General features: G+C 55.8%; 60 protein-coding genes (1 of these 60 running past the window's edge). 2 read left to right on the top strand and 58 right to left on the bottom strand.

Features of this window, described 5'->3' with window-relative positions; all coding sequences use genetic code 11:
* From flgC to CV944_RS00130, 36 genes are all read right to left on the bottom strand, one after another.
* Window positions 1-240, bottom strand: partial view of a flagellar basal body rod protein FlgC gene (gene flgC, locus CV944_RS00305; RefSeq protein ID WP_033008152.1) — the 5' portion only. It extends 213 nt beyond the left edge of the window; 240 of the gene's 453 nt are visible here — the first part of the coding sequence; the start codon lies at window positions 238-240; its stop codon lies off the left edge, out of view.
* Between the two features lie 3 nt (window positions 241-243).
* Window positions 244-633: a flagellar basal body rod protein FlgB gene (flgB, locus tag CV944_RS00300; RefSeq protein ID WP_063211201.1), complete on the bottom strand. Its 390-nt coding sequence runs from the start codon at window positions 631-633 to the stop codon at window positions 244-246.
* Window positions 634-830: 197 nt separating this feature from the next.
* Window positions 831-1610, bottom strand: a complete 780-nt coding sequence (gene codY, locus CV944_RS00295; protein ID WP_033016011.1) for a GTP-sensing pleiotropic transcriptional regulator CodY — start codon at window positions 1608-1610, stop codon at window positions 831-833.
* Between the two features lie 16 nt (window positions 1611-1626).
* On the bottom strand, window positions 1627-3021 hold the full coding sequence (gene hslU, locus CV944_RS00290; RefSeq protein ID WP_063211246.1) for an ATP-dependent protease ATPase subunit HslU: 1395 nt from the start codon (window positions 3019-3021) through the stop codon (window positions 1627-1629).
* A gap of 17 nt (window positions 3022-3038) precedes the next feature.
* Window positions 3039-3581, bottom strand: coding sequence for an ATP-dependent protease subunit HslV (gene hslV, locus CV944_RS00285; RefSeq protein WP_033008157.1), 543 nt, complete (start codon window positions 3579-3581; stop codon window positions 3039-3041).
* A gap of 24 nt (window positions 3582-3605) precedes the next feature.
* Window positions 3606-4508: a tyrosine recombinase XerC gene (xerC, locus tag CV944_RS00280; RefSeq protein ID WP_033008159.1), complete on the bottom strand. Its 903-nt coding sequence runs from the start codon at window positions 4506-4508 to the stop codon at window positions 3606-3608.
* A gap of 93 nt (window positions 4509-4601) precedes the next feature.
* Window positions 4602-6677: a type I DNA topoisomerase gene (gene topA / locus CV944_RS00275; protein WP_100663731.1), complete on the bottom strand. Its 2076-nt coding sequence runs from the start codon at window positions 6675-6677 to the stop codon at window positions 4602-4604.
* A 78-nt stretch (window positions 6678-6755) separates the two neighbouring features.
* Window positions 6756-7637 carry a DNA-processing protein DprA gene (gene dprA, locus CV944_RS00270; RefSeq protein ID WP_100663730.1) on the bottom strand — a complete coding sequence of 294 codons (882 nt, stop codon included), beginning with the start codon at window positions 7635-7637 and terminating at the stop codon, window positions 6756-6758.
* Between the two features lie 63 nt (window positions 7638-7700).
* Window positions 7701-8603 carry a succinate--CoA ligase subunit alpha gene (gene sucD, locus CV944_RS00265; protein ID WP_015374401.1) on the bottom strand — a complete coding sequence of 301 codons (903 nt, stop codon included), beginning with the start codon at window positions 8601-8603 and terminating at the stop codon, window positions 7701-7703.
* 17 nt (window positions 8604-8620) lie between these two features.
* Complete coding sequence (sucC, locus tag CV944_RS00260) at window positions 8621-9781, bottom strand: ADP-forming succinate--CoA ligase subunit beta (protein WP_020278184.1); 1161 nt, start codon at window positions 9779-9781, stop codon at window positions 8621-8623.
* A gap of 115 nt (window positions 9782-9896) precedes the next feature.
* Window positions 9897-10187 carry an EscU/YscU/HrcU family type III secretion system export apparatus switch protein gene (locus tag CV944_RS00255; RefSeq protein ID WP_061580839.1) on the bottom strand — a complete coding sequence of 97 codons (291 nt, stop codon included), beginning with the start codon at window positions 10185-10187 and terminating at the stop codon, window positions 9897-9899.
* Window positions 10184-11737 carry a hypothetical protein gene (locus tag CV944_RS00250; protein ID WP_014195441.1) on the bottom strand — a complete coding sequence of 518 codons (1554 nt, stop codon included), beginning with the start codon at window positions 11735-11737 and terminating at the stop codon, window positions 10184-10186. Before CV944_RS00250 ends, CV944_RS00255 begins: the two co-directional genes overlap by 4 nt.
* 48 nt (window positions 11738-11785) lie before the next feature.
* A complete protein-coding gene (locus CV944_RS00245; RefSeq protein WP_100663729.1) occupies window positions 11786-12565 on the bottom strand; it encodes a ribonuclease HII in 780 nt (259 codons plus the stop codon).
* A 76-nt stretch (window positions 12566-12641) separates the two neighbouring features.
* On the bottom strand, window positions 12642-13508 hold the full coding sequence (gene ylqF / locus CV944_RS00240; protein ID WP_033011146.1) for a ribosome biogenesis GTPase YlqF: 867 nt from the start codon (window positions 13506-13508) through the stop codon (window positions 12642-12644).
* A gap of 12 nt (window positions 13509-13520) precedes the next feature.
* The gene (gene lepB, locus CV944_RS00235) at window positions 13521-14072 is read right to left on the bottom strand and encodes a signal peptidase I (protein ID WP_100663728.1); all 552 of its coding nucleotides are present in this window, start codon (window positions 14070-14072) and stop codon (window positions 13521-13523) included.
* 101 nt (window positions 14073-14173) lie between these two features.
* On the bottom strand, window positions 14174-14524 hold the full coding sequence (gene rplS, locus CV944_RS00230) for a 50S ribosomal protein L19 (RefSeq protein WP_014195437.1): 351 nt from the start codon (window positions 14522-14524) through the stop codon (window positions 14174-14176).
* Window positions 14525-14659: 135 nt separating this feature from the next.
* Window positions 14660-15421 (bottom strand): tRNA (guanosine(37)-N1)-methyltransferase TrmD, encoded by a 762-nt coding sequence (gene trmD, locus CV944_RS00225; protein WP_162839645.1) that lies wholly within the window; start codon window positions 15419-15421, stop codon window positions 14660-14662.
* On the bottom strand, window positions 15421-15939 hold the full coding sequence (gene rimM / locus CV944_RS00220; protein ID WP_033011151.1) for a ribosome maturation factor RimM: 519 nt from the start codon (window positions 15937-15939) through the stop codon (window positions 15421-15423). The genes trmD and rimM overlap by 1 nt, the downstream gene beginning before the upstream one ends.
* 14 nt (window positions 15940-15953) lie before the next feature.
* Window positions 15954-16340 carry a YlqD family protein gene (locus tag CV944_RS00215; RefSeq protein ID WP_055358405.1) on the bottom strand — a complete coding sequence of 129 codons (387 nt, stop codon included), beginning with the start codon at window positions 16338-16340 and terminating at the stop codon, window positions 15954-15956.
* A gap of 46 nt (window positions 16341-16386) precedes the next feature.
* Window positions 16387-16623, bottom strand: coding sequence for a KH domain-containing protein (locus CV944_RS00210; RefSeq protein WP_014195433.1), 237 nt, complete (start codon window positions 16621-16623; stop codon window positions 16387-16389).
* Window positions 16624-16634: 11 nt separating this feature from the next.
* The gene (rpsP, locus tag CV944_RS00205; protein WP_033011154.1) at window positions 16635-16907 is read right to left on the bottom strand and encodes a 30S ribosomal protein S16; all 273 of its coding nucleotides are present in this window, start codon (window positions 16905-16907) and stop codon (window positions 16635-16637) included.
* A gap of 94 nt (window positions 16908-17001) precedes the next feature.
* Window positions 17002-18342 carry a signal recognition particle protein gene (gene ffh / locus CV944_RS00200; protein WP_033011155.1) on the bottom strand — a complete coding sequence of 447 codons (1341 nt, stop codon included), beginning with the start codon at window positions 18340-18342 and terminating at the stop codon, window positions 17002-17004.
* A gap of 18 nt (window positions 18343-18360) precedes the next feature.
* Complete coding sequence (locus CV944_RS00195) at window positions 18361-18693, bottom strand: putative DNA-binding protein (RefSeq protein WP_033011156.1); 333 nt, start codon at window positions 18691-18693, stop codon at window positions 18361-18363.
* 208 nt (window positions 18694-18901) lie between these two features.
* A complete protein-coding gene (gene ftsY / locus CV944_RS00190; protein WP_044741314.1) occupies window positions 18902-19891 on the bottom strand; it encodes a signal recognition particle-docking protein FtsY in 990 nt (329 codons plus the stop codon).
* Between the two features lie 15 nt (window positions 19892-19906).
* Window positions 19907-23470, bottom strand: coding sequence for a chromosome segregation protein SMC (gene smc, locus CV944_RS00185; protein WP_100663727.1), 3564 nt, complete (start codon window positions 23468-23470; stop codon window positions 19907-19909).
* Between the two features lie 140 nt (window positions 23471-23610).
* Window positions 23611-24351 (bottom strand): ribonuclease III, encoded by a 741-nt coding sequence (rnc, locus tag CV944_RS00180; protein ID WP_033011161.1) that lies wholly within the window; start codon window positions 24349-24351, stop codon window positions 23611-23613.
* Window positions 24352-24532: 181 nt separating this feature from the next.
* On the bottom strand, window positions 24533-24766 hold the full coding sequence (gene acpP / locus CV944_RS00175) for an acyl carrier protein (RefSeq protein ID WP_033016040.1): 234 nt from the start codon (window positions 24764-24766) through the stop codon (window positions 24533-24535).
* 60 nt (window positions 24767-24826) lie between these two features.
* Window positions 24827-25570: a 3-oxoacyl-[acyl-carrier-protein] reductase gene (gene fabG / locus CV944_RS00170; protein WP_033011164.1), complete on the bottom strand. Its 744-nt coding sequence runs from the start codon at window positions 25568-25570 to the stop codon at window positions 24827-24829.
* 7 nt (window positions 25571-25577) lie between these two features.
* Window positions 25578-26519 carry an ACP S-malonyltransferase gene (fabD, locus tag CV944_RS00165; protein ID WP_044741316.1) on the bottom strand — a complete coding sequence of 314 codons (942 nt, stop codon included), beginning with the start codon at window positions 26517-26519 and terminating at the stop codon, window positions 25578-25580.
* A gap of 20 nt (window positions 26520-26539) precedes the next feature.
* Window positions 26540-27523 (bottom strand): phosphate acyltransferase PlsX, encoded by a 984-nt coding sequence (plsX, locus tag CV944_RS00160; RefSeq protein WP_033011167.1) that lies wholly within the window; start codon window positions 27521-27523, stop codon window positions 26540-26542.
* Window positions 27507-28103, bottom strand: coding sequence for a transcription factor FapR (gene fapR / locus CV944_RS00155; protein ID WP_033011168.1), 597 nt, complete (start codon window positions 28101-28103; stop codon window positions 27507-27509). The genes plsX and fapR overlap by 17 nt, the downstream gene beginning before the upstream one ends.
* A gap of 113 nt (window positions 28104-28216) precedes the next feature.
* Complete coding sequence (recG, locus tag CV944_RS00150; RefSeq protein WP_033011169.1) at window positions 28217-30265, bottom strand: ATP-dependent DNA helicase RecG; 2049 nt, start codon at window positions 30263-30265, stop codon at window positions 28217-28219.
* Window positions 30262-31146, bottom strand: a complete 885-nt coding sequence (gene sdaAA / locus CV944_RS00145; protein ID WP_033011171.1) for an L-serine ammonia-lyase, iron-sulfur-dependent, subunit alpha — start codon at window positions 31144-31146, stop codon at window positions 30262-30264. The genes recG and sdaAA overlap by 4 nt, the downstream gene beginning before the upstream one ends.
* 67 nt (window positions 31147-31213) lie before the next feature.
* On the bottom strand, window positions 31214-31876 hold the full coding sequence (gene sdaAB, locus CV944_RS00140; protein WP_047818118.1) for an L-serine ammonia-lyase, iron-sulfur-dependent subunit beta: 663 nt from the start codon (window positions 31874-31876) through the stop codon (window positions 31214-31216).
* 64 nt (window positions 31877-31940) lie between these two features.
* Complete coding sequence (locus tag CV944_RS00135; protein ID WP_100663726.1) at window positions 31941-33611, bottom strand: DAK2 domain-containing protein; 1671 nt, start codon at window positions 33609-33611, stop codon at window positions 31941-31943.
* A gap of 17 nt (window positions 33612-33628) precedes the next feature.
* Window positions 33629-33991 (bottom strand): Asp23/Gls24 family envelope stress response protein, encoded by a 363-nt coding sequence (locus CV944_RS00130; protein WP_033011178.1) that lies wholly within the window; start codon window positions 33989-33991, stop codon window positions 33629-33631.
* A 229-nt stretch (window positions 33992-34220) separates the two neighbouring features.
* On the opposite strand from CV944_RS00130, the gene rpmB reads away from it, so the two are divergent.
* Entirely contained in the window at window positions 34221-34406 is a 186-nt protein-coding gene (gene rpmB, locus CV944_RS00125; RefSeq protein WP_033011180.1) for a 50S ribosomal protein L28, read from the top strand.
* 39 nt (window positions 34407-34445) lie between these two features.
* Here rpmB and spoVM read toward each other — a convergent pair whose 3' ends face one another.
* From spoVM to CV944_RS00040, 17 genes are all read right to left on the bottom strand, one after another.
* Window positions 34446-34526: a stage V sporulation protein SpoVM gene (spoVM, locus tag CV944_RS00120; RefSeq protein WP_033011182.1), complete on the bottom strand. Its 81-nt coding sequence runs from the start codon at window positions 34524-34526 to the stop codon at window positions 34446-34448.
* Window positions 34527-34609: 83 nt separating this feature from the next.
* Window positions 34610-35260 carry a thiamine diphosphokinase gene (locus CV944_RS00115; RefSeq protein WP_033011184.1) on the bottom strand — a complete coding sequence of 217 codons (651 nt, stop codon included), beginning with the start codon at window positions 35258-35260 and terminating at the stop codon, window positions 34610-34612.
* Window positions 35261-35374: 114 nt separating this feature from the next.
* Window positions 35375-36031 carry a ribulose-phosphate 3-epimerase gene (gene rpe, locus CV944_RS00110; RefSeq protein WP_100663725.1) on the bottom strand — a complete coding sequence of 219 codons (657 nt, stop codon included), beginning with the start codon at window positions 36029-36031 and terminating at the stop codon, window positions 35375-35377.
* Window positions 36032-36034: 3 nt separating this feature from the next.
* The gene (gene rsgA, locus CV944_RS00105) at window positions 36035-36916 is read right to left on the bottom strand and encodes a ribosome small subunit-dependent GTPase A (protein ID WP_033011188.1); all 882 of its coding nucleotides are present in this window, start codon (window positions 36914-36916) and stop codon (window positions 36035-36037) included.
* Window positions 36917-36920: 4 nt separating this feature from the next.
* Window positions 36921-38897: a Stk1 family PASTA domain-containing Ser/Thr kinase gene (gene pknB / locus CV944_RS00100; protein ID WP_063330466.1), complete on the bottom strand. Its 1977-nt coding sequence runs from the start codon at window positions 38895-38897 to the stop codon at window positions 36921-36923.
* Between the two features lie 5 nt (window positions 38898-38902).
* A complete protein-coding gene (locus CV944_RS00095) occupies window positions 38903-39652 on the bottom strand; it encodes a Stp1/IreP family PP2C-type Ser/Thr phosphatase (protein WP_100663724.1) in 750 nt (249 codons plus the stop codon).
* Between the two features lie 5 nt (window positions 39653-39657).
* Window positions 39658-40758, bottom strand: a complete 1101-nt coding sequence (gene rlmN / locus CV944_RS00090; protein ID WP_033011194.1) for a dual-specificity RNA methyltransferase RlmN — start codon at window positions 40756-40758, stop codon at window positions 39658-39660.
* A 4-nt stretch (window positions 40759-40762) separates the two neighbouring features.
* Window positions 40763-42097, bottom strand: coding sequence for a 16S rRNA (cytosine(967)-C(5))-methyltransferase RsmB (gene rsmB, locus CV944_RS00085; RefSeq protein WP_100663723.1), 1335 nt, complete (start codon window positions 42095-42097; stop codon window positions 40763-40765).
* Window positions 42084-43043, bottom strand: coding sequence for a methionyl-tRNA formyltransferase (fmt, locus tag CV944_RS00080; RefSeq protein ID WP_100663742.1), 960 nt, complete (start codon window positions 43041-43043; stop codon window positions 42084-42086). Before fmt ends, rsmB begins: the two co-directional genes overlap by 14 nt.
* Window positions 43044-43049: 6 nt before the next feature.
* Window positions 43050-43523, bottom strand: coding sequence for a peptide deformylase (gene def, locus CV944_RS00075; protein ID WP_033016092.1), 474 nt, complete (start codon window positions 43521-43523; stop codon window positions 43050-43052).
* 17 nt (window positions 43524-43540) lie between these two features.
* On the bottom strand, window positions 43541-45946 hold the full coding sequence (priA, locus tag CV944_RS00070) for a primosomal protein N' (protein ID WP_033011200.1): 2406 nt from the start codon (window positions 45944-45946) through the stop codon (window positions 43541-43543).
* On the bottom strand, window positions 45943-47148 hold the full coding sequence (gene coaBC / locus CV944_RS00065; protein WP_100663722.1) for a bifunctional phosphopantothenoylcysteine decarboxylase/phosphopantothenate--cysteine ligase CoaBC: 1206 nt from the start codon (window positions 47146-47148) through the stop codon (window positions 45943-45945). The genes priA and coaBC overlap by 4 nt, the downstream gene beginning before the upstream one ends.
* Before the next feature lie 49 nt (window positions 47149-47197).
* Window positions 47198-47398 carry a DNA-directed RNA polymerase subunit omega gene (gene rpoZ, locus CV944_RS00060; RefSeq protein ID WP_011230668.1) on the bottom strand — a complete coding sequence of 67 codons (201 nt, stop codon included), beginning with the start codon at window positions 47396-47398 and terminating at the stop codon, window positions 47198-47200.
* 2 nt (window positions 47399-47400) lie between these two features.
* A complete protein-coding gene (gene gmk / locus CV944_RS00055) occupies window positions 47401-48018 on the bottom strand; it encodes a guanylate kinase (protein WP_080706534.1) in 618 nt (205 codons plus the stop codon).
* Between the two features lie 11 nt (window positions 48019-48029).
* A complete protein-coding gene (gene remA, locus CV944_RS00050) occupies window positions 48030-48308 on the bottom strand; it encodes an extracellular matrix/biofilm regulator RemA (protein WP_033011206.1) in 279 nt (92 codons plus the stop codon).
* A 39-nt stretch (window positions 48309-48347) separates the two neighbouring features.
* Complete coding sequence (locus CV944_RS00045; RefSeq protein WP_033016075.1) at window positions 48348-49223, bottom strand: YicC/YloC family endoribonuclease; 876 nt, start codon at window positions 49221-49223, stop codon at window positions 48348-48350.
* Window positions 49224-49311: 88 nt separating this feature from the next.
* Complete coding sequence (locus CV944_RS00040; RefSeq protein ID WP_100658894.1) at window positions 49312-51984, bottom strand: calcium-translocating P-type ATPase, SERCA-type; 2673 nt, start codon at window positions 51982-51984, stop codon at window positions 49312-49314.
* A gap of 314 nt (window positions 51985-52298) precedes the next feature.
* On the opposite strand from CV944_RS00040, the gene CV944_RS00035 reads away from it, so the two are divergent.
* Window positions 52299-54038 carry an Rqc2 family fibronectin-binding protein gene (locus tag CV944_RS00035; protein ID WP_100658893.1) on the top strand — a complete coding sequence of 580 codons (1740 nt, stop codon included), beginning with the start codon at window positions 52299-52301 and terminating at the stop codon, window positions 54036-54038.
* Window positions 54039-54243: 205 nt separating this feature from the next.
* On the opposite strand, the gene CV944_RS00030 is transcribed toward CV944_RS00035, so the two are convergent.
* The 5 genes from CV944_RS00030 to pyrE form a co-directional block, all read right to left on the bottom strand.
* Window positions 54244-54807, bottom strand: a complete 564-nt coding sequence (locus CV944_RS00030) for a Uma2 family endonuclease (RefSeq protein ID WP_013145802.1) — start codon at window positions 54805-54807, stop codon at window positions 54244-54246.
* A gap of 65 nt (window positions 54808-54872) precedes the next feature.
* Window positions 54873-55241 (bottom strand): type II toxin-antitoxin system VapC family toxin, encoded by a 369-nt coding sequence (locus CV944_RS00025; RefSeq protein ID WP_033012322.1) that lies wholly within the window; start codon window positions 55239-55241, stop codon window positions 54873-54875.
* Window positions 55228-55470, bottom strand: a complete 243-nt coding sequence (locus CV944_RS00020; protein ID WP_011230660.1) for a hypothetical protein — start codon at window positions 55468-55470, stop codon at window positions 55228-55230. Before CV944_RS00020 ends, CV944_RS00025 begins: the two co-directional genes overlap by 14 nt.
* A gap of 215 nt (window positions 55471-55685) precedes the next feature.
* Window positions 55686-56183: an RHS repeat domain-containing protein gene (locus CV944_RS17545; RefSeq protein ID WP_190304882.1), complete on the bottom strand. Its 498-nt coding sequence runs from the start codon at window positions 56181-56183 to the stop codon at window positions 55686-55688.
* A gap of 153 nt (window positions 56184-56336) precedes the next feature.
* Window positions 56337-56960, bottom strand: coding sequence for an orotate phosphoribosyltransferase (gene pyrE / locus CV944_RS00010; protein WP_100658892.1), 624 nt, complete (start codon window positions 56958-56960; stop codon window positions 56337-56339).
* Window positions 56961-57149 lie beyond the last annotated feature (189 nt).

The raw sequence follows: 57149 nt of genomic DNA, 5'->3' as shown, positions 1-57149 counted from the left end.
CACCCGAACGCCGTTGCCGACAGCTTCAGCACGTCCGAGGGCGGCCTGCAAATAGCCCGAAAACGCCCCGCTCTGCGGTTCGATGATGACCATTTTGCGTCGGTACGGCTCCCATTCGCCATTGACGAAGCGGGCCCGCGTCGTATCAGCGTTGGCGATGTTGGAAGAAATCACGTCCATGCGCAGCCGCTGAGCGGTGAGCGCCGACGCCGAAATGTTTAAGCTTTGAAACACGGACACAGCCTATTTTCCTCCTTTGATCACCGTCTTTAGCGTATTGAATTTGCCGTTTAACCGCTCAATCAGAGCGTTATAATAAATTTGGTTTTCCGCCAATTTCGACATTTCTTGGTCGATATCGACACTGTTTCCATTATGATTGTAACTGATGCTGGCATTGGTCGTCACGACAATTTTTCCATTCTGTTCGTTTCGAAACGGAAAATGGCGCGGATCCGTCCGTTTGGTCTCAAGGGCAAGCGCCCGGTCAAGCTCCGCCTGAAAGCGCACATCTTTCGCCTTATAGCCCGGCGTATCGGCGTTGGCGATGTTGTCGGCGATCGCCTGTTGGCGAAGCGCAGCGTAGCGAAGCCCTTGTTCAAGCCAACCGATCGTCGCTGAAAAGAGCGCCAATGGAATCCCCTCTTTTCTCCTATTTTTCGACAATTTCTGCTAATTTTCATTTTACGGGAAAGAAAACCTAATGTATAGACGGAACTTGGTACTATTTTTCGAAGATGCCATGACAGAAAAACGATGCCAAAGATGTTTGTCAACAACAAAAAACCCGCCGGGCCAAAATACCCAGCGGGCTTAGGCAGCTATGCCGTTCAGCTTGATTTCAATTTTTCCAGTTCGCTTAAAAACTTGTCATTCAATACTTTAATGTACGTTCCTTTCATGCCGAGCGAGCGCGATTCGATGACGCCGGCGCTTTCAAGCTTGCGCAGGGCGTTGACGATCACCGAACGGGTGATGCCGACGCGGTCGGCGATTTTGCTGGCGACAAGCAGCCCTTCCGTTCCGTCAAGCTCTTCAAAAATATGTTCAATCGCCTCAAGTTCGCTGTAAGAAAGCGAGCTGATCGCCATTTGCACGACCGCCTTGCTGCGCGCTTCCTCTTCGATTTCTTCCGCTTTTTCACGCAAAATTTCCATGCCGACGACCGTTGCGCCATACTCGGCCAAAATCAGGTCATCGTTATCAAACTCGCGATCAAGGCGCGACAAAATAAGCGTGCCGAGCCGTTCGCCTCCGCCGTTGATCGGAACGATCGTCGTCAAACCGGTTTTGAACAAGTCACGATTTTCCACTGGAAACGCCGTATATTCGCTATTAATATCGATATTAGGGGACGTTTCCGTAATGTTGAACAATTTTTTCGTGTATTCTTCCGGAAACTGGCGCTCCTCAAGCATCCGTTTCATCCGTTCGTTTTCAATCGACTGTTTAATGGCGAAGCCAAGCAGTTTGCCGCGGCGGCTGACGACGAACACGTTCGCTTCAATGACATCGCAAAGCGTTTCCGCCATCTCTTTGAAATTGACCGGCCGCCCGGCTGCCTTCTGCAGCATGGCGTTGATTTTTCGTGTTTTCTCTAGCAAGTTCATCGAGTCCATCTCCTCCTCATAAAATAAATTCGCTCAAATCTTTGTTTTTGACGATGCTGCCGAGTTTTTGCTCAACGTATTGCGGCGTGATGACGACTTTGTCGAGCCCGATATCGGGCGCTTCAAACAGCAAATCCTCAAGCAGTTTTTCCAAAATCGTATGCAGCCGGCGCGCGCCGATGTTGTCGGTCGTCTGGTTGACTTCGAAGGCCACTTCGGCAATCTTACGAATAGCATCGTCAGAAAATTCAAGACTTATACCTTCTGTTGCCAAAAGTGCCTGATATTGTTTAATGAGCGCATTATTCGGCTCGACCAATATACTTACGAAATCGTCAACCGAAAGTTTCGCCAACTCGACGCGGATCGGAAACCGGCCTTGCAGCTCAGGGATCAAGTCGGACGGCTTCGCCATATGAAACGCGCCGGCGGCGATGAACAAAATATGGTCCGTTTTGACCGGTCCGTATTTCGTCATGACCGTCGATCCTTCGACGATCGGCAAGATGTCGCGCTGCACCCCTTCGCGCGAGACGTCGGCCGAGCCGGACACCGCCCCGCTGCGGGCAATTTTATCAATTTCATCGATAAAGATGATGCCCGACTGTTCGGCGAGGCGGACCGCCTCTTGCGTCACTTCATCCATGTCGATCAGTTTTTGCGCTTCTTCATTGATGAGCACCTTGCGCGCTTCACTCACTTTCAGGCGCCGCTTTTTGCGTCGCCGCGGCATCAGGCTGCTGAGCGCGTCTTGCATATTCACGCCCATCTGCTCAATGCCCGTCCCTTGCAAAAAGTCAAAGAGCATTGGCGTCTGCTCCTCAATTTCAATCGTGACCATCTCGTTTTCGAGCTGGCCGTTTGCCAGCTGCCAGGCGACTTGACGCCGTTTTTGCTCGATTTGTTCGTCCTCATGGCCGTAGCTGTTGTCCGACGGATTCCCTTGGCCGCCAAACAACAGCTCGAGCGGGTTTTTGATCGTTTGCTTTTGTTTGCCCGGAACGAGCAGTTCAACGAGCCGCTTGTTCGCCTGCTGCTCGGCCCGGTCTTTCACATCATTCATTTTCCGCTCTTTCACAAGCCTGACGGATGTTTCGACCAAATCGCGCACCATCGATTCGACGTCGCGCCCGACATAACCGACTTCCGTAAATTTCGTCGCCTCAACCTTGATAAACGGCGCGCCGACGAGCTTCGCGAGACGGCGGGCGATCTCCGTCTTCCCGACCCCGGTCGGGCCGATCATTAAAATGTTTTTCGGCATTACTTCATCGCGCAGTTTTTCATCGAGCAAACTGCGGCGGTACCGGTTGCGAAGCGCGATCGCCACCGCCTTTTTCGCCTCTTTTTGTCCGACGATAAACTGGTCGAGCTTCTCAACAATTTGCCGTGGAGTCAACGATTCCGCCATCATCGGCCTCCTCCTTTTTACAGCTCTTCGACAATAATATGGCTGTTCGTATAAACGCAAATGTCAGCGGCGATCTCCAGCGCCGCCTTCGCAATCTCCTTGGCGGTCATCGAGCCGCCGGCGTACTTCTTCAACGCACGCCCAGCAGCCAACGCATACTGACCGCCCGAGCCGATGGCGAGCATGCCGTCATCCGGTTCAATCACTTCCCCTGTGCCGGAAATCAGCAGCAAATGTTCCTTATCCATGACAATCAACATCGCCTCAAGGCGGCGCAGCACTTTATCGCTCCGCCACTCTTTCGCCAGCTCGACGGCCGCGCGCGGCAAGTTGCCGTTGACCTGTTCCAGCTTGCCTTCAAACATTTCAAACAGCGTAAACGCGTCCGCCACTGAGCCGGCAAAGCCGGCTAGCACTTTGCCTTGAAACAGGCGCCGCACTTTTTTCGCCGTATGCTTCATCACGACGGCGTTGCCGAACGTCACTTGGCCGTCGCCAGCCATCGCCGCTGCGCCGTTATGGCGGATGGCAAAAATCGTCGTTGCATGAAAGCGTTCCATCGCTTTCCCCTCCTTACATGCGGGCTATGCCCGCGGATGCGCCTGCAAATAAATATGTCGCAACCGGTCTTTCGTTACATGTGTATACACTTGCGTCGATGACAAATGCGCATGGCCGAGCAGTTCCTGCACCGAACGGAGATCGGCCCCTTCGTTGAGCAAATGAGTCGCAAACGTATGCCGAAGCACATGCGGGCTGATGTTTTGCGTCAGCGCAGCAGCTTCGACAATCCGATCCAAAATATGGCGCACTCCCCGAGGCGTGAGCGGATTGCCTCGGGCGTTGACAAATAAATAGCGGTGGTCCGCCCGCAGCTTTCTGGTCAGCTCGCGTCGGCCCCCATGAATATACCGTTCAAGCGCTTCGCGGGCCGGACGGCCAAACGGAACGTAGCGCTGCTTGTTTCCTTTGCCGTGAATGAGCACAGTTTCCGCAACAAAATCGACATCAGACAGCTGTATGTGACAACATTCACTAACCCGAGCGCCAGTCGCGTACAACAACTCAAGCAGCGCCGCATTGCGCTGGCCGAGGGCCGTATTTTCATCATTGACAAGAAACAACGCTTCTAATTCTTTCGGGTATAAAAAATTAGGAATTTTTTGCTCTTTCTTCGGCAGTGTCGCAAGCGCAAACGGATTTTCGGCCGCCCGCCCTTCGCGCATCAAAAATTTGTAAAAGCTGCGCAAACTGGAAATTTTACGGGCGACCGAACGGCTGGCCAAATGCTGGCCATACAGTTTCGTCAAATATAAGCGGACGTCGCTGTAGGCGACTTGGTCAAGCTCATTGATCCCTTCTTCGTTCATGAACTGGAAAAACTGCTCAATATCGCGCCGGTAGCACGCAATAGTATATTGTGAATAATTTTTCTCGATTTGTAAATATTCCATGAACAATTGTAACGCAAATGTCGCATTTTTCATCGCCTCACCCCGCAATGCCTCTACATCGTACCATATGATTGGTTGCAGCGCAACTATTTTTTTCTAAAATTCTGAATTGTGTTCAACACTCCGTTATGTTTCCGGCTGTTCTTCATAATCGCAGGCCGTGCATTGCACTTGCACGCCTTTTTTTAACTTTTTCTCGACAAGCAGGCCGCCGCATTTCGGGCATGGGCGGGCAAGCGGCTTATCCCAGGAGACAAAATCGCACTCCGGAAAGCGGCTGCAACCGTAAAAGATCCGCTTTTTCTTCGTGTTGCGCTCGACAATCTCTCCTTCATGGCACTTCGGGCATTTGACGCCGATTTGTTTGACGATCGGCTTCGTATGGCGGCATTCGGGAAAATTGGAGCAGGCGATAAACTTGCCGAAGCGGCCCATTTTGTACACCATCGGGCTGCCGCATATGTCGCAGTCGATCCCGGCCGGCTCGTCTTTAATCTCCACTTCGCGCATTTCTTTTTCCGCCACTTTCAACCTTTTCTCGAACTCGCGGTAAAACTCATCGACGACTTTGATCCATTCCACTTTTCCCTCTTCAATTTCATCCAGCTCTTTTTCCATTTTCGCCGTAAACTCGACATCGATGATTTCCGGGAAAAACTCTAGCATCAGCTCGACAACGATTTCCCCGAGCTCCGTCGGGACGAACCGTTTGTTTTCCAACACGACGTAGTTGCGTTTTTGGATCGTATCGAGCGTCGGGGCGTAGGTCGATGGGCGGCCGATGCCGAGCTCCTCCAACGTTTTGACAAGGCGCGCTTCCGTATAGCGCGGCGGCGGCTGGGTAAAGTGCTGCTTCGGGTCGACCGCCTCGCTCTTGACCGTCTCCCCTTCCGTCAAGTCCGGAAGAAGCCGGTCTTGCTCTTCCGCTTGATCGTCCGTCCCTTCAATATACACTTTCATAAACCCCGGAAACTTCACCGTCGAGCCGCTCGCGCGGAACACGACGCCGTTGTTTTCCAGCTCAACGCTCATGGTGTCGAGCACCGCCGCCGCCATCTGGCTGGCGATAAACCGTTCCCAAATGAGTTTATACAACCGAAACTGGTCGCGCGTCAAATATGGCTTCACGTTCTCCGGATCGCGAAACGCCGAGGTCGGGCGAATCGCCTCGTGGGCGTCTTGGGCGTTCGCGCTGTTCTTTTCTTTCCGCTTCTCCTGACTGACGTACGCCGCGCCGAATTTGGCCTCAATGTACGCTGCCGCCTCTTGCTGCGCCGTTTCGGCGATGCGCGTCGAATCGGTGCGCATGTACGTAATGAGCCCGACCGTTCCTTCGCTGCCGAGGTCGATCCCTTCGTACAGCTGCTGGGCGATCATCATCGTCTTTTTCGTGCGGAAATTCAGCTTGCGCGCCGCCTCCTGCTGCAGTGACGATGTGGTAAATGGGGGCACCGGGCTACGTTTTCGCTCCCGCTTTGTCACCGTTTTCACCGTAAACGCGGGCCCGCTCAAGCGGGCGAGCACCGCTTTGACGTCCGCTTCCGTTTTTAATTCCCGCTTTTCGCCGTCCATCCCGTAAAACGAAGCCGCAAACGCCTCATCCCCTTTTTGAAACGTCGCTTGAATCGTCCAATATTCTTCCGGCTGAAACTGGCGAATTTCTTTTTCCCGGTCGATGATCAGACGGAGCGCAACCGATTGGACGCGGCCGGCGCTCAACCCTTTTTTGACTTTTTTCCATAAGAGCGGGCTGATGTTGTAGCCGACGAGGCGGTCGAGCACGCGCCGCGCCTGTTGGGCGTCGACAAGATTCATGTTGATGGAGCGCGGCTGCTGGAACGACTGTTGAATGGCATCCTTTGTAATTTCATGAAAAACGACGCGGCAGTCTGAGTGAATGTCTAAATCGAGCATGTGGGCCAAATGCCAGGCGATCGCTTCCCCTTCCCGATCCGGGTCGGCGGCAAGAAACACTTTTTTCGCCTTTTTGGCCGCCGTTTTCAGCTCCTTAATCACCTGGCCTTTGCCGCGAATCGTAATATATTTCAATGCGTAGCCGCGGTCTATATCAACGCCCATCTGGCTTTTTGGCAAATCGCGAACGTGTCCCATCGAAGCTTTGACCGTATATTTTTTTCCTAAGTACCGCTCGATCGTCTTCGCTTTCGTTGGCGATTCGACGATAACCAAGTAGTCTGACATCCATCTTCCACCCCTAGGAAGTAAATTGAAATCTTCATTATTATTAATGATTATTGCCGCATTTGTCAAACATGATCATTATACGTACGGGAATTCGACGATGATGTCTTCCGCTTCCTGCACTAGTTTTGCCCCGTGCTGAATAAGCGTATTCGGCCCGGCTGCCTCGGCCGCCCCGATCGGACCGGGGACAGCAAACACTTCCCGCCCTTGCTCGAGCGCATACGCGGCGGTGATGAGCGAACCGCTTTTCCGTTTCGCTTGCACGACGAGCGTGCCGAGCGACAGTCCGCTGATGATGCGGTTGCGCGCCGGAAAGTGCCATGCCTGCGGCTTCGTTGCCGGCGGATGTTCGGCGATGACAAGCTGTTCATTCATCAAATAGCGGGCGAAGGGCCAGTGCGCTTTCGGGTAAACATGATCCAGCCCACCGGCGATGACGGCGATCGTCGTTCCGCCGTACTTGACGGCAAGCCGATGGGCATGAATGTCGATGCCGGCAGCCAGCCCGCTGACGATCGTCCATCCGGCGGCCGAAAGGGGCGGAACAAGCTTGTCAAGCGCTTCGAGCCCGTCTTTGGTCGGGCGCCGCGTGCCGACGATGCTGATCAACTTTGTTTGTTGAAGCAAGCCGGCGTTCCCTTTTGCATACAGCACCCATGGCGGCGCGTAAATATGCTTTAACAGCGGCGGATAGTGATCATCGAACACGGTTATGACGTGAATGCGGCGAGCTTGATACGTTTTGATGAGTCGGTAAAGATCAATGGAATGCAGGTCGCGGAAAAAAGCGGCGAATTGTTGAGAAGTAAGCGGAACGAGCGGGCGAAGGGATTGAGGGGGCATGGAAAATGGAGCGGCAAGCGTCGGGTCCGCGTCAAGCAGAGAGCGGATCGTCTTCCAGCCGGCTCCGCGGCAATGGTGAAGATGAATGAGCCGGTCGCGAACTGTATCGTACATACCATTCTCCTTTCTGCGTCAATGGCAAACAGCGCCCCGCACGGCAACGTGCGGGGCCCCATGTTAATGCGTTTTGCATTTTTCGTATAAACCGCGCTCTTTCAAGACCGAAATGAGCGTTTCGCCGATGACGGCCGGCGTTTCCGCTACTTTGATGCCGCATTCGGTCATTTTCTTGATTTTTTCCGCCGCCGTGCCTTTGCCGCCGGAAATGATGGCGCCGGCATGGCCCATCCGTTTGCCCGGAGGCGCCGTTTGCCCGCCGATAAAGCCGACGACCGGCTTCGTCATGTTCGCTTTCACCCATTCGGCCGCTTCTTCTTCCGCCGTGCCGCCGATTTCGCCGATCATAATGACCGCGTACGTCTCCTCGTCTTCGTTAAACGCCTTCAGCACATCGATGAAGTTCGTGCCGTTGACCGGGTCGCCGCCAATGCCGACCGCCGTCGATTGGCCGATGCCGGCTTGCGTCAATTGGTGAACCGCTTCATACGTCAGCGTGCCGGAGCGCGAGACGATGCCGACGTGCCCTTTTTTATGGATGTAGCCCGGCATAATGCCGATTTTGCACTCTTCCGGCGTAATGACGCCCGGGCAATTCGGGCCGATGAGGCGAGTCTTTTTCCCTTCCATGTACCGCTTCACTTTCACCATATCGAGCACCGGAATGCCTTCGGTGATGCAGACGACAAGATCAAGCCCGGCGTCGACCGCTTCCATAATGGCGTCTGCAGCAAACGCCGGCGGAACGTAAATGACCGAGGCGTTCGCGCCTGTTTTTTCGACCGCTTCGGAAACGGTGTCAAACACCGGCACGCCTTCGACTTCCGTGCCGCCTTTGCCCGGCGTAACGCCGCCGACAATGTTCGTGCCGTATTCAATCATCTGTTTTGTATGAAACAGCCCTTGCGAACCGGTAATCCCTTGTACGATCACTTTCGTATCTTTATTGACAAAAACGCTCACGTGTCTCCCTCGCTTTCTTAACGTACTAGCTCGACGATTTTTTGCGCGCCGTCCGCCATCGATTCCGCCGCCGTAATGTTCAAGCCCGATTCTTCTAAAATCTTTTTCCCGAGCTCGACGTTCGTGCCCTCAAGACGGACGACAAGCGGAAGCGTGAGGCCGACTTGCTTCGTCGCTGCGACGATGCCGCTCGCGATGACATCGCATTTCATAATGCCGCCGAAAATGTTGACGAAAATGCCTTTCACGTTCGGGTCCGACAAAATGATTTTGAACGCTTCCGTCACTTTTTCCTCGCTGGCGCCGCCGCCGACATCGAGGAAGTTGGCCGGCTCGCCGCCGTAATATTTGATGATGTCCATCGTCGCCATCGCCAAGCCGGCGCCGTTGACCATGCAGCCGATGTTGCCGTCAAGGGCGATGTAGTTCAAGTCGTATTTCGATGCTTCAACCTCTTTCGGATCTTCTTCGTCCAAATCGCGGTATTCGAGCACGTCCGGGTGGCGGTACAACGCGTTCGAATCAAAGTTCAGCTTCGCGTCAAGCGCCATCACCTTGCCGTCGCCGGTGACGACAAGCGGGTTGATTTCGGCGATCGAGCAGTCTTTGTCGACAAACACTTGGTACAAGCCCATCATAAATTTGACCGCTTGGTTGACGAGATGCTTCGGAATGTTGATGTTGAACGCCAAGCGGCGCGCTTGGAACGCCTGCAGCCCGACGGCCGGGTCAATGTACTCTTTGAAAATTTTCTCCGGCGTTTTCGCCGCGACTTCTTCGATTTCCGTGCCGCCTTCTTCCGAGCCCATCAACACGACGCGCGAGGTGGCGCGGTCGACGACAAGGCCGATATAGTATTCTTTTTGGATGTCGCACCCTTCTTCAATCAACAGCCGTTTCACTTCTTTTCCTTCCGGGCCGGTTTGGTGGGTGACGAGCACTTTGCCGAGCAGTTCGCTGGCGTATGTACGGACTTCCTCTAAGCTTTTCGCCACTTTCACCCCGCCCGCTTTGCCGCGCCCGCCGGCATGAATTTGCGCCTTGACAACGCATACCGGCGTGCCGAGCGCTTTGGCGGCTTCCACTGCTTCATCAACCGTGAACGCGACGCGGCCGTTCGGCACGCTTACGCCATAGCTTCGCAAAATTTCTTTTGCTTGGTATTCATGAATGTTCATGCGCCAACCTCCTATGTATGAAACTGAAAAAGTCTTAGCGCTTTCATTTTATACCTAACATTTCCCGCTTGTCCACCGTTTCGCCGCAAAATTGAGAAATTAGGAGATTGGAAAATCATCCCTTTTCCCCCTCCGTTTCCTGTTTCGCCGCCTGATCCAGCTGATAAAGGAACGCAAACAACTCCGCCACAACCGCATACAGCGCTTCCGGAATCGTGTTATCGATTTCCACTTTGCTGAGAAGTTCAACGAGCGACGGGTCCTTTCGAATCGGCACGCCATGCTGTCGGGCGGCAGCGATGATCGCTTCCGCCGCCGTTCCCGCTCCCTTCGCTTTCACGACAGGCGCTTCGTGAACCGCCGCGTCATAGGACAGGGCGACCGCTTTTTTCCGCTCCTCGCTCATACGCGCCAATCCACCTCGCTGCTGCAGCCGGCAAACGGCAGCACGGAAGGGGCCGGGGGACTAGCTTCGGCCGCTTTCACATCAATGCCCGACAGCAGATAACCGTGCGCCTGAAGACGCTCTTTCACCAGCGGGGCAAAGCGATGAGCGAGCTCCGGCAGCCTCGGATCATCGTGAAAAAGGGAAATGTGGACGATCCGCCGCTGCACACGCATATCGATCAAAATCCCGCCCAGTTGTTCGAGCGTGACGCTGCAAACGATGCGGCTATAATCGGGATCAAGCGCCCCTCCATCCTTCCGCCGCCCTTGCCAATAAACCGAAAAATCGTGGTTGCGCCCGCCCAGCGGCAAAGGAAAAGAAATCCAAATGTGCCCGACAGGCCCATCGCTTCCGGCGATGACGGCCATTCCGTCAAGGCGGTCAAGAAACGCTTCCGCCGCGGCTTCTGCCTCTTTGCTTCCCGCTCCGCCGAGCAGATGAAGAAGCAGCCGTCTCAACGAAGGAGCCATCGGCGGCGCGCCTCTTGTTTTCAACGCTTCGGCGAGCATCGCCTCATCCTCAAGCCCGAGGCGGCCAGCGATCCGCCTCAACCAATGAAACAGCGACAGCGCCGGGTCGCCGGCCGTGCGGACAGACGTCCACAGCTTCGCTTCCGCCTCTGACAGCGCACCGCTTTTGCAGGCGGCATCGACAGCGGCAAAGCGCGCGAAAAACGCTTCCTCGTCCGTCAGGCCGAGCAGCTTCCCGACTTCAGCAAACTGCCGCTGCTGCATGGCGTTCTGAATGGCGGCCATCCGCCCTGCCGGCAGCGGAACAAGCCCGAGGCGGAAAAGAAGCGCATGAGCCGGCCCCTCCGCTCCTTCTTCCGCTGTCAACAACAGGCGCACCGCTGCCTCATAGGCGAACAGCGGCGGCGAAAGAAGACGGTCGGCCGCCTGCTTGAACACCGGCGCCATCGGGCCTGAAGAACGTTCAGTGAACATCGCTTTTAGCCTTTCAAGCTGCACTGCGAGCGGCTCTCCGGTCCGCGCCGCCCACAGTGCGCGAAATACGGCGGGAGACGGCGGGAGGCGGCGGTGGAACAAATAAGCAAGCACCTCCTCTGCGTCGGCTGGCCGGCCGGTTTTCTGCACCGCTGCGGCCAGTTCCGCCGCTTCTTCTTTCGTTACGGCCGCGCCTGCCTTCAGCGCTTGGCGAAGCACCGGGAGCGCGGCCTCGGGCAGCTTCCACGCCTGCTGCCATCGGCGGACGACATCTTCACGGGGAACCGCCTGCTCCGGTTCGGAAAGCGCGACCGCTTTCCAGTAAACGTTGCTGCCGCTTTCCTTGATTTCAAACAAGTACGTGCGCCCGGCGGCAAGCGGCGCCTCGAGGCGGGCGCGCACGAGGCGGCCGCCGGTGCGGACAAGCGCTGTCCGCTCCCCCGTCTCCGCCTCTTCCACCCGCTCGATTCGGCCGACAACCGCCTGCCCCGGCCGAAACTGTCCGCTTGACGCCGCATCACGGACGGCGGCTACAGGAACGGTTCGTTCCATCCGCTCCACCATTTTGCTTTCCTCCTTTCGTCCCGGCCCGCATCCCAGCCGTGGGGCCGGCTAATTTTCAACGCCCGCCGCTTCCTTTACCGGCGCGAACGAGCGGCGGTGCTCCGGCGTTATGCCGTAACGGCGGATCGCCTCGAGATGCTCCGGCGTCCCGTAGCCCATATGGCGGGCAAACCCGTACTGCGGATAGCGGCGGTCGAGCTCTTTCATCAGCCGGTCGCGCGTCACTTTGGCCATAATGGAAGCCGCGGCGATCGAAGCGCTGTTGGCATCGCCTTTCACCAGGCGCCGCTGCGGCAGCGCGCACGGCACCGCCATCGCATCAACGAGCAAGTAGTCAGGCGGCGGCGACAGCGCGCTGACCGCCTTTGCCATCGCCTGTTTCGTCGCCTCGTAAATATTCCGCTCATCAATTTCCGCCGCACTGACAATGCCGATGCCGACCGCAACCGCACACGCCTCAATTTGCGCAAACAACGCCTCGCGCTTGGCTGCTGTCAGCCGTTTCGAATCGTCAAGCCCTGGCAAGTAGGCGTCAGGCGGCAAAATGACCGCCGCCGCGACGACCGGGCCAGCAAGCGGCCCGCGCCCGGCCTCGTCAATGCCGGCGATTCGTTCGATGCCGGCGGCGTACAGTTCACGCTCATAGCGCATCAACTCCTCCCAACGCCGCCGCATCGCTTTTTCCCGCTCTTTTTGTTTCACAAAACGGGCAAGCAGCGCCTGCACGCTTTTCCGTTCATCGCGCCGCAGCATCTCCCAGCGCGGGTCATCCTCGCCGCCAAGCTCCGGAAGCAGCGCTTCGATTTCTTTTACCGTGTACTCCTTCATGTTTCTCTCCCTTTTCTACTTATACTATCGGCCATGTTCAGCCGGCTGTGAAGCAAAAAACGCCCGCCGGACGCCATTACGTCCAGGAAGCGGGCGTTTCAAAACTCAACCGTCCTAATTTTTCGGTGCGAATGTCGTATAAGACAATGTCAGCGACCTTGTCATAGTCAATGCCGCCGCCCGCTGTCAGGCAGCCGCGCCGCCGGCCGATGGCGTCAAATAAGGCGACGATGTCATCGGGGATGCTGTCAAGGCGGTAGCGCTCCGACAGCCGTTCCGGATAATGGACTGACAAAAAGCGGAGCGCATAGGCAGCGACGTCTTGCAAGTTCAAAATTTCATCTTTGATCGCTCCGGTGACCGCGAGCTTGAAGCCGACGTCTTCATCCTCGAACTTTGGCCATAAAATCCCTGGCGTATCAAGCAGCTCCATTTCTTTGCCGACTTTGATCCATTGCTGGGCTTTCGTCACCCCCGGCTTATCGCCGGTTTTGGCGATATGGCGGCCGGCGAGCCGGTTGATGAGCGTCGATTTGCCGACATTCGGGATGCCGACAATGAGCGCCCGCACGGGGCGTGGATTTTTAATGCCCTTCGCCCGCATTTTCTCAAATTTCTCTTTTACCATTTCTTTGGCAATGAAAGCGATTTGCCTGACCCCCGTCCCGCTTTGCGCATCGATGGCGATGGCTGTTCGGCCTTGGCCGCGGAAATAGCGGATCCATTGCTCAGTCACGGCCTCATCGGCCATATCCGCCTTATTGAGCAAAATGAGGCGCGGCTTTTGTCCGAGAATGTCATCGATCATCGGGTTGCGCGATGACATCGGCAAACGGGCGTCAAGCAGCTCAAACGCTACGTCGATCAACTTTAATTTTTCTTGCACTTCCCGCTTCGCTTTTGCCATATGGCCGGGAAACCATTGAATCACTGTCATTGGCATCACCTGCCTCGTTTATTTCACAATCCGGGCGTCAGAAAGCGGCCAATACACAAGATTCGCCTTGCCAACGACTTTTGACATCGGAATGAAGCCGATATGGCGGCTGTCTTTGCTGTATCGGCGATTGTCGCCCATGACGAACAAATGCCCTTCCGGCACCGTGCTCCGCCCGGTCAATTCCTCAAGTGTAAACGGCTCGGTCAGCGGCCCGTCGGCAACCTGCTTTTTATATTCGTCCAAATACGGCTCTTTATACGGTTTGCCGTTTACGTACAAGGTATCATTTTTGTACTCGATCCGGTCGCCCGGCAAGCCGATCACCCGTTTAATATAGTCTCTCCCTTCCTCGGCATGAAACACAATAATATCGAAACGATGCGGCATGCCGATTTTGTAGGCCAACTTATTGACAATCATCCGCTCGTGATTATGTAACGTCGGCCTCATCGAATAGCCGTCGACGATAATCGGGGCAAAAATAAAGTAGCGGATGCCCCCGGCCAACAGCACCGCAACAACAATGGCTTTCAGCCATTCGCGCCATTCGCTTTTTTTCTCTTCCATCGTTCTCCCACCTACATGATCATTTGTCCGTTCGGCTGATCGATAGTGAAAAAAGGAGCTTGAAAGCAAGCTCCTTTTCCGCTGTGATCCACCGTTGCCCGTTATTGGGCCGTTTTTTCTTTAATGCGCGCCGCTTTGCCGCGAAGTTCACGCAAGTAGTACAATTTCGCACGGCGAACTTTCCCGCGGCGGATGACTTCCAATTTTGCGATTTTCGGCGTATGCACCGGGAATGTGCGCTCAACGCCGACGCCATAGGACACTTTGCGGACGGTGAACGTTTCGCTGATGCCCGCTCCGCGCCGTTTGATGACGACACCTTCAAACACTTGGATGCGTTCGCGGTTGCCTTCCACAACTTTCACGTGGACGCGCACCGTGTCGCCCGGGCGGAAATCCGGCAAGTCGGTCCGCAATTGTTCTTTCGTGATCTCTTGGATTAAATGATGCATCATTTTCCACTCCTTCCACAGATGTTCATGCCAATGCGTTTGATCATTGCAGCGGAACATCGTTTTCCGTCCTTAAGCGGACTGCTTCAGTCACACAAAAGATATGATAGCATAAACGCCGGGCGCAAGCAATAGTTATTCGCATTGAGAGCCGCTGTTTTCCGTTTCGCGTTCATGTTCCCACTCTTTCAGCCATTGCTTTTGTTTCTCGGTGAGCGGATAGCCGGCGAGCAAATCCGGGCGGCGCAAAAACGTGCGCCGGAGCGACTCCTTCTCGCGCCATTCGGCAATGAGCTGGTGGTTCCCGGAAAGCAAAATGTCCGGCACTTTCATGCCGCGAAAGTCGGCTGGCCTTGTGTATTGCGGATACTCCAGCAGGCCGGAACTGAACGAGTCGTCAACCGGCGACGCTTCGTTGCCGAGCACGCCGGGCAGCAGGCGGACGACGCTGTCGACGATGACCATGGCGCCGAGCTCCCCGCCTGTTAAAATGTAATCGCCGATCGAAATTTCATCGGTCGCCAAATATTGGCGGATGCGCTCATCATATCCTTCGTAATGGCCGCAAATAAGCACCAAATGCTCTTCTTGGGCGAGCTCTTCTGCCTTTTTTTGCGTGTAGCGCTCGCCTTGCGGGCAAAGCAAAATAATGCGCGCGCCAGGCGAGCCGGCTGTCACATGTTCCACCGCGTCGAAAATCGGCTGCGGCTTCAGCACCATGCCGGCGCCGCCACCGTACGGGTAATCATCAACCGTCTTATGCTTGTTGTCGGCAAATTCGCGGAAGTCAACAAGCCGGATGTCCACCGCCCCTTTTTCTTGCGCCTTCTTTAAAATCGACTCATTCAATACGCCGGAAAACATGTCGGGAAACAGCGTCAAAATATCGATCCGCATCATTCAAGCAGCCCTTCCATCGGTCGGATGATGATCGTTTTTTGCGCCGGATCGACGCGAAGAACGACTTCGTCGATGTACGGAATGAGCGCATCGGTGCCGTCGCCGCGCCGGACGACCCAGACGTCGTTCGCCCCCGGCGTTAAAATTTCCCTGACCGTGCCGATCGTTTCTCCTTCTTCCGTTACGACGGTACAGCCGATGATTTCATGGAAATAATACTCGCCTTCCGCGAGTTCACCAAGCTGGCTTTCCGGCACTTTCAGCATCGCTCCTTTAAACGGTTCGACATCGTTGATGCTGTCATAGCCTTCAAACGACAGCAAGTCGAACGATTTATGGACGCGATGGCTTTTCACCGTCACTTCGATCGGCTCGCTGTCGCGTTCGCGGAAAATGTACAGCTTGTTTCCTTTTTTGTATCGCTCTTCCGGAAAATCGGTGCGGGAAATGACGCGCACTTCGCCGCGAATGCCGTGCGTATTGACGATTTTGCCGACGTTAAACCATCGTTCCATTCTTTGCTCCCTCCTTAGCGAATCTCTTTCACGACGCCGTCTTCAACGATAATGGCGCGCGTTTTCGTCACCTCTTCCCAGCGGTCGCCGACGTTCACCTCAATGAGCGCCTCGACTTCCCGCTCTTTCAATTCACTTCCTAACGATAGCATATGTAACTGTTCAAGCTGAAACTCAAGCAGCTTGATTTTCTCCATCCGGTCGTCGATTTCTTTGGCAAAATATTGCTTTACAAGACTAGCCGGGTATTTCCCGCTTTTTTCCATCCGCTTTTGCTCGAAGCGAAGCTGGCCGCACTCGCGCTCCAACTGCTGCTTGCGCGCCGCAAATGCCGCCGCAAGCTCTTGTTTGCTCCGCTCGGTGACAACTTGCCGCACTTCGACCGTTTGAATGAGCTTCATCCCCATCCCCCTTTACGGCGATATCAAAAAAGGGAGAGGAACATCCTCACCCTTTTTCTTTCACGTGCACAATCACCCGCTTGGGCGATCCAGCGGCGGCGGCATAGACGACCGTGCGGATCGCATGGATCGTCCGTCCTTGTTTGCCGATCACTTTGCCGATATCGTCATCGTGCACCGACAGTTCATAGATGACGGCCGTCTCTTCCTCACGGGTTTCGACCGCCACCGCCTCCGGATGATCGACAAGCGCCTTGACGATCGTTTCAATGAGCGGTTTCATGTGCATCCCGCTTATTTGCCGTATTTCAAGTTATGGAACTTCTCTAAAATGCCTTGTTTCGACAGCAAGCTGCGCACCGTGTCGGACGGTTTGGCACCGTTTTGCAGCCATTTGAGCGCCAGCTCTTCATCGATTTTGATTTCAGCTGGCTCCGCAACCGGATTGTATGTGCCGATCGTTTCAATGAAGCGGCCGTCGCGCGGCGAGCGGGAATCCGCCACAACAATGCGGTAAAACGGTTTTTTCTTTGCGCCCATGCGTTTTAAACGAATTTTTACTGCCATAGTTTGTACGCACCTCCGTATAGTGTTCACACAAGATAGTATATTAACAATTCTTTTTCCGTTTGTAAAGGTTTTTCGCTTAACAGAACATCATTTACATAAATGGGAAGCGAAATCCTTTTTTCTTCCCTTTGGGCATATTCGTCATCATTTTCATCATTTTTTTCATGTCATCAAATTGCTTGAGCAGCCGGTTGACGTCTTGCACGGTCGTGCCGCTCCCTTTGGCGATCCGCCTTTTGCGGCTAGCGTTGATGATTTCCGGATGCATTTTCTCCTCTTTCGTCATCGAGCGGATGATCGCTTCGACGCGGGCGATTTGCTTTTCATCGACTTGAATGTTGGAAAGCCCTTTGATTTTATTGGCTCCCGGCAGCATTTTAATCAGTTCGTCAAGCGGTCCGAGCTTGCGCACTTGGCCGAGCTGCTCCAAAAAGTCGTCAAGCGTGAAGGTGGCCGTGCGCATTTTTTGTTCGAGCTCTTTCGCCTTCTCCTCATCAACGGCGGCCTGCGCTTTTTCAATGAGCGTCAAGACATCGCCCATCCCTAAAATGCGGGACGCCATCCGCTCCGGATGAAACGGCTCGAGCGCATCCAGTTTTTCGCCCATCCCGGCGAACTTGATCGGCGCTCCCGTCACGGCGCGAATCGACAGCGCCGCCCCGCCGCGCGTGTCGCCATCGAGCTTCGTCAAAATAACGCCGGTGATGCCGAGCTGTTCATGGAAGCTTTGCGCGACATTGACGGCGTCTTGACCGGTCATGGCGTCGACAACGAGGAAAATTTCGTCCGGCTTGACCGCCTCTTTCATTTGCTTCAGTTCATCCATGAGCGCCTCATCAATGTGAAGGCGGCCGGCCGTGTCGATCAGCACATAGTCGTAATGCTCTTCTTTCGCCCGCTCGAGCGCCTGTTTCGCGATCTCGACTGGATTGGCGTCCTCGCCGAGCGAAAAGACAGGAACGTTCAGCTGTTTGCCGAGCGTCTCCAGCTGCTTGATCGCCGCCGGGCGGTAGACGTCAGCAGCGACCAGCAGCGGCTTCCGGTTATGGCGCTTGCGCAGCAAGTTGGCGAGCTTCCCGGTCGTTGTCGTCTTCCCAGCCCCTTGCAGGCCAACCATCATGACGACCGTCGGCGGCTTTTTGGCGACCGCGATTTTGCTCTGTTCGCCGCCCATTAACGCCGTCAGCTCCTCTTTGACCACTTTAATCACCTGCTGGCCCGGCGTCAAGCTTTTCATCACTTCCTGCCCGACGGCCCGTTCGCTCACCCGTTTGATGAAATCTTTGACGACTTTAAAGTTGACGTCAGCCTCGAGCAAAGCGAGGCGCACTTCGCGCATCATCTCTTTGACATCCGCTTCGGTGACTTTCCCTTTGCCGCGGATGCGGTTCATCACCTGCTGCAAACGTTCGGACAATCCTTCAAACGCCATGGCGGCCACCCCCTTTTTTTAATCAAGTTCATCCAGCTCGCGGACAAGCGCCGCCAATTCGGCGTCAGCGCCGTAATGCCGGCTGATGTAGTCTTTCAGCCGCTCGATGGCCTGCCGCCGCTGTTCATATTTTTGCAGCAGCCCGAGCTTCTCTTCATACTGCTCAAGCATCGCTTCTGTGCGCCGGATGTTATCGTACACCGCCTGGCGGCTCACCTCATATTGTTCAGCAATTTCCCCGAGGGAGTAGTCGTCCAAGTAGTACAGCGCCATGTAATTGCGCTGTTTCGGCGTCAGCAGCGCGTGATAAAAATCATACAAATAGTTCATGCGCATCGTTTTTTCGAGCACCGAACGCTCCCTCCCCCGTTGTTAAGTAAATTCCCTTTACAAGTGAGTGTACTTTGTTTTCCGGCTCTTGTCAAGATGAGGACGATTTTTCCCCCCATAAAAGCAAGGCTGGGGCGCGGTTGGCCGCCAGCCTGGCGGGAAAACACGGATGCAGGCCGCGCCGATGCCGTACGAGCCGCTAAACGGCATGCAACTGGCCAACTAGCCGTTATTGTTCATCGAACAAACCGGCAAACAGTCCGTATACATATTTTTCTGCATCAAACGGCTGCAAATCATCCATCTTTTCGCCGAGGCCGACGAATTTCACCGGGATGGCCAGCTCGTTGCGAATGGCGAGCACGATGCCGCCTTTTGCCGTTCCGTCGAGCTTTGTCAACACGATGCCGGTCACATCGGTCACTTCTTTAAACAGCTTCGCCTGACTCATCGCATTTTGCCCGGTCGTCGCATCAAGCACAAGCAGCACTTCATGCGGAGCGCCCGGGATTTCGCGGCTGATGACGCGCTTCACTTTTTCAAGCTCTTTCATTAAGTTCACTTTGTTTTGCAGCCGCCCGGCTGTGTCGCACAACAACACGTCAACGCTGCGTGCTTTTGCCGCCTGAATAGCGTCGTACATAACGGCCGCCGGGTCGGAGCCGGCCGCCTGCTTAATGACATCGACCCCAACGCGTTCGCCCCATACTTCCAACTGCTCGATCGCTCCGGCGCGGAATGTGTCGCCTGCGGCCAAGAGCACCGATTTCCCTTCCGATTTCAGCTTATGCGCCAGTTTTCCGATCGTCGTCGTCTTGCCAACGCCGTTGACGCCGACGAACAATATGACCGTCAGCCCTCCTTCTTGCATATTCAAGGCGGAAAGCTCGTTGTCATCGGCGCCGGCGCGGTAAATGTCAATCAGTTTTTCCGCGATCACGTCGCGCATTTGCGCCGAATCTTGAATGTTGCGGCGCTTCACTTCCATTTTCAGCTCATCGACCAGTTCCATGACGGTCGCCACGCCGACGTCAGCGGCGATTAAAATTTCCTCCAGCTCTTCGAAAAATTCCTCATCGACTTTCCGGTAGCGGGCGATCAAGTCGTTCACTTTCCCGGCGAGTGAATCGCGCGTTTTCGACAGCCCTTCCTTAAACTTTTCCGTGACGGCATCCGCCTGTTTTGTCCACTTTTCTTTCAACTTTTGAAAAAAGCCCATCGAGGCTCCTCCTTTCTATGACGACACGAGTTGCTTGGAGTCTTCCAAACGGACGGAAACGAGCTTCGAGACGCCCGATTCTTGCATCGTGACGCCATACAGCACGTCCGCCTCTTCCATCGTCCCTTTCCGGTGGGTGATGACGATAAATTGCGTATCGCGGCTGAACCGCTTCAAATATTGGGCGTAGCGCTGCACGTTCGCTTCATCAAGCGCCGCCTCGACTTCATCGAGGACGCAAAACGGCACTGGGCGCACTTTTAAAATCGAGAACAAAAGGGCGATCGCCGTCAACGCCCGCTCACCGCCTGAAAGCAGGCTTAAGTGCTGCAGCTTTTTCCCCGGTGGCTGGGCGACGATCTCCACCCCGGTTTCAAGCAAGTCGTTCGGGTCAGTCAGGCGCAAATCGGCGCGCCCGCCGCCGAACAGCTCGCGGAACACCTCGCCGAAATGAGCGCGGATTTGTTCGAACGTTGAAAAAAACCGTTTTTTCATTTCCTCGTCCATTTCGTCGATCACTTGATGGAGCGTCGCTTTCGCCTCTTCCAAATCGGCTTTTTGCTCGCTCAAAAAACGGTGCCGTTCGGAAACGCGCTCATATTCATCGATCGCTCCTAAATTGACGGTGCCGAGCTCATCGATGGCGCGCTTGATCAGCTTCACTCGCTTGCGCGCCTCTTCGGCCCCGATTTCAAGCGGATAGGCCAAACGGGCCGCCTCAAACGACATTCCATACTCTTCGCCAAGCCGGGTGAGCAAGTTATCAAGCTCAACGTCCAGCCGGTTCAACTTCACTTCTTCGTCTTTGACCACATCGACAAGCTGTTTATGCTGGCGCTTCGCTTCTTTCCATTCCCGCTCCAAATGCTCAAGCCGGCCTTGGCAGTCAAGCCGCTGTTCGCGGCGGCTGGCGATGAGTTCAATCGTTTTTTGCTTGTCTTCTAGCTTTTGCTGCCGCTGTTGCTCCAGTTCGTCCTCGTTCCAGGACGGCGCGTTCATTTCGGCGGCAAGGGCGGCGCGCTCCCGTTCGGCTGCTTCGAGCTCGCGGGCCGTTTCAGCCAATTCCGTTTCAAGCTCCTCCACTGTCCGCCGCGCGTGTTTCACCCGTTCTTTCGTCTCGGCCAAAGCGACTTTTTGTTCTGTGATCGCGGCTTGCAGCGCTTCTTTTGTCGTTTGCTCCGTCTGTTTTTGCGCCTGCAGCCGGCTGATGTCGTCGTCAATCGCTTGCAGCTTTCCGGCAAGCTGCTCAAGCTGTCTGTCAACGGCGACGAGACGGCGGTTGAGTTCCGCCGCTTCACGCTCATCGTTCGCTTTTTCTTCATCGTACAGCGCGAGCCGCTCGTCGATCCGCTTTTTTTGCCAGTCGAGTTCGCGTTGTTCGTCTTTTTGCGCCTGCAACGACTGCTGCAGCGCCGCCATCTTCTCTTGCAGCGCAGCCGCCTCCCGTTCCCGCTCCGCCCGCTCTCGCTCTTTCCCTGCGATATCGCGCTCGAGCCGGGCGATCGTTTCATCCATTTCACGCAATTTGGCAGCCATCGCCTCGAGCTCGCGGGCTCGGCCCAACAGCGAAGCCGTCTTTTTCGCCGCCCCGCCGCCGGTCATCGCGCCGCCCGGACTGACGACATCGCCGTCAAGGGTGACGAGCCGATAGCGGTACTGAAGGAGTTTGGCGAGTTCATTGGCTCCTTTTAAGTCCGCCGTGACGATGACGTGGCCAAGCAAATGGGCGATCGCCGCCTGGTGGGCGCGATCGTACTCGACCAGCTCGCTTGCGATGCCGACAAACGCCGGATGGCCGCTGATCATCGCCCGCTCCCGCTCCGACAGGGCGCGCGCTTGAATGACGTCAAGCGGCAAAAACGTCGCCCGCCCATGGCCGTTCGCTTTCAAATAGTGGATGGCTTGCCGCGCCGCCGCTTCGCTGTCGACGACGATGTGCTGCATCGCGCTGCCGAGCGCCGTTTCGAGCGCCGTTTCGTAGCGGTCCGGCACGCGGATCAGCTCGACGATTGCGCCATGAATACCGGGAAGCCGGTCGCGCGCTTTTAATACTTCCTTCACCCCTTGGAAAAAGCCGGCATAATCGTGTTGCATCTCTTCCAGCCATTGCTTGCGCGCTTTTGTTTGCTGCCGGTATTGACGCGCCTGCTGCAAAAGCGACTCATTCCGTTCGAGCTCCGCCTTTTGTGCCGCAAGTGCGGCCGTCATATGAGCCAGCTTCCCGCTCGTCTCAGCGATGGCTTGTTCAAGGCGGGACTGCTCAGCGCGCGAAGCCGCCAGTTTTCGTTCTATCTGCTCGCGTTCAGCAAGATGGTGGCGGTTCGCTTCGTCGAGCGCCGCCCGCTTGGCCTGCAGCTTGCCGATCGCCTGCTCCACATGCGTGCGCTCGTTTTTCAACGCCGCTTGTTCGTGGACAAGGTCGATATAATCGCCCTTTCGCCGCTCGATCTCCTCCTCAAGATCAACCTCATACTCGGAAAGCGACATTTGTTTCTCTTTCAGCTCTTTCTCCAGCGCCGCGGCAGCGCCCTCAAGCCGGGCGAGCTCAGCCCGCTCTGCACGGAGCCGTTCGGCCAGGCGGCGCTGTTTCGCCGTTAAAGCGGCGGCAGTCTCCTCAAGCTGCTCTTTCCGCTTTTCTGCATTTTTTTTCCTCTCTTTTAACACTTCCTTCCGGCCTTCGAGTTTTTCAAGCTCCTCGCTTGCCAACAGCAGCACTTGCTGCAGGCCGTCGATCGACTCGTCAATGGCCGCCATTTGGTCGCGCAGCTGTTCGATATGGGCTTCCATTTTGTGCAGCGCCGCCGCCAGCGCTCCTTCCTCTTGCTGGTGCCGATCAAGCGCTTCCTTCAGTCCGCTCCATTGCCGGTGCAGCTCCTCGATGTCGTGCACCATAAGCGCCACTTCAAACCGCTCGAGCTCCTCGCGTTTTTCCAAATACTCTTTGGCGATTGACGCCTGCATCCGAAGCGGTTCAAGCTGCTGTTCGAGCTCATGCAAAATGTCGTTGACGCGATGCAAGTTGTCTTGTGTTTCCGCAAGTTTTGTTTCCGCCTTTTTTTTGCGCAGCTTGTATTTCAAGACACCGGCCGCTTCTTCAAAAATCGTACGCCGCTCTTCCGGCTTGCTGCTTAAAATTTCTTCGACCCGGCCTTGGCCGATGATCGAAAACGCCTCCTTGCCAAGCCCGGAGTCCAGAAACAAATCGACAATATCTTTTAAGCGGCACGGCTGGCGGTTGATGAAAAACTCGCTTTCCCCGGAGCGGTAAACGCGCCGGGTGATGCTCACCTCTTGATACTCAAGCGGCAAAAAGCCATCTTCGTTGTCGAGCGTGATCGTCACTTCGGCGACATTCAGCGGCTTGCGCGAGTCGCTGCCGGCGAAAATGACGTCTTCCATTTTTGCCCCGCGCAGCGATTTCGCCGACTGCTCGCCGAGCACCCAGCGGATCGCGTCGGTAATGTTGCTTTTGCCGCTTCCGTTCGGGCCGACAACCGCCGTGACACCGGGGACAAAATCAATCGATACGCGGTCGGCGAATGATTTGAAGCCGATCACATCTAACCGTTTCAGGAACATGATACAATGCTTCACCATCTTTCCGCTTTGATCTCGGCCCGCCGGAGCGGACCGGGACAGGCTGCTGTTTTCAATATACCACCACAGTGCGTCGAGAAAAAATGTTCATACAAAAAGACTGACGTAAAAGCGCCAGCCTTCTATGGCCGCTCGGCAGCCCGCAGCGTCTCAAGCGCCATTTGTGCCGCATGCTGCTCGGCTTCCTTTTTGGAGCGGCCGACACCGATGCCGAGCTCTTGGCCGTTTAACGCCACGCGGGCGACGAACTCTTTGTTGTGGGCCGGTCCTTTTTCTTCCAAAATGGTGTATTCAAGCGTCCCGCTGCCGTCGCGCTGCACGAGTTCCTGCAGCTGGCTTTTAAAATCCATCACATGAGAAAAAGCACCTTCATCTATTTTGGGAAAGATCGTTTGCCCTAAAAAATGGAGGACCGCCTCCATTCCTTGATCCAAATAAAGGGCGCCGATAAACGCTTCAAACACGTCAGCCAAAAGCGCCGGGCGCGTCCGTCCGCCGGTCAGCTCCTCGCCTTTGCCAAGCAAAACGAGTTCGCCAAACGACAGGGCGTTGGCAAATTTCACAAGCGACGGCTCGCAGACAATGGCCGCCCGCAGCTTTGTCAACTGCCCTTCGCTCATATGTGGGAATTTTTGAAACAAATATTGGGAAACGGTCAGCTCCAGCACGGCGTCGCCCAAAAACTCGAGCCGTTCATTATCCTCGTGGAGCCGCCGCCGATGCTCATTCACATACGATGAATGGGTGAACGCTTGCATCAACAGCTTTTCATTTTGGAAGGTGATCCCGATTTTCCTTTGCAGTTCTTGAAACTTCGCCCGCCTTTTTTCGTGGATGCGTTCTTTGTCTTTTTGTTTTGACATAAAAATGCCCTCCGACTTCGTTCCAGACAAAACTGGCCGTATACTATCCTTTATTATATCCGTTCACCATCCCGCTACGCGAGTGGCAAAGGCGCCTTTTTTCCGCGGCTAGGTCCCGTGCGCCTCTTAAAAAGCAGAGAAAGCCCCGTTCGGAGCAACGGGACTTTGCAAAAAAGCGGGATTACAGATGGCTTTTTATGTAGTTCACAGCATCTCCGACTGTGACAATTTTTTCCGCTTCTTCGTCGGAAATTTCCATGTTGAATTCGTCTTCGAGCTCCATGACCAATTCGACGATGTCGAGCGAGTCAGCACCCAAATCGTCTTTGAACTTCGCCTCGAGCGTCACTTGCGATTCGTCAACCCCGAGCCGGTCGACGATGATTTTCGTGACACGTTCCAATACGTCTGCCATTCTGTTCACCTCCCTTCATGATTATAGTCGATTCTCAGGGAAAATACTAGCCGCCTTTTGTTACGGCATGACCATGCCGCCATCAACGTGAAGCGTCTGGCCGGTCATGTAGCCGGCGGCGTCGGACGCGAGAAACGCCACAACGCGGGCGACGTCATCCGGCTCGCCGAAACGGGCGAGCGGAATTTGTTTTAACATTTCCCCCTTCAATTCCTCGCTGAGCGCTTCGGTCATATCGGTTGTAATGAATCCCGGTGCGACGGCGTTGACGGTGATGTTCCGGCTGGCGAGTTCGCGCGCGGCCGTCTTCGTCAATCCGATGACGCCGGCTTTGGCCGCCACGTAGTTCGCCTGCCCAGGGTTGCCGATGACCCCGACGACGGAGGCGATGTTGATGATCCGGCCGCCGCGCTGCTTCATCATCGGCCGTGTCACAGCCTTCGTACAAAGAAATACCCCTTTTAAGTTCGTATTAATCACCGCATCCCATTCTTCTTCTTTCATCCGCATGAGCAAATTGTCGCGCGTAATGCCGGCGTTGTTCACCAAAATGTCGAGGCGGCCGAACTGGTCGAGCGCTGTTTTCACCAAGCGCTCCACCTCCTCCGCCCGGGCGACGTCCGCCTGGACGGCGATCGCTTCGCGGCCGAGCGAGCGGATCATCTCAACGACTTCATTCGCTTTTGCCTCGCTGCCGGCATAGTTGACAACGACGTTCGCCCCTTGACGGGCGAGCTCCAAGGCAACCGCCCGGCCGATGCCGCGCGACGCCCCGGTAACGAGGGCGATTTTTCCTTCAAGCATTGTTTTGTTATTCTCCTTTCAGCGCCGCAATGGTCGTTTCCAAGGAAGCGAGATCGTTTACCGCATAAACACGGGCGTTGCGGTCGATTTTTTTCACGAGGCCGGACAACACTTTCCCCGGTCCGATTTCGACAAACGTGTCGACCCCAAGCGCCAACAGCGTGCGCACCGACTGTTCCCAGCGCACCGGCGAATAGAGCTGTTCAATAAGAAGCCGGGCAATGTCCTCTTTCTTCGTCACCGGCTCGGCCGTTACGTTGGCGATGACGGGAACAGCAGCATCTTCAATGGCCAGGCTGTCAAGAACAGCCTGCAGTTTTTCCGCCGCCGGCTTCATGAGCGACGAATGGAACGGTCCGCTCACTTCCAGCGGAATGACGCGTTTCGCGCCGCGCTCTTTCGCCAACTGCCCCGCCTTTTCCACTCCCGCTTTCGAACCGGAGATGACGATTTGCCCCGGGCAGTTGAAATTGGCCGGCTCAACCGGATGGCCTTGGGCGGCAATTTCGTTCGTCACCGCTTCGAGCGCCTCTGCCTCCATCCCTAATACGGCAGCCATCGTCCCTTCGCCGGCCGGCACCGCTTCATCCATCAGCTCGCCGCGGCGGCGCACCGCATAGACAGCGTCGGCAAACGACATGGCGCCGGCGGCCACGAGCGCCGTGTATTCACCCAAACTATGGCCGGCGACGTAATCGGCCTTCAAGCCTTCTCCGTCTACGAGCTGAAGCAAGGCGATGCTGGCGGTCAAAAGCGCCGGCTGGGCGTTGTACGTCAGCGTCAGCTCAGCTTGCGGCCCGTTGAACATGAGCGAAGAAAGCGGAAATCCGAGCCGCTCGTCAGCCGCCTCAATCACCGCACGGGCGCGGGCGTCGCGGTCGGCGGCGTCCTTGGCCATGCCGACCGTTTGCGACCCTTGTCCCGGAAATAAAAAGGCGATTTTACCCATTTTGCTTCCTCCTTTATCCATTATGCCCGCTCGAGCTCCGCTTTGATCGTGCCAATGACATCATGGGCCACCATCTCGCGCGCTTGGCGGACGGCATGGAAAATAGCGTTCGCATCGGATGAGCCGTGCGCTTTAATGACCGGAGCGTTCAAGCCGAACAACGCCGCCCCGCCGTATTCGGAGTAGTCCATCATCTTTTTCAGTCCGGCGAGCTTCGGCTTGAGGACAGCGGCGGCGAGTTTTGCGACCGCGCCGCTTGTCAGCGTCTGCTTGAGCAACGAAAAAAGCGCCATCGCCGTTCCCTCGATCGTTTTTAAGGCGACATTGCCGGCAAACCCATCAGCGACAACGACATCGGCCACGCCATTCAGCAAATCGCGCGCCTCCACATTGCCGATGAAATGAAGGTTCGTTTCTTTCAGCAAGGAGAACGCCCGCTTCACGGTTTCATTCCCTTTTTGATCTTCGGTGCCGACGTTGAGCAGGCCGATGCGCGGCTTGGCGATGCCCCGCACTTGTTGGGCATACACGTGCCCCATAATCGCATATTGCTGCAAATGCTCCGGGCGGGCGTCGACATTGGCGCCGACATCCAAAAAGACAAACCCCCGCCCGTCCAGCGTAGGCAATGTCGGCGCGAGCGCTGGCCGGTCGATGCCGGCAATCCGCCCAACGACAAACAGCCCAGCCGCCATCAACGCACCAGTATTGCCGGCCGATATGCACGCGTCAGCGCGCCCTTCTTTCACTTCTTCCGCCATGCGCACCAACGACGAGTTTTTTTTGCGCCGCACAGCCCGCACCGGCTCATCGGTCGCTTCAATCACCTCATCGGCATGGAGGATCGACAGGCGCCCTCCGTCCGGCACATGCGGACGGATTTTCGCTTCGTCGCCGATAAGCGTAATATGAATGTCGGGAAAATGCGCGGCGGCTCGAGCCGCCCCAAGGACGATTTCGCGTGGAGCATGGTCGCCTCCCATGGCATCAATCACGATGTTCATTGCTGTCGCCATCCTTTTTCTCTATGTTTGAACGATACATTTCGAACGTTCCGGAAAACACGAGCTCTTGGCCGACGTAGCTGTTTACGTCGACAATCGTGCGCCCGTTCGCCGTTTTGCCGGTCACCTTCGCCTTCGCCACCACCCGTTCGCCTTCCTTGACTTGACGAACAAAGCGGATCGTCGCTTTCGCCGTCAGCGCCAATTCGTCATGGATTACGGCAACGGCGAGCGAATTCGCCTGGGCGAACAAATGATGGCCGCGGGCGATGCGGGTGCGCCGGAACACATGATCTTCTTTCACATCGAAAATGGAAATGGCGCTCTCATCCGGCTCAATGTCGATAATATCGCCGATCACTTCCTCAAGCGGCAGCGCCCGCACTTTATCCGCGAACGACTGGCGGGCGACATGTTTAATGCGCTCGCGCAGCTCCGGAATCGACAGTTCAAGCCGGTCGAGGCGGATCGTCTGCACGCTGACTGAGAACTTTTCTGCCAGCTCTTCGTCGGTAATAAACGGATTTTCCCGGATCGTCTCCTGCAGCAGCCGTTGCCGTTCGCGTTTGCTTTTTCTCATCGATTCGTTACACCGTCCGGTTTTATGACTAGGTACTAAAAGTAATATATAATATCAAAAAACGGAATGCAAGCAGAAAAAGTGAAAAGCGGCCACATTTTGCCGCCTGCCTATTAATCTAGCTTTTCTCCATCGAGCACGCCGGACGCCTCAAGTTCGGCGCGCAGCCCCGCGTACGCTTCATCACGCCAAAACGCCGTCGTCGACACGAGTTTGGCGGCATCGCGGCGCGCGACTTCCAAGATGCGGTAATCATGCACCGGATCGCCAAATTGAAACTCCGGAAGCCCGCTTTGTTTCGTGCCGAAAAAATCGCCTGGACCACGCAGCTCCAAATCCTTTTCCGCCAGCACAAACCCGTCCGTCGTCTCCGTCATGATGCGCATCCGTTCTTTGCCGACTTCCGATTTCGGGTCGGCAATTAAAATGCAGTATGACTGGGCGTCCCCCCGCCCGACCCGGCCGCGCAGCTGATGAAGCTGGGCAAGTCCAAACCGTTCGGCGTCATAGATGACCATCACGGTGGCGTTCGGCACATTCACCCCGACTTCCACGACCGTTGTCGAAACGAGCACATGAATGCGGTTTTCACTGAACGCTCGCATCACCGCTTCTTTTTCATCGGCCGACAGCCGGCCGTGCATGAGGCCGATCTCATATTTCCCGCGGTAGTAGTGGACGAGCTGACTATGAACATCAATGGCATTTTGCACATCCAATTTTTCCGACTCTTCAATAAGCGGACAAATGACGTACGCCTGATGCCCCCGGCGAAGCTCTTTTTCGATAAAATCGAGCACACGCGCGAATTGATGATGCTTGACCCAATACGTTTCCACTTTCTTCCGCCCGGCCGGCATTTCGTCGAGCACTGATACGTCCATATCGCCGAACGCCGTGATCGCCAGCGTGCGCGGAATCGGCGTCGCCGTCATCATCAGCACGTCCGGGGCATGCCCCTTTTCGCGCAAAATGCGACGCTGCTCGACGCCAAACCGGTGCTGCTCATCAGTAATGGCGAGGCCGAGCCGGCGAAACTGTACACCTTCTTGAATCAACGCGTGCGTCCCAATGACGATGTCGATCGCCCCTTCCTCCAATTCCGCAAGCAGCTCTTTGCGCCTCTTCCCTTTCACGGAGCTTGTCAACAGCGCCAGCGTGACATCTGTGCCGGCAAACAGGTCGGCGAGCGAGCGGGCATGCTGCTCAGCCAAAATTTCCGTCGGCACCATCAGCGCTCCTTGAAAGCCGGACAATACCGCCGCATACAGCGCCACGGCGGCCACGACCGTCTTGCCGGAGCCGACATCGCCTTGCAAAAGACGGTTCATTTGCCTTGGCGCCCGCATATCGGCCAAAATCTCCTTGATGACGCGCCGCTGGGCGTTCGTTAATGAAAACGGCAAAGCGGAAAGAAACGCCGCCAGCCGCTCTTCGGAAAACGAATGGGCGACGCCGTGCTGCCCGTCGCGCACAATTCGCCGAAACGCCTGCATTTTCAGCTGGTACAGCAAAAACTCTTCATAGACGAGCCGGCGTCGCGCCTGGTGCAACTCTTCACGCGAGCGCGGAAAATGAAGGGCGCGAACCGCCTCCTGCTTGTCGACAAGACGGTAGGCGCGGCGCAAAGCGGGCGGCAGCGGGTCGGGAATGTGCGCGCCAAACTGGGCGAACGCCGCCTTCATGAGCCGGCGCATCGTTTTGACCGTCAGCGGGCTGCGCACCGAATAGACCGGTTCAATGCCGGCCGTCTCCGGGGCGGCCCCGAAACGAAGCTCATAGGCGTTGATCGCCTGCCGGTGCCGGTCCCATTTGCCGATTACGGTCACCGTTTCATTGAAGGCGAGTTTTTCTTTCAAATACGGGCGGTTGAAGCAGACAACCGTGATTAAATAGCGGCCGGAAAGCAGGCGAAAGGAAAGGCGCGACTTTTTTTTTCCGTAATACGTTACAAGCGGGGCGCTGTGCACCTTCCCTTCCACTGTCACTTTTTCTTCATGGCGGGCGGCGGCTAGATCTTTTTGTTCGTAATCGTCATACCGGTACGGCGCATACATGAGCAGGTCGCCGACGGTTGTGATGCCGATGTCGGCGAGCGCCGCAGCCGTTTCTTCACCGATGCCTTTGACCGCCGTCACCGGCTGTTGCATCGTTTCGTTCACTTCGATGCCGCAGAAGCGCCGAAAATGCGGGCCGCGATGGCGCGGCCGGTCGGCGTCGCGGCCAACCCCCCTTGCGCAGTTTCTTTCAGCGCCACCGGCATGGCCGCGCCGATGCGATACATCGCCTCGATCACTTCATCACACGGAATGCGGCTTTTTACACCGGCCAGCGCCATATCAGCAGCGATCATGGCGTTGGCCGCCCCCATCGCATTCCGTTTGACGCACGGCACTTCGACCAAGCCAGCGACAGGATCACATACTAATCCTAGCATATTTTTTAAGGCGATCGCCATCGCTTCGGCTGCTTGAGCAGGCGTTCCGCCGGCCAGCTCAACGAGCGCCGCAGCCGCCATGCCGGCTGCCGAACCGACTTCGGCTTGACAGCCGCCGGCCGCCCCTGAGATGGAAGCATTGTTGGCGACGACATAGCCGAACGCCCCAGCGGTGAACAAAAATTCGACCATTTCTTTTCTCGTCGGCTTCAACCGCTCTTTCACGGCAAACAGCGTCCCGGGGACAACGCCGGCTGAGCCCGCTGTCGGCGTCGCACAAATGACGCCCATGGCCGCGTTCACTTCATTTGTCGCCATGGCTTTGCTGACGGCATCCAAAATCGTTTCCCCGGACAAAAAGCGGCCCTGCTCGATATAGCGCTGCACCCGCACCGCATCGCCGCCTGTCAGCCCCGAGCGGGAAACGACTCCTTGCAGCCCTCTTTCAACAGCCCGCTCCATCACTTCGAGGTGGCGCTCCATTTGCGCCATAATCTCCTCCCGGCTGCGCCCGCTCACTTCGACTTCTTGGCGGATCATCACCTCAGCGATTTTGATTTGCTCTTTTTCCGCCAATGCAACAAGCTCGGCAACATTGCGAAACATTCTCTTTTCCCCATCCTTCCTGTCCGTCATCATGGCTGTCTTCGCAAAATATGGAACCGCTTTCGATTTAATCAACGAGTTTGGTTACTTGAATAATGTTAGGCAGCTGCTCCAACTCTTGCAAAAGCTCGTCGGTCAACGGTTGATCGACTTCGATCGTCATCAGCGCTTCCTTCCCTTTTTCCTTGCGCGATACTTCCATATGGCCGATATTAATGGCATGCTTCGCCAGCGCGCTGGCCACCGCCCCGATCGTCCCGTAACGGTCGTTATGCATGATTAATAGCGCTGGGTGATGGCCCGACAACTTTAACTCGAACCCGTTTAACTCGATGATTTCAATTTTCCCTCCGCCAATGGACACGCCGACAAGCTCAAGCTCCCCTTTTCCGTCGCCAATGCGCACACGCGCCGTGTTCGGGTGATGCGGAATCGCCTCTTCGGCGGAAAACGAGACGTCCATTCCCGCAGCCTGAGCGATCGCCAGAGCGTCCGGGATGCGCTCATCAAACGTATCAAATCCAAGCAACCCGGCGACGATGGCCACATCGGTCCCATGCCCCCGGTACGTTTCGGCAAACGAGCCGTAAAACGAGATGCGCGCCCATTCAGGCTGTCTTCCAAACAGCTTGCGCGCGACGAGGCCGATGCGAGCCGCCCCGGCGGTATGCGAGCTTGACGGTCCGACCATCACCGGGCCGATGATGTCAAAGACGCTTTTATATTTCATCGGTGCCTTTCCTCCGTTCGCATAAAAAATAGAAGGGAATGCTCCCTTCTATTATTTTAACATATTATTCGACGGAAATGATAAACGGATAGAGCGGCTGCCGACCGTTGTGCACTTCGACTTCCACTCCATCATATTCCGTTTCCAGATAGGCGACAACAGTTTCCACTTCCACTTCGGTCGCATCCTCGCCGTACAAAATGGTGACAATTTCACTTTCCTCGTCAATGAGCGCATCAAGCAGCCGCTTCGTCACGGCCAACTTGTCCTTATCGGCGACGACGATGCGGTCATCGAACAGCCCCATGTAGTCGCCTTTTTCGATTTCGACGCCATCGATTGTTGTATCGCGCACGGAAAACGTCACTTGCCCCGTTTTCACCCGCGAAAGCGCCGCCGTCATCGCCCGCTCGTTTTGCTCGGCTGACTGCGCTGGATTGAACGCCAAGAGCGCCGCCATGCCTTGCGGAACGGTTTTCGATGGGATGACGATCACCTGCCGCTCGGAAAGCTCGGCCGCTTGTTTGGCCGCCATCACGACATTTTTGTTGTTCGGCAGCACGAACACCGTCTCCGCGTTGACGCGGCGAATGGCCTCCGCGATTTCTTCGGTGCTTGGGTTCATCGTCTGTCCGCCTTCAATGACCGCGTGCGCGCCGATGCTTTGAAACAATTCGGCCACGCCGGCGCCCATCGCGACGGCAACGATGCCGTACGGCTTCGCTTCTTCCGCGCCGGCTTGCAGCGGCCGTTCCGCCTCTTTGCCGACGATGTTGGCATGCTGTTCGCGCATGTTTTCAATTTTAATGTTGATGAGACTTCCGTAGCGCTGGCCGTAGGTCAACACCTCGCCCGGCGTTTCCGAATGGATGTGCACTTTGACAAGCTCGTCGTCGGCGACGACAAGCAAAGAATCGCCAAATCGGCTCAAGTCGCGGCGAAACACTTCTTCGGAAAACGGATGCTGGGCCAGTTTGTCCTTCTCAAACCGAACCATGAATTCCGTACAGTAGCCAAACTCAATTTCGTCGGTATGAATATGGCTTTGCACGCTTTGATGATGAGCCATCTTTACAAGCTCTTCCATCGGCACTTCGGCGGGAGCGGTGCTGACAGCTTCTCCTTTCAAAGCGGCAAGGAATCCTTCGTACACGTACACAAGCCCTTGGCCGCCGCTGTCGACAACCCCGACTTCCTTTAAGACCGGCAGCAGCTCCGGCGTGCGCTTGAGCGCGGCTTTCGCCTCCGCAAGCGCCGCTTCCATCACCGCTACGACATCGCGATCTTTTTTCGCTGTTTCAATTGCCTTGCGCGCCGCCTCTCTCGCTACGGTGAGGATCGTTCCTTCGACCGGCTTCATCACCGCCTTATAGGCCGTATCGACCCCCGCTTGCAGGGCGGCGGCAAATTCGAAGCCATCCACTTGCGGTTTGCCTTCCACCGCTTTGGCAAACCCGCGGAACAACTGCGACAAAATAACGCCGGAATTGCCGCGCGCCCCCATCAACAATCCTTTCGCCAGCGCCGCGGCGACGTTGCCGATATGGTCGGAGGCATGCGCCTTCACCTCTTTCGCTCCGGACGTCATCGACAAGTTCATGTTTGTTCCTGTATCGCCATCTGGAACCGGAAAGACGTTCAGCGCATCGACCGCCTTGGCGTTGTTCGCCAAATGCGCGGCTCCTTGCTGCACCATATCGGCAAACCGTCTTCCGTCAAGCGTCCTCATTGCCACCGGCTGATTCCCCCTTACTACGGATTCACCACCCGAACCCCTTGGACGTAAATGTTGATGGACTGAACCGCCAATCCAAGCGTCTGATCGAGTGTATATTTCACTTTCGACTGCACATTGTGGGCGACTTCGGAAATTTTCGTCCCGTAACTGACGATGATGTACATGTCGATATGTACTTCGCCGTTTTCCTCGCGGACGATAACTCCTTTGGAAAAGTTCTCACGGCGCAAAATTTCCGACAGCCCGTCGCGAATTTGATTTTTCGACGCCATTCCGACAATGCCGTAGCAATCGACGGCCGCTCCCCCGGCAATCATGGCAATGACCTCATTGGCAATTTCAATGCGCCCATATTTTGTTTGCCATTCAATTGACATGTTCGTTCCCCCTTTGCGTATCTCGCACAGCTACCCCCATTGTACTATAACGTTTTCTGTTTTCAAAGCGCTTCCCGGCCGCCCACTAGTATTATTTAGCCGAAAACTGAAATATATGTCAAGGACATTTTCTTGAAAGAGAAAGAGCGCGTCTATTGCAATCCCTTCCGTTGTATGATAAATTATAATAGTGTTTTTAGAGGGATGTAAAAGCAAGGAGGGAAAAACGATGGCGAAATGCTTCATTACCGGCAAGAAAAAATCGTTCGGCAACACACGTTCGCACGCCATGAACGCCAGCCGCCGCACGTGGAAAGCCAACTTGCAAAAAGTGCGCATTTTAGTCGACGGCAAACCGAAACGCGTTTGGGTTTCGGCGCGCGCCCTGAAATCCGGAAAAGTGAAACGCGTCTAACCGTTCAACAAAAAAAGCACCAAAAATGGTGCTTTTTTCTTACCCTTTTTTAAACGCGTTCAACACCGCCCGCACAATTCCGCCTAAAAATTTCGGCAGCTTGATCGTATAAAACTTCATCCCGATTCCCTCCTCACACCCGTCATATCACGCGCTTCCCGCCATTTTCTTATCCAGTATATTCCGTTGCTGACCAATCGCAACTACGGACAGCCGGCAAAATCGCTGCTCCTTATCATCATTAATATGCCTTCCGAAAACGAAAAAGTACCGGAAGATTGGATAAGTTCGTTACTAATACATAGTGTGGAACCGCGGGAAATATGACAGTCGGCCAATGGATATTTAAATCCAATAAGCGTGAGCCCCGCCACCGTTTCAGAAATCGGGATGTAAGACACATAGCGGTATCGATCGTCGCGTGTGATCGTATGCACGCCGGGCAGATGGACGGTCAACACATTTTGCCGGTCGACGATTTCAATCGGCCGGCCGGCGTATTTCAGCAACAGCTCGACATTGCCAAACAGATGGTCAAGACGTCCGCCGGTGGCGCCAAACAGACGGATGTGGCAGGCGTCCTGTTCCACCGCCCAATCAAGGGCGATCTCCATATCTGTTTTGTCTTTTTCTGCCGGCCATATTTCCAAATCCGGAAGCATTTGCTGAAGCTTGGCCACTTCTTCAGCCGGCACGGAATCGAAATCGCCAAACGCCCGCACCGGCTGGAGGCCGGCTTCAAGCAGCGCCGTTGTGCCGCGGTCGACGCCGACCCAATGCACATCCGCGCCGTCATAGCGGCGCAAGCTAGGGAGAAGCTCACGCGGGCCGCCGCCGACAATATGGATCACCATTCCCCTTCCCCCTTCGCCTTTTTCAATAAGAAAAAGCCTTGTTTCGCCTTGCCTGGCTTTTCCGGCGCTCACCGCCTACCGTTGCAGCGGCTGCCGGATGCAAGAGCCCGTTCTCTACTTGGCGCACGCTTCTCGCAAAGCGCGAATGGCCGCCGCCCGGTCCGCCTCATTGTAAATGGCCGACCCGGCGACGAGCACATTCGCCCCGGCTTCGGCGCAAAGCGGCGCTGTTTTCGCGTTGACGCCGCCGTCCACTTCGATGTCCAGCGCCTTGTTTTGTTCGCCGGCCAAACGGGCGACTTCGCGAATTTTCGGCACGACGGACGGAATGAACGCCTGCCCGCCAAACCCCGGGTTGACTGTCATCAATAGGACAAGATCGACGTCGGCGATGACATGGCGGATTGTCTCAACCGGCGTATGCGGATTCAACACGACCCCGGCCTTGACACCTTGCTCTTTAATAAAGTGAATCGTCCGGTGCAAATGCACGCACGCCTCGGCGTGGACGGAGATGATGTCCGCCCCGGCTTTGGCGAACGCCGGAATGTATCGGTCAGGGTCGGCGATCATTAAATGAACGTCAAGCGGCAGCTTCGTCACCGGGCGAATGGCGGCAACGACCGGCGGCCCGATCGTGATATTCGGCACGAACCGTCCGTCCATGACATCGACATGAAGCCAATCGGCTCCGCCTTCTTCCACCGAATGGATTTCCTCGGCCAAACGGGCAAAATCAGCTGACAAAATCGATGGCGCAATTCGAATCATCGTTCAATACCTCGGCTTTCGTTCTTTCATTTCCGCAACAAAACTTAAATAATGGTCGTAGCGGTACGGCGGAATGTCCCCGGCCTCAGCCGCCTCGCGGACCGCACATTTCGGTTCGGCCACATGAAGGCAGCCGCGGAACTTGCACCCTTCTCCGTATTCCCGGAATTCCGGAAAATAGCGCGGCAGCTCGTCAAGTTCAATATCGTCGAACTCGAGGGCGCTAAACCCCGGTGTGTCGGCGACGAGCCCGCCGGCCACCTCCAGCAGCTCGACGTGGCGGGTCGTATGTTTGCCGCGCCCTAAATGGGTGGAAATATCGCCGGTTTTCAGCCGCAAATCCGGGCGAAGCGCATTTAACAGCGATGACTTGCCGACGCCGGACTGTCCGGCAACGACCGAGACGCGGCCGCGCAGGTGCGCCGCCAGCTTATCGAGGCCGTCTTTTGTCACGGCCGACGTCTCAATCACCTCATAGCCAATGCGCCGGTAATCACCTGCATAACGGGCGATCGCGTCTTTCGCCTCGCCATCGAGCAAATCCATTTTGCTAATGACGATAATCGGCGCAATTTCCTTCGATTCGATTAAGACGAGAAAGCGGTCCAACAACTTGGCGCTAAAGTCCGGGCTTACGGCAGAAAAAACTAAAATCGCCTGCTCGACGTTGGCGATCGGCGGCCGCACCAGTTCATTTTGCCGCTCGCGAATGTCCAAAATGTAGCCTTCCGTCTCGCTTGTCGCCGTAAAGACGACGCGGTCGCCGACAAGCGGCGTCACTTTTTGCTTGCGAAACACACCGCGCCCGCGGCACTGAAACACATTCCCTTCCGAGAGCACGTAATAAAATCCGCTCAACGCTTTGATGATTTGCCCTTCTGCCATAGCCTCACTCCTTTTTTCCGCCGTGTTCTGGATATGGAATCGATCCTTCGTCTTTGACAACATTGTTGACAATAACGCGATAATACGCCGTCTCCCCGTATGGAATTTCAAACTCTACGATCTCCGTGGCCGGCCCTGTCAGCCGGTACGTTTTATATGGCGTTGTCATGTTATGGTTCGCATCTTGAATGTAAAGCTGGGCTTCCACCACCTGTCCGTTTTCCGCCGGCTCGTATGGGATGACGATTTCTTTGATGACCGTTTTGGATGGTTTCGGCTCCGGGCCGCGGGAAATGACGACCGTAACAGTCTCGCCTTTTTCCACCTGCTCATTGGCTGCCGGAGTTTGCGAGATGACAAGCCCTTTCGGCACTTCATCGGAATACTCGTACTTCACTTCAATGCGCAGCCCTTGGTCTTCGCCGTAGTCGCGCACACTTTTTTCCGTATAGCCGCTCAAGTCTTTGAGCGTTACGGTTTCCGGACCGAGGCTGACCGTGAACATCACTTCCGTTTCGCTCGGCACGACTTCATCGCCGGCGTACGGATATTGATCCAAAATCGTCCCTTCCGGCTTATCGCTATGGCGGCCGTTGCGCGTAATGCGAGTGAACCCTTCCGCGCGCAGCTCCTCCTCGGCGGTCGAAATATCGTCGCCGATAAAGCTTGGAAACTCGATTTTCTTTTTGCCGGCGCTCTTATAGATGACAATGCCGGCCCCTTGCTTCACCGTCATTCCGGCTTCCGGGTCGGTGCGCACGACTTTTCCTTCTTCTATTGCATCATCTTCGACATCGATCGTGTCTTTGATTTCCAAGCCGAGCGCCGACAACTGTTCAACAGCTTCGTCATAGTCTTTATTGACGACATCCGGCACCGTCACTTCCTTTGGAAAGAACACGTCCGGAATCCATGTGAGCGCGCTCACGCCGGCCGCTCCAAGCAATAGGATGACGGCGGCAAGCCAGGCGATCCAGACCCGCTTCCGTTTCGGCTTCGCCTTTGGCTCGTCATCCGCTTTGGCCGGCCCGTTCGCCTTTTCCTCATAGACAAGCGTCTCCGGCTCAAGCGCGGCGCTTTCCGGATGTTTTATGATCGGGATGGCCTTCGTCGCTTCATCGCCGTCATCCGGGATCGTGAATTTGGCCTCGTTGCGCCGCCTCGGGTCCAGCGCCGTCCGGATGTCCTCGTTCATGGCGCGCGCCGATTCATAGCGGTAAAACGGGTCTTTCGCCGTCGCTTTTAAAATAATATTTTCGACGCTTTGCGGAATGTCGGGATTCCACGCCTTGGGCGACGGCGTTTCCGCCTGCAAATGCTTCAGCACGATCGAAACGGCCGATTCGCCGGAAAACGGCAGCCGGCCAGTGACAAGCTCAAACATGACGATGCCAAGCGAATAAATGTCCGACTTTTCAGTGGCAATGCCGCCGCGCGCCTGCTCCGGCGACAAATAATGAACCGAACCGAGCACCGAGTTCGTCTGTGTAATCGTCGTTCCGCTCATCGCCACCGCGATGCCGAAGTCGGTCACTTTCACGTTGCCGTGCTCATCAAGCAAAATGTTTTGCGGTTTAATGTCGCGGTGGATAATGCCGTTCTCATGGGCATGGGCGATGGCCGACGTCAGTTGGTCCATGATGCAAAGCGCCCGCTCGACCGGAAGCGGGGCATGCTGCTGAATGTACTGTTTCAGCGTCGAACCGCGCACATACTCCATCACGATATAATAAAGGCCTTCTTCCTCGCCGACGTCGTAAATCGGCACAATATGCTCATGATTTAAGCTCGTCGCCGCCTGCGCTTCGCGGCGGAACCGTTTAATAAACCGGTCGTCGTTGGCAAAATCAAGGCGGAGCACTTTCACGGCGACATCGCGCTCCAAAATGATGTCGCGGGCCAAATAGACATTCGCCATGCCGCCGCCGCCGATCAGGCTGATGATTTTGTAGCGGTCGTTCAATCGCTTTCCGATAAGCACGCCGATCACCCACCTTCACGTTCCACTGAAAAATCAACGACTGCAAGCGAAATGTTGTCTTCCCCGCCCCGCCCGTTCGCCAATTCGATGAGCGCCTGCGCTTTTTCTTCAAGCGCGCCGGCACCGGTCAAAATTTGCACGATGTCTGCCTCGGGCACTTTGTTTGACAATCCGTCCGAGCATAGCAGGAGCATATCGCCGTCATCGATGGAAACGGTTTTGATATCGACCTTCACGGCCGGTTCGGTGCCAAGCGCCCGCAAAAGCACGTTTTTGCGTGGATGGTGTTCGGCGTCCTCTTTGGAAATTTGCCCGCTTTTGACCAGCTCATTGACAAGAGAATGGTCATCGGTCAACTGTTGAATTCCGTTTTGGTTCAATAAGTAGCAGCGGCTGTCGCCGATATGCGCGATGGTGGCAAACGGCCCAGCGCAAATGGCGCCGACGACCGTCGTTCCCATCCCTTGGCATTCCGGATGGGAGAGGGCGTAGCGAAACAGCCGCTCATTGGCGGCTGCGATCTGCACTTTCAGCCACTGCTCCGCCTCAGCCGGCGAGGAAACGCCCGGCGCTTGCTCCCATTGCTCTTGCAAGTGCGCCACCGCCATCGCGCTCGCCACATCGCCGGCGCGGTGACCGCCCATTCCATCGGCGACAACCGCGAAATATTGGCCGCTTTCGTTGACAAATACACCGCCGTTGTCTTCGTTATGCTCGCGAATTTGGCCGATATCAGTTCGGAAAACGGCTCGCATCCGATTCACCTCGTCTCTTCTTTCCGCTCCTTCGCGCGAAGCTGTCCGCAGGCGGCATCGATGTCGTGTCCGTGTTCGCGGCGAATGGTGACGTTGATTCCATGTTTTTTCAGCGCCCGTTCAAAGGCAAAAATTTGGTTGCGCGGCGTGCGCACATAATTTCGCTCCGGCACATAGTTGACCGGAATCAAATTTACATGGCATTTCAGCCCTTTAAGCAGCTCGGCCAGCTGCTCGGCATGCTCAAGTTGGTCATTCACTCCGCCGAACAATCCGTACTCGAACGTCACGCGCCGTCCAGTTTTTTCAATGTAGTATCGGACCGCCTCCATGAGCTTCGGCAGCGGATACGCCTTATTAATCGGCATCAGCTTCGTCCGCAGCTCGTTCGTCGGTGCATGCAGCGAAATGGCGAAATTGATTTGCATGCCTTCGTCAGCAAATTGATAGATTTTCGGAATAATCCCGCTCGTTGACACGGTGATATGGCGGGCGCCGATGTTCAACCCTTTCGGATGGTTGACGATGCGCAAAAATTTGATGAGCGCATCGTAATTGTCAAACGGCTCGCCAATGCCCATCACGACGATGCTGCTGACGCGCTCATTGGTCTCATCGAGCGCCTTTTGCACGTGTACAACTTGAGCGACGATTTCGCCCGCTTCCAAATGACGCTTCAGCCCACCGAGCGTCGAGGCGCAAAACGTGCAACCGATGCGGCAGCCGACTTGGGTCGTCACGCACACCGAATTGCCGTAGTTATGGCGCATGAGCACGGTCTCGATCGAATAGCCGTCATGGAGCTCAAACAAAAACTTGATCGTCCCATCTTTGGACGTTTGCTTGACAATCGTTTTGAGCGTCGTGATCGAAAACGACGCCGCGAGCTGTTCGCGCAGCCGTTTCGGCAAGTTCGTCATCTCGGCAAAATCGGTGACGCGCTTTTCATACAGCCATTCGTAAATTTGTGTGGCGCGAAACGGCTTTTCGCCTTGAGCAGCAAGCCATTCTTTCCACTCGTCAAGCGTGAGCGAATAAACAGACGGCAACGATGGCGGCTGCCCGCCGCTGGAGGCCCGGCGGACAGCGGTCTGGACGATTTCCACTCCATTACACCTTCTTTCGTAGTAATGCGATAAAAAACCCGTCGGAATCAAAATAATGCGGCAACAGCTGCAGCATTCCGCTTCGCACGCGCGGCCGCACCGGCTCCGGCATCCGCTCGGCAAGGCGGTCGTCGAGGGAAAAATCCGGGTGGTCGGCCAAAAAACGGGCGATCGCGTCTTCGTTTTCTTCGCGCTCGATGGTGCACGTGCTGTAAACAAGCACGCCCCCTTTTTTCAACAGCGGGGCGGCCGCCCGCAAAATGGCTTGCTGAATGTCGACAAGCGCCGCGACATCGTCTTTCCCTTTCGTATACTTGATCTCCGGTTTGCGGCGGATGACGCCGAACCCGGTGCACGGCGCATCGACTAAAATGCGGTCAAACGACTCGGGAGCGAACCGCTCGCCGAGCCGGCGGCTGTCAAGGGCGAGCGCCGTGATATTGTCAAGGCCGAGCCGTTGCGCCTGCTGTTCAATGAGCTTCACTTTATGCTCATGAACATCGACGGCGACCACTTCACCGCGGCCGCCCATCCGCTCGGCGATATGGGTCGTCTTCCCCCCGGGCGCCGCGCAGCAGTCGAGCACCCGCTCGCCGGGGGCCGGATCAAGCGCCCGGGCGACAAGCATCGAGCTTTCATCTTGGATCGTCAGCCAGCCGGCGCGAAACGCTTGCGTATGCGCCAAATTTCCTTTTTCCGCGCGGACGGCCTCCGGCGCGAGGTGGCCGGGAGCGGCCGCCATGCCTTCAGCACGCAGGCGGTCAAGCGCTTCCTCCACCGTCGCCCGCAGCCGGTTGACGCGGGCTGTTGACTGCGGCGGGCGCAAATTCGTCTCGCACATGCGCGCCGTTTCTTCAAAACCGTATTGGCCGATCCAGCGCCGGACAAGCCATTCGGGATGGCTGGTGGCGACGGCGAGCCGTTTTCCGGAGTCGTGAATCGCATCAAGCGAAGGCAGCCCCTCGCGGCCAATGGCGCGCAAAACGCCGTTCACGAGCGAAGCGATGCCGCGATGGCCGCGCCGCTTGGCGATTTCCACCGCTTCAAAGATGGCAGCGCGATCCGGGACGCGGTCCAAATACACCATTTGGTACAGCGTCAGCCGGAGCAGCACCCGCACCCATGGCTCGAGCCGGCGCGCCTTTCGCAAAAACGAAGCTAAATAGTAGTCAAGCGTATCACGCCGCTGCACCGTGCCGTAGACGATCTCCGTCAGCAGCGCCGCATCGCGCCCGTCAAGGCGTCCTTTTTGAATGGCTTCGTTTAATTGCAAATGACTGTACGCTCCTTTTTGTTCAATGGCTAACAGCGTATCTAAAGCAAGTTCACGTACGTTCATTGTCCTCTCCTAGCTTCATGCCGGCCGCAAGCCGGCTGCCGGCGCCGCGCAAAAATTCGCCCGCCGCCATCCGTTTTTTTCCGGCCGGCTGCAATTCGGTGATGCGAATGGCTGTCTCATTGCCGGTGGCCACGACAATGCCGTTTTCCTCGAGCGCCACAATCGTGCCCGGCGGCGCCGCCTCTGGCGCCGGCACTTTTTCTCCCCACCAAACTTTCCAAACGTTCCCGCTGTGCGTCGTATACGCAACCGGCCACGGATGGAAGGCGCGAATATGGTTGTAAATAGCTTCGCCGGGCTGCGTCCAGTCGATCCGCTCTTGCTCGCGGCGGATGTTTGGCGCATACGTCGCTTTCTCCTCATCTTGCGGAACGGGCGTAATGTTTCCTTCCAATAAAAGTGGAAGTGTTTCTGATAATAGTTTAGCCCCGGCGGCGCTCAATTTATCATGCAGCGTGCCGACCGTATCCGTTTCAGCAATCGGCACCTCGACTTGCGCCAACATATCGCCGGCATCCAGCTTCTCGACCATATACATGATCGTGACGCCCGTTTTCGTTTTTCCTTGCCAGATGGCATAATGGATCGGCGCCCCGCCGCGCAGCTCGGGCAGAAGCGAGGCATGGACATTGATGCAGCCGTATTTCGGCGCTTCCAGCAGCGCTTTCGGCAAAATTTGCCCGAACGCCGCCGTCACAATCAAATCAGGCGCAAACGCCAACACTTGTTCGTATTGCTCCGGCTCGCGAATTTTTGTCGGCTGCAGCACCGGGATGCCGTGGCGCTCCGCTTCCACTTTCACCGGGGGTGGCACGAGCTGGCGCTTCCGCCCTTTCGGCTTATCCGGCTGGGTGACAACCGCCGAAACATGATAGCCGTCGTCAAGAAGCTGCCGCAAAATCGGCACCGCAAAATCAGGCGTTCCCATAAACACAATGTTCGTCATCGGCATCTATCCTTCCAATTCCTCAAGATCACAGTAACGGATCACTTTTGATGTAAACAGCACACCGTGCAAATGGTCGATTTCATGCTGCAACGCGCGCGCCAAAAAACCGGCGGCCGAAAGCGTAAACGAACGGCCGCGCCGGTTTTGCGCCCGCACGTTCACAAATTTCGCGCGCGGCACTTCGCCAAACAGGCCGGGAAAGCTCAAACAGCCTTCCACATCGACCTCTTCGCCGCGCGCCTCGAGGATAACTGGGTTGATGAGCTCAATCCGGCCGTGTTCATCGCCGACGTCAATGACGGCGATCTGCTTGGCGATGCCGACTTGCGGGGCGGCCAAGCCGACCCCGTCAGCGGCAAGCATCGTATCGTACATGTCGTCAAGCAGCCGGGCAAGCTCGCGGTCAAACGTTGTCACCGGGGCGCACGGCTGCTCCAAAATCGGGGCGGGATATGTGACAATCGGCAATATTGGCAACGTCATTTCCTCCATTTTCACATCATCATATACGGGTTCGTATCGACGGTGATGGCCGCTCCGCCATGGGCGGCATCGGCTTGGTAGCGGTCGATGACCGCTTTGAGCGCCGCCGTTACATTCGGTTCCCGTTTGTATTTTATCATGCACTGGTAACGATATCTATCGTGAAGGCGGGCGATCGGCGAGGCGACCGGACCGAGAACGACCGCCTCGTTTGACAGCTGTTTGCGCATGTAGGCGGCGATTTTTTCCGCCGTCTTGGCGGCAGCCGGCGCTTCCTGGTGGGCGACCGTGATGAGCGTCAAGTAGTAGTACGGCGGATAACCGTGCGCTTTGCGCAGCATCATCTCCCGCCGATAAAAGGCGCGATAGTCATGGCGGGCGGCAAGCTCGATGCTGTAATGGTCGGGCGTGTACGTCTGAATGACGACTTCACCCGGCAGCTCATGCCGTCCGGCGCGCCCGCTCACTTGTGTCAGCAGCTGAAACGTTTTTTCCGCGGCGCGGAAATCGGGCAAATGCAGCATCGTGTCAGCCGCCAGCACGCCGACGAGCGTGACGTTTGGAAAATCGAGCCCTTTGGCAATCATTTGCGTGCCGAGCAAAATATCGGCTTCCTTGGCGGCAAAACGGGAAAGCAGCTCTTCATGCGCCCCTTTGCGGCCGGTCGTGTCGACATCCATGCGGATGACGCGCGCTTTCGGCAGCAACCTCGTCAGTTCTTCTTCCACTTTTTGCGTGCCAGTGCCAAAAAAGCGGATGTGTTCGCTTCCGCACGACGGACAGCGGGGGGCAAGCGGCTCTTCATGCCCGCAATAATGGCATTTCATCCGCTCGCCGGCGCGATGGTACGTAAGCGAGATGTCGCAATGCGGACAACGGATGACGTAGCCGCAGCCGCGGCACATGACAAACGTTGAATAGCCGCGCCGGTTTAAAAACAGCACCGCCTGCTCGCCGCGTTCGAGCCGAGCACGCAACCCGTCAAGCAGCCGGCGTGAAAACATGGAGCGGTTGCCGCTGCGCAGTTCCTCGCGCATATCGACGACATGGACCGACGGCAAACCTTGGCGGCTGACGCGCTCCGGCAGCTCAAGCAGCTCGTACACCCCTTTGGCGGCGCGGGCGAACGTCTCAAGCGAGGGGGTGGCGCTGCCAAGCACGACCGGGCAGCTGTGGCGGCGGGCGCGGTAAATGGCGACATCGCGCGCGTGGTAGCGCGGCATTTCTTCTTGCTTATAGCTCGTCTCATGTTCTTCGTCGATGATGATCATCCCTAAGTTTTCAAACGGGGCAAACACGGCTGAGCGCGCACCGACGACAAGCTGCACTTCTTTCCGGTGAATTTTCCGCCATTCGTCGTATTTTTCCCCGATGGACAGCCCGCTGTGGAGCACTGCCACCTTCGGACCGAACCGCCCCTTAAACCGCTCGACCATTTGCGGCGTCAGTGAAATTTCCGGGACAAGGACGATCGCCTCTTTCCCTTGGCGCAGCACTTCGTCGATCGCCTGCATGTACACTTCCGTCTTCCCGCTCCCGGTGACGCCGTAAAGCAAAAACGTGCGGTGCTCTCCGGCGCGCACCGAAGCGGCGATTTTCGCCAACGCCGCTTCTTGTGCCGGAGTGAGCGCCGGCGGCTCACTCGGCTGAAACGTGCGATGTTCGTACGGGTCGCGGTACACCTCGACATCGTTCAGCACCACCAATCCTTTGTCGACGAGCGCTTTCAGCGGCGCTGAGGAAACGCCAAGCGCCGCTTGCAGCTCGGCAACCGGCACCGCTTCCCCTTTTTCAAGCAAAAACGAAAGCACGTCCTTTTGCCTTGAAGGCAGCGCCGCCAGCGCGTCGTTTGCCTGTTTGTCCGGAACGGCCAAACGCGCATGCTTCACCGTTTTCTTGCCTGCTTTTTCTTTCACTTCGTAAACGGCTTCAAGCACACCTTGTTGCACCGCTTTTTGCGCCGCCCGCCATAAGCTGGCGGCTTCAATGTCTTTCCAAGCCACTTCCATTTGATGGACAAACAGCGGCTTTAGGTCGTCCGGCAATGCTTCCCGATTTCGTTCATCCGTCAAGCGGAGCGTTTTTTCATATTTCGCCCGCATCGCCGCCGGCAGCATCGCCTGGTACGCCGAGATGGCGAAACAGAGCGTCGTTTCCGTTAAATAGCGGCCAAGATCCAGCAGCTCTTCGTTTAACACCGGCACGACATCAAGCACATGCTCAATCGGTTTCAGCTGCTTGATGTCGGAATGGTCTTTCACCTCGACGACAAACCCTTGCAAGCGCCGCGCCCCAAACGGCACCGTCACCCGCATGCCCGGCTGGATGACGCCTTGCCAGCGCTCCGGGATCGCATAATCGAACGGGCGGTCCGTCTGCCGGGACGGAACATCGACAATCACGGAGGCGACTTTCATCGAATCCCCTCGATATAGGCGTGTATTTCTTTTAAAATTTCCTCGGCCGCCTCGCGTTTTGTCATGAGCGGCAGCGGCCGAACGACGCCGTCGCGGCGGAAGATGGTGACGATGTTCGTATCGCCGGCAAACCCTGCGCCTTCTTCGGTGACATTGTTGGCGACGACCATATCGAGCCGCTTTTCTTCCAGTTTTTTTAACGCATACTGCTCAAGGTTGTCCGTCTCAGCGGCAAATCCAACCAAAATCTGCCCCGTTTTCCGCTCGCCAAGCGCCTTCAAAATATCGACCGTCCGCTCCATCTCGACGACATAACCGCCCGGCTGCTTTTTAATTTTGGAAGCTGCGACATATTTCGGCCGATAATCGGCGACCGCCGCCGCTTTGATCACGATGTCCGTTTCCGCAAAGCGAGACAAAACCGCTTCATACATTTCTTCCGCCGATTCAACCGCCACCGTCTCGACGCCATCGGGCGATGGGAGCGCCGTCGGTCCGGAGACGAGCGTCACCGAAGCGCCGAAGCGGGCCGCCGCTTCGGCGATGGCGTAGCCCATTTTGCCGCTCGAATAGTTGGAGAAATAGCGGACTGGATCAAGCCTCTCCCGCGTCGGCCCAGCGGTGACAAGCACACGCTTCCCGCGAAACAGCGGCGGATCACCGGCAAAAAAGCGCTCGATATGGGCGATGATGTTCTCCGGCTCCTCCAGCCGCCCTTTGCCGATGTAGCCGCACGCCAAATAGCCTTCCGACGGCTCGATGAACCGGTAGCCGAACTCACAGAGCCGCGCCATGTTCGCCCGAACGGCCGGATGCTCGTACATATGAACGTTCATCGCCGGAGCGATCCAGACGGGCGCTTTCGTCGCCAAAATCGTCGTCGTCACCATATTATCGGCGATGCCGGCGGCCAGCTTCGCCATCGTATTGGCCGTCGCCGGCGCAACGAGGACGAGATCCGCCCAGTCCGCCAAATCGATATGGGCGATGACGGCCGGGTTGTTTTCGGCAAATGTATCGACATACACTTCCTGGCGCGACAATGCTTGAAACGTGAGCGGTGTAATGAACTGGCACGCCCCTTCTGTCATGATCACTTTTACTTCTGCGCCGCGCTGGACGAGCTGGCTGGTGAGCACCGCCGCCTTGTACGCCGCCACCCCCCCGGTCACACAAAGCAAAATATGTTTTCCCTTGATCATGTTGGCCACCCCCCGACATTGAAAAAAATAACAACCTAAAGCTAGGTTGTTATTTTTCCTCTTCCACTAATTCGACCTTGTCACCGGCAATTTCCTCGAGCGCCTGGCCGACAAATTTTTTCGACACCGGCTTTTTCACCATCAGCTCCGCACCGTCCTGCAACTCGCGTGCCCGTTTGGCCACCACCGTGACAAGCTTATACTTGGAGTCCACTTTTTGCATCAGCAAATCGATGGAAGGATACAGCATCGTCATTCCACCCCCAACATCCGTTTATATCGCTCGGCGACGCGTTCGCGCCGGCAATGCTCAGCCGTGACAATCGCCTTGATCCGCTCGCAGGCGAGCTCGACTTCATCATTTTCCACGACATAGTCGTACGCATCCATCATTTCAAGCTCCTCTTTCGCCGCCCGCAGCCGATTTTCAATCAGCTCTTTCGACTCGGTGCCGCGTCCGATGATCCGCTTTTCAAGCTCCGTGAGACTTGGCGGGGCCAAGAAAATGAAGAGCGCCTCTGGAAACGCCCGCCGCACTTTCATCGCTCCTTGCACTTCGATTTCCAAAAACACGTCTTTTCCCTCGGCGAGCGTTTTTTCCACATAATCAATCGGCGTCCCATAATAGTTGCCGACATACTCGGCCCATTCGAGCAGCTTGTTTTCCCGAATCATTTGTTCAAACTGCTCGCGCGTCCGAAAGAAATAGTCGACGCCTTCCACTTCGCCTTCGCGCGGCTTGCGTGTTGTGACCGACACCGAATAATGAAGTTTGATGTCCGGGCGCGAAAACAGCGCTTTGCGCACCGTCCCTTTGCCAACGCCGGACGGCCCTGACATGACGATTAACAATCCACGTTCGCTTTTCAACGTTGAAAACCCTACCCTTCCTCGGAGAAATCATCGCTTCCGTACAAGCGGTTCGCCACCGTTTCCGGCTGTACGGACGATAAAATGACGTGATCGCTGTCGGTGATGATGACCGCGCGCGTTCTTCGGCCGTGCGTCGCGTCAACGAGCTTGCCGCTTTCGCGCGCATCTTGGATGATCCGTTTAATCGGCGCCGAATCAGGGTTGACAATCGTAATGATGCGGGTGGCCGACACCATATTTCCATACCCAATGTTAATAAATCTCATCATGACGCGCCCACCTGCCATATGTCATAGTTTTGCCGCCGGCAAGCCGCCTTAAACGGTTTATTCCACGTTTTGCACCTGCTCGCGCATTTTCTCAAGCACGCTTTTCATCTCAACGACTTGCGCGGCGATCAAGCTGTCGTTCGCCTTGGCGCCGATCGTGTTCACTTCGCGGTTCAGCTCTTGCACCAAAAAGTCAAGCTTCCTCCCGATCGGTTCGTCCGCCTCAAGGACGTCCGTCATTTGCGCCAAATGGCTGCGGATGCGTTTCAATTCCTCATGAATGTCCGCCTTTTCCGCAAACACCGCCACTTCTGTGAGCAGCCGCGCTTCATCAACCGGAGAAGGCGCCCATTCGCGCAGGCGGCGCGCAAGCCGCTCGCGGTATTGCTCGACTACAAGCGGCGCCCGCTGCTCAATGACTTCCACCCCGGCTTCGACTTCATGAAGGCGGGCGCGCAAATCCGCGGCCAGCGCCTCCCCTTCGCGCCGGCGCATGGCCACAAGTTCCTTTGCCGCTTCATCGACAGCGGCCAAAAGCAGCGGCTCGACCTGCTCGTTCGCTCCTTCCTCTTCCACCACTTCGACGGCCCCATCAAGCCGAAGCAGCTCGGCCGCCGTCACGCTGCCGTCAATGGCAAATCGCTTTGCGGCTTCCTGCACTCCGGCCCAATACTGGCCAAGCAAATCCCAATCGATATGTACGCTCCGTTTCACAAGCCCTTCTCCGGCGATCGTGACGAACACTTCCACTTTTCCGCGTCGCACGTACGGTGAAATTGCTTTTTTTATTTTATCCTCAAACACGAGCCATTGTCTAGGGAGGCGAATGGAAATTTCACAAAACCGGTGGTTGACCGATTTCATTTCCACCGCCACCGTCAAGCGGTCCGTTTTTTTCGTGCTCGCGCCAAAACCAGTCATGCTGTAAACCATGCCATCACATCCGTTGCGTCGTTGATGAAAAAGAAAAGGTCATAGAGCGTTCCTCTATCACCTTTTTTATTATAACATATCCATCCTTTTATTTTCTCGTAAAAAGCGAGCCGGCAAACAAAAAGGTCGGCAAGGCGGACAAACCGATGATGAGCAGCCAATCGACGGCCGCAAGCGGCTTCGTATGGAACACGGCAGCCAGCGGCGGGTAGTAGATCACGACCAGCAGCAACAGCAGCGACACGATCACCGCTGCAACGAGATACATGTTGCCGAACGGACTGCGGTCAAAAACCGAACGATCGCAGCGGCAGTCGAACACATGGATCAATTGGGCCAACACAAGCGTCGCAAACGCCGCCGTCTGAGCGTAAACGAGATCCGCGCCGCTCCGTTCATAGGCGGTCAGAAACGCAGCCAGCGTAACAACGCCGATCAAAAAGCCGCGGCTTACGATTTTCCAGCCGAGCCCGCGGGCGAACACCCCTTCATCCGGACGGCGCGGCGGCCGCTTCATGACATTTTCCTCCGGACGGTCGAGCCCAAGCGCCATGGCTGGCAACCCATCGGTCACGAGATTCACCCATAAAATTTGAATCGGCACGAGCGGCAGCGGAAGCGAAAGTAGCATCGCAAACAACATGACGAGAATTTCCCCGACGTTCGAGGCAAGCAAGTAGCGGATAAACTTGCGAATGTTTTCGTAAATGTTGCGCCCTTCTTCAATCGCGGCCTCAATCGTCGCAAAGTTGTCATCAAGCAGCACGAGCGACGCCGCCTCTTTCGCCACTTCCGTCCCCGACCGGCCCATCGCGACGCCGATATCCGCCGCTTTCAACGCCGGCGCGTCGTTCACCCCGTCGCCGGTCATGGCGACAATATGACCGCGGCGCTTAAAGGCGTTGACAATTTTCAGCTTATGCTCCGGGGAGACGCGGGCAAACACGTAAATATTATCGACCTCGCGTTCGAGCTCGTCGACCGACAGGCGCGATAACGTCGCCCCGTCCATCACTTTTCCGCCGGGCGGGAGCACGCCAAGCTGTTTGGCGATGGCCGTTGCGGTCAACACATGATCCCCGGTGATCATCACCGTTTTCATCCCCGCCTCTTTGCATCGCGCCACCGCCTGCTTCACCTCCGGCCGCGGCGGATCGATCATGCCGGCGACGCCGAGAAACCGAAGCTTCGTCTCCGCCTCCTTCTCCGATCCGATCCGCTCCGTTTCCGCAAGCGGCCGATACGCAATGGCAATCGTGCGCAAGGCGGAAGACGCCATCTGGCGAATCGCCTTCTCAATCGTCTCTTTCCACGCCGGGGTCAGCGCCTGCTCGCGCCCGTTCCATTCCAGGCGGTCCGCCCGCTCAAGCAGCACATCGGGCGCCCCTTTCGTCACAACGAACCGCCGCCCGTTCCGGTCGCGAATGATGACCGTCATCATTTTCCGCTCGGAATCAAACGGAAACTCCTGTTCGATCGTGTACTCACGCAAAAGCATTCCTTTCGCCAATCCAGCTTTGGCCGCCGCGACCAGCAGCGCTCCTTCCGTCGGATCGCCGTCGACGTAACGCCGGCCGTTTTCCTCTTTCAACTCCGAACCGTTGCAAAGCACCCCCATTGTCAACAGGCGAGCGAGCTGGGGAACGCGGTTCGGATCAACCGTCCGGCCGCGTTCAGAAAACTCGCCATCCGTTTCAAGACCAACGCCGCTTACCGCAAATGTCCGCCCGCCTGCCCATACTTGCGTGACGGTCATCATGTTTTCCGTCATCGTCCCCGTTTTGTCGGAACAAATGACCGAAGCGCAGCCGAGCGTTTCCACCGCCGGAAGCTTGCGGACGATGGCGTTTCGTTTGATCATCCGCTGCACGCCAAGCGCCAAGACGACCGTCACAATGGCCGGCAACCCCTCCGGAATGGCGGCGACCGCGAGCGACACACCAGCCAAAAACATTTCATACAGGTCGTGCCCTTGAATGACACCTACGGCCACGACCGCTGCCGTCAGCGCCAAGGCGACGACAAGCAAAATTTTCCCAAGCTGCTCGAGCCGGCGCTGGAGCGGGGTTGCCCCCGCATCCGCCTCTTCGAGCATCGTTGCGATTTGTCCCATCGCTGTTTTCATCCCAGTGGCGATGACAATCCCGACCCCATTCCCTCTTGTCACGAGCGTCCCCATAAACGCCATATTGTGCAAATCGCCCAACGACGCCTGTTCTGTATGAAGCGGGGCGGCGGATTTGGCCACCGGCACTGATTCGCCCGTCAGCGCCGACTCCTCGATTTCCAGGCCGGCCGCCTCAATCAAGCGGATGTCGGCCCCGACCCGGTCGCCGCTTGCAAGTCTCACCACATCGCCGACAACAAGCTCGCGCGTGGGGACTTTCACCCACTCCCCGCCGCGCAACACAACCGCTTGTGGAGCGGACAACCGTTTTAAGGCGGCAAGCGACTTTTCCGCCCGCCGCTCCTGGATAAACCCCAGGATGGCGTTCATGATCACGATGACGACAATCGCCACCGCATCCACATACTCGCCTAAAAACGCGGAAATCACCGTCGCCAAAAGCAACACAAGCACCATAAAATCTTGAAACTGGCGAAAAAAGACAACGATGGCCGACTCCTTCTTCCCTTCCGCCAGCTCGTTGTACCCGAACTGCCGCAGCCGTTTTTCCGCCTCCGCCGCAGTAAGCCCGGTCTTGACATTCGTCTTCGTCTCGTGCGCGACATCGCTTGCCGCGAGCGTATGCCATTGCATCTGTCTCCCTCCGTCCTTCCATTTTTTCGCACGCCGTTCCCGCTTCTCTATGCTTATTCATACATGTCCCAAAAAATGATAGTCCCCGCCATGATGTTTAGCGACACAAACATAAGGAGTCGTGGGGCCCTTTGCCACGCCATCTCCCCCATAAGGGAAAAAATCGTGTCAAAAAAGCGGGCCTCCCCATTTTATGCAACATGTTCGTCGGGCATCTTCGTCCGTCTTCAGGTAATATTCAAAGAAATGTTCAAAACGGCGGGTCGTATGGTAAGATCGAAATAGCAAACAAACGAAATAGAAAGGTGTTTTCCATGTCCTTTGACGGAGTGTTTACGTACGCCATTGTCGGTGAACTCGAAGAGGCGCTTGCGGGCGGGCGGATCACGAAAATCCACCAGCCGTCGGCGTATGAGATCGTGCTGCTTGTGCGCGCCCGGGGCCATAACCATAAAGTGATGCTGTCGGCGCATCCGACGTACGCCCGCGTCCATTTGACAAACGAAACGTACAACAACCCATCCGAGCCGCCGATGTTTTGCATGCGGCTGCGCAAACAGTTGGAAGGAAGCGTCATCGAAGCGGTCCGCCAAGTCGATTTTGACCGCATCATCGTCATGGACACAAAAGGCCGCGACGAACTCGGCGACGTGCAGACAAAGCGGCTCATCATTGAAGTGATGGGCCGCCATAGCAACATCATCCTCGTTGATGCATCGACCGACACGATCATCGACAGCTTGAAACATTTGCCGCCGTCGGTCAACCGCTACCGGACGGTGCTTCCCGGGCATCCGTACGTCGCCCCACCGACGCACGGCAAGCTGAACCCGCTTGAAGCGACGGAAGAAACGGTGCTGAAAAAAATCGACTTTCACGCCGGCAAGCTCGCCCATCAGCTCGTTTCCACCTTCAGCGGCATTTCGCCGCTATTTGCCAATGAGGCGGTGTTCCGCGCTGGACTCGCCAACCGGACGACGCTGCCAAAAAGCTTTCTTTCGCTCATCGATGACGTCCGGCACCGCCGCTTTGCCCCGATGATGTACACGAACGGGGAAAAAGAATGGTTTTACGTGTTGCCGCTTACGCACATAAAAACCGAAGGCCAACCGTTTGCGAGTGCAAGCGAGCTATTGGACCGCTTTTATTTCGGCAAGGCCGAGCGCGACCGCGTCAAGCAGCAAGCGCATGACATCGAGCGTCTCATGGCGAACGAAAAGGCGAAAAACGAGAAAAAGCTCCTAAAGCTCGAACAGACGCTCGAAGAAGCAAAGAAAGCCGACGTTTATCGACTGTACGGCGAACTGCTCACCGCCCATTTGTACGCCATAAAGCGCGGCATGACGGAAATCGAGGTCGCAAACTACTACGACGAAAACGGAGGCACCATCACCATTCCGCTCGACCCGCAAAAATCGCCGTCCGAGAACGCGCAACAGTACTTTCAAAAATACCAAAAAGCGAAAAACTCGTTCGCCGTCGTACAAGAACAAATCGAGCGGACGAAAGAAGACATCGCCTATTGCGACACGATTTTAAGCCAGCTCGAAACCGCCTCGCCGAAAGATGTCGAGGAAATCCGCGACGAGCTCATTGAACAAGGCTATTTGCGCCCGCGCGCGGCGAAAGGAGCAAAAAAGCGCAAACCAACCGCACCCGAGCTTGACCGCTACGTCGCAAGCGACGGCACGGAAATACTCGTTGGCAAAAACAACAAACAAAACGATTATCTCACAACAAAGCTGGCCCATAAGGACGATGTTTGGCTGCATGTGAAAAACATTCCCGGCTCGCACGTCGTCATCCGGAGCAAGCAGCCGTCTGACGAGACGCTCTTGGAAGCGGCGAATCTTGCCGCCTACTTCAGCAAAGCGCGCCATTCCGGCTCCGTGCCTGTCGACTACACGCGCATCCGCTATGTAAAAAAACCGAGCGGCGCCAAGCCGGGATTTGTCATTTACGAAAACGAGCAAACGCTCTACGTCACACCGGATGAAGAACTCGTCCGCACCATGAAACAGAGGCAAAAAGAACAAGCGGCGAAACCATCGTAAACGCGCCCCAATGGCCGCCCAACACGGCATCGGGCGATTTGCGCGAACTCCCGCAAACCGAAACGGTCTAGTGCCGCATAAAAGACAGCGGGCTGTCTGTAAGACCAGCTGCATTGGCCTTACGGACAGCCCGCTTTGCAAACTTGTCGAGTCAACCACAAGCCGCCATCACGAATGCAACTCCATGCACGTCTCGCCATCCGTCTCAACGAAACACATCCTCAAGAGCCACTTCAAGCCCAGGAAAGCATGCCGACTGCACCACACCCGTTCCCGCTTTCACATCCGCCTGCTCATACAGTCCTTCCTCGTTCAGCGTATAGACGGTAATCGCCTCTTTCATCGGATTGACGATCCAATACTCTTTCACACCGTACGCCATATACAAATTGAATTTGGTCACTAAATCGTGCGCCTGGTTGGAAGGGCTCAAGATCTCAACGATAAGAGTAGGCACGCCGACATACTTCGTTTCCGTAAACCCTTTTGAATCGCAAATAACGCTTAAATCCGGAATGACGACTTTGCGATCGGGAAACTTGTCGCTAGCCAGTTCGATATCGGTCGGCGCCGCAAACACGTTGCACGGCTTCCCACGAAAATAAAGGCCCAATTCGGTATGAAGGTTGCTCGAAACAAGCTGATGCTTGATGCTTGGCGACGGAGCCATATACACAGCGCCATCAATATATTCAAGCCACTCATCGCTTTGTTCCCGCAACGCCCAATATTGCTCGTACGACACATTGGAAAACCGAGGCAAGGACATCGGCATCTTCTCCTTTGTCGCTTACATATTCCCCAAAAGAAGAACGCAACAGCCGTAATGGCCGGCTATTCCTCAAGCATCTTATCCAACTTCTTATCAAAAGTATACACTTGATATCCCTTCACTTTGTTATAAGCGTATAAAAGGGTATCGACAAAGTCCAAGCGCCTTTTGCCAAACAGAGCAAGCGCCTCCTCTACGACCTCGATATCATCCACCTCGATATTATCGTATTTGAGCAATTCTAAAAGAATATCGCTGATCTCGTCATTTTTTACGTTGTACACTTTTTCAAGAACATAAACAACTTCAACGATTACTTCTCTTAGCAACAATACTTTGTTATCTTCAATAATCGTTGCGGCTTTGCCCGACAACTCATCATGGTCATTAAGCAGATATCTTAAAATAATATTCGCATCAATGATTTTCATATTGATCCACCACAGCTTTAGACCAAGCATCGCTTTCTCGGGCTTGCAAAGTCTCATTTTTATATTTGGACAGAGCCCCTCTTAGATTCCTTTTTTTTGGCTGTTCCAAATCTTCTTTATCTGCATAAGGAAGAATAATGACTTCCACTTTTCTATTTTTTAATGATTGAGGCAAATCGATGATCTTTTCTAAGTCATTGCTGTTTTTGATTACTCTTACAAAATCCATAACGTTTTCACTCCTTTCAAGGAAGATGGATCCTTTTAAACATATTATACCCGTTCATTGTACATCATGAGATGAAAATTCACTTTATGACAAAAAGATTTCGTCACCATCGAAGGGATGAAAATGCCGCTATGTCGAACTCTGAAACCTTGCACATTTTGAAGTTCGGGTATTTTCAGGATAGAAAAACTTTTTTAACGTCAGATATCCCTTCTTCAATCATACGTGTACTCTTTCTTGTTTCCTTTCTTATCGTACTCGCTTAACAAGTTTCCTACGGCATCATAATTCTTTTTCGCCACATAGCCTTCTTCATCCACTTCTTCCGTGACATCATTTCCGCTGGCATCATACTTGTTTTTCGTCACGACGTTTCCTTCCATTAAACGGATCGCGTCAAACCATACCGTTCCCGTGTAATTGCCGCGGAAGACAGCGGATATATCGATTTTATCAATTGGCTTGGAAGGTTGAATCGAAACGGCGGCACGGTTCCAATCTTGATTGCCAGCAGGGAAATCCGCAGGTGTGAGTAAAATATTTGTAGGTGAAATGGAGAATGCGAATGGTTGCTTGTGATGATGATCGTGACCACTAAGCGAAATGCTGTAAATGATCATTTTATTTGAATGCCAAGCCACCCGTTTTTTCTGTGAACATAACCATCCACGAATGGTTATGTTCATGCTTGGTGGTGAGCGAAACTTGCTCATGTTCAGAAAACCCACGAAATATTGACGACATTAGACGCTGTCGCACTCCGTTTTTCCCCATGGAATGACGCCGATGGCGAGTGAGTCATCTCCCCGCTTCGTCCATGACAAAAGCGCGAACCATCCTTTGGTCCGCGCTCCTCTTTTCCTCTTTTAGCTCCCCCACTCCTCCGGATTCTCCCGCCATTTTCGCAATGTCGCCAGATCGTGTTCGCTGACGGCGCCAAGGCGAACGGCCGTTTCGATGAGGGTGTTGTAGTCCGTAAGCGTGTAGGCAGGCAAATTCTCTGCGGCAAACGCCTGTTTCGCTTTTTCGAGCCCGTATGTGAAAATGGCGGCGACGCCCAGCACCTCGCAGCCCGCCTCTTTCAAGGCGCGGACGGCCGCAAGCGAGCTGCCGCCCGTCGAGATCAAGTCTTCGATAACGACCACGCGCTGGCCCGGTTCGGCTTGGCCTTCAATTTGTTTTCCTTTGCCGTGCGCTTTCGCCTGGCTGCGGACGTAGCACATCGGCAGCTCAAGCCGCTCGCTCACCCAGGCGGCGTGCGGGATGCCGGCGGTCGCTGTGCCGGCGATGAGGTCCGCTTTAGGGAAATGGGTGCGGATGAGTTCGGCGAGGCCGTCGGCGATCGTGCGGCGCACGTCGGGGTAAGCGAGCGTCAGGCGGTTGTCGCAATAAATCGGCGATTTCAAGCCCGAAGACCATGTAAACGGCTCGTTCGGCTGCAGGGCGACTGCCCCGATTTGAAGCAGTTTGGCGGCGATGTCGTGTTTCATCCTATTTCGCGCAGGAGACTCCCACTTCAACGACCAAAGGGAGTAAGTGGGAGAGGAATGCGCGTTCCCCCCTTTCTTTTGTGTATGATCGAATAAAGGCGTGGAGAAAACCGTTCAATAAAGGCACTCCAATCACGGCTACTCGATGTATGGAGTTGGTTACAGGAAACGTTGTAACCGTAAAACATC

Source organism: Geobacillus sp. WSUCF-018B (assembly GCF_002809985.1).
GTDB lineage: Bacteria > Bacillota > Bacilli > Bacillales > Anoxybacillaceae > Geobacillus > Geobacillus thermophilus.
This window is presented reverse-complemented; position numbering and strand designations above follow the sequence as displayed.

Coding starts and splice junctions, on each gene's coding strand:
- codY (WP_033016011.1), bottom strand. CDS start 1,610: ATGAACTTGCTAGAGAAAACACGAAAAATCAACGCCATGCTGCAGAAG.
- hslU (WP_063211246.1), bottom strand. CDS start 3,021: ATGGCGGAATCGTTGACTCCACGGCAAATTGTTGAGAAGCTCGACCAG.
- hslV (WP_033008157.1), bottom strand. CDS start 3,581: ATGGAACGCTTTCATGCAACGACGATTTTTGCCATCCGCCATAACGGC.
- xerC (WP_033008159.1), bottom strand. CDS start 4,508: ATGAAAAATGCGACATTTGCGTTACAATTGTTCATGGAATATTTACAA.
- topA (WP_100663731.1), bottom strand. CDS start 6,677: ATGTCAGACTACTTGGTTATCGTCGAATCGCCAACGAAAGCGAAGACG.
- dprA (WP_100663730.1), bottom strand. CDS start 7,637: ATGTACGATACAGTTCGCGACCGGCTCATTCATCTTCACCATTGCCGC.
- sucC (WP_020278184.1), bottom strand. CDS start 9,781: ATGAACATTCATGAATACCAAGCAAAAGAAATTTTGCGAAGCTATGGC.
- CV944_RS00255 (WP_061580839.1), bottom strand. CDS start 10,187: ATGAGCGAGGAGCGGAAAAAAGCGGTCGCCCTGTCCTATGACGCGGCG.
- CV944_RS00250 (WP_014195441.1), bottom strand. CDS start 11,737: ATGGTGGAGCGGATGGAACGAACCGTTCCTGTAGCCGCCGTCCGTGAT.
- CV944_RS00245 (WP_100663729.1), bottom strand. CDS start 12,565: ATGAAGGAGTACACGGTAAAAGAAATCGAAGCGCTGCTTCCGGAGCTT.
- ylqF (WP_033011146.1), bottom strand. CDS start 13,508: ATGCCAATGACAGTGATTCAATGGTTTCCCGGCCATATGGCAAAAGCG.
- lepB (WP_100663728.1), bottom strand. CDS start 14,072: ATGGAAGAGAAAAAAAGCGAATGGCGCGAATGGCTGAAAGCCATTGTT.
- rplS (WP_014195437.1), bottom strand. CDS start 14,524: ATGCATCATTTAATCCAAGAGATCACGAAAGAACAATTGCGGACCGAC.
- trmD (WP_162839645.1), bottom strand. CDS start 15,421: ATGCGGATCGATATTTTGACGCTGTTTCCCGACATGTTTTCCGGCGTA.
- rimM (WP_033011151.1), bottom strand. CDS start 15,939: ATGGAACGATGGTTTAACGTCGGCAAAATCGTCAATACGCACGGCATT.
- CV944_RS00215 (WP_055358405.1), bottom strand. CDS start 16,340: ATGAAGCTCATTCAAACGGTCGAAGTGCGGCAAGTTGTCACCGAGCGG.
- CV944_RS00210 (WP_014195433.1), bottom strand. CDS start 16,623: ATGAAACCGCTCATTGAAACGATCGTCAAGGCGCTTGTCGATCATCCG.
- rpsP (WP_033011154.1), bottom strand. CDS start 16,907: ATGGCAGTAAAAATTCGTTTAAAACGCATGGGCGCAAAGAAAAAACCG.
- ffh (WP_033011155.1), bottom strand. CDS start 18,342: ATGGCGTTTGAAGGATTGTCCGAACGTTTGCAGCAGGTGATGAACCGC.
- ftsY (WP_044741314.1), bottom strand. CDS start 19,891: ATGGGCTTTTTTCAAAAGTTGAAAGAAAAGTGGACAAAACAGGCGGAT.
- smc (WP_100663727.1), bottom strand. CDS start 23,470: ATGTTCCTGAAACGGTTAGATGTGATCGGCTTCAAATCATTCGCCGAC.
- rnc (WP_033011161.1), bottom strand. CDS start 24,351: ATGTCAAAACAAAAAGACAAAGAACGCATCCACGAAAAAAGGCGGGCG.
- acpP (WP_033016040.1), bottom strand. CDS start 24,766: ATGGCAGACGTATTGGAACGTGTCACGAAAATCATCGTCGACCGGCTC.
- fabG (WP_033011164.1), bottom strand. CDS start 25,570: ATGCTTGAAGGAAAAATCGCCCTCGTTACCGGGGCGTCGCGCGGCATC.
- fabD (WP_044741316.1), bottom strand. CDS start 26,519: ATGGGTAAAATCGCCTTTTTATTTCCGGGACAAGGGTCGCAAACGGTC.
- plsX (WP_033011167.1), bottom strand. CDS start 27,523: ATGAACATCGTGATTGATGCCATGGGAGGCGACCATGCTCCACGCGAA.
- fapR (WP_033011168.1), bottom strand. CDS start 28,103: ATGAGAAAAAGCAAACGCGAACGGCAACGGCTGCTGCAGGAGACGATC.
- sdaAA (WP_033011171.1), bottom strand. CDS start 31,146: ATGTTTCGCAATGTTGCCGAGCTTGTTGCATTGGCGGAAAAAGAGCAA.
- sdaAB (WP_047818118.1), bottom strand. CDS start 31,876: ATGAAATATAAAAGCGTCTTTGACATCATCGGCCCGGTGATGGTCGGA.
- CV944_RS00130 (WP_033011178.1), bottom strand. CDS start 33,991: ATGTCAATTGAATGGCAAACAAAATATGGGCGCATTGAAATTGCCAAT.
- rpmB (WP_033011180.1), top strand. CDS start 34,221: ATGGCGAAATGCTTCATTACCGGCAAGAAAAAATCGTTCGGCAACACA.
- spoVM (WP_033011182.1), bottom strand. CDS start 34,526: ATGAAGTTTTATACGATCAAGCTGCCGAAATTTTTAGGCGGAATTGTG.
- CV944_RS00115 (WP_033011184.1), bottom strand. CDS start 35,260: ATGGTGATCCATATTGTCGGCGGCGGCCCGCGTGAGCTTCTCCCTAGC.
- rpe (WP_100663725.1), bottom strand. CDS start 36,031: ATGATTCGAATTGCGCCATCGATTTTGTCAGCTGATTTTGCCCGTTTG.
- rsgA (WP_033011188.1), bottom strand. CDS start 36,916: ATGGCAGAAGGGCAAATCATCAAAGCGTTGAGCGGATTTTATTACGTG.
- CV944_RS00095 (WP_100663724.1), bottom strand. CDS start 39,652: ATGCGAGCCGTTTTCCGAACTGATATCGGCCAAATTCGCGAGCATAAC.
- rsmB (WP_100663723.1), bottom strand. CDS start 42,097: ATGAACGTACGTGAACTTGCTTTAGATACGCTGTTAGCCATTGAACAA.
- fmt (WP_100663742.1), bottom strand. CDS start 43,043: ATGACGAACATTGTGTTTATGGGAACGCCTGATTTTGCGGTGCCGATT.
- priA (WP_033011200.1), bottom strand. CDS start 45,946: ATGAAAGTCGCCTCCGTGATTGTCGATGTTCCGTCCCGGCAGACGGAC.
- coaBC (WP_100663722.1), bottom strand. CDS start 47,148: ATGATCAAGGGAAAACATATTTTGCTTTGTGTGACCGGGGGGGTGGCG.
- rpoZ (WP_011230668.1), bottom strand. CDS start 47,398: ATGCTGTATCCTTCCATCGATTTGCTGATGCAAAAAGTGGACTCCAAG.
- remA (WP_033011206.1), bottom strand. CDS start 48,308: ATGGCAGGTGGGCGCGTCATGATGAGATTTATTAACATTGGGTATGGA.
- CV944_RS00045 (WP_033016075.1), bottom strand. CDS start 49,223: ATGGTTTACAGCATGACTGGTTTTGGCGCGAGCACGAAAAAAACGGAC.
- CV944_RS00040 (WP_100658894.1), bottom strand. CDS start 51,984: ATGCAATGGCATACGCTCGCGGCAAGCGATGTCGCGCACGAGACGAAG.
- CV944_RS00035 (WP_100658893.1), top strand. CDS start 52,299: ATGTCCTTTGACGGAGTGTTTACGTACGCCATTGTCGGTGAACTCGAA.
- CV944_RS00030 (WP_013145802.1), bottom strand. CDS start 54,807: ATGTCCTTGCCTCGGTTTTCCAATGTGTCGTACGAGCAATATTGGGCG.
- CV944_RS00025 (WP_033012322.1), bottom strand. CDS start 55,241: ATGAAAATCATTGATGCGAATATTATTTTAAGATATCTGCTTAATGAC.
- CV944_RS00020 (WP_011230660.1), bottom strand. CDS start 55,470: ATGGATTTTGTAAGAGTAATCAAAAACAGCAATGACTTAGAAAAGATC.
- CV944_RS17545 (WP_190304882.1), bottom strand. CDS start 56,183: ATGAGCAAGTTTCGCTCACCACCAAGCATGAACATAACCATTCGTGGA.
- pyrE (WP_100658892.1), bottom strand. CDS start 56,960: ATGAAACACGACATCGCCGCCAAACTGCTTCAAATCGGGGCAGTCGCC.